Raw genomic sequence first — 57,671 nt, forward strand, 5'->3', positions numbered from 1 at the left:
ACGGGTTGTCTGGACTGTCTGTCGATGACTTTGCCGCGAACGGAATAGGTCACGGGAGCTATCATGGCATTCATGGTTGGGCTGATACCTGATAAAAGTATCAGCAATATAAACAATACAGTTCCCACCTTGTACCGTATGGCATTCATGGCTAATCAGACGTCACTAATTACTTTCCCAAGTACCATCGGTACATGCGTTGCACACCTTCCTCGATATCAATCTTATGATGCCATCCCAATGCATGTAACTTACCGGGATCGGTCAGTTTGCGCATGGTGCCGTCGGGTTTGGAAGTGTCGAAGGTCAACCGGCCCTGATAGCCTACGGTGTTGACAATCAGCTCTGCCAACTGGCGGATAGTGATTTCCTTGCCCGTACCGATATTGATGTGACAGTTGCGGATTTCCTTGTCGTCCGGCTCGAAGGTATCTTTGAAGTCGACGTGTTCCATGACGAAGACGCTGGCATCTGCCATCTCCTCGCTCCAGAGGAATTCGCGCAAGGGGGTGCCGGTACCCCATAATCTCACTTCTTCTTCGCTGATGCCGTATTTCCGGAGGATATTCAGAATGTCTTCTTTGCTGCTGTCGCCGTTGATGCCTTCCACCGGACGCAGGTTCATGTCGTGACGTACGGCATCCCAGTCGCCTTGTTTCAGGCAGTGGGCGAGGTGTATCTTGCGTATCATGGCAGGGAGCACGTGGCTGCGTTCCAGGTCGAAGTTGTCGTTGGGACCGTAAAGGTTGGTGGGCATCACGGCAATGTAGTTCGTACCGTATTGAAGATTGAAGCTTTCGCACATTTTCAGTCCGGCTATTTTGGCGATGGCATAGGGCTCGTTCGTGTATTCCAGCGGAGAAGTGAGGAGTGCGTCTTCTTTCATCGGCTGTTCGGCATCACGGGGATAGATGCAGGTGCTGCCAAGAAAGAGAAGTTTTTTCACTCCGTGGCGGAAGCTTTCGCCGATGACGTTCTGTTGTATCTGCAGGTTCTTGTAGATGAAATCGGCACGGTAGATACTGTTGGCCATAATGCCACCCACAAAGGCGGCGGCAAGGAATACATATTCGGGCTGCTCCTCGTCGAAGAAGCGGCGTACGGCAACTCCGTCGAGCAGATCGAGTTCTGTGTGGGTCTTGCCGATGAGATTGGTGTATCCTTTCTCCTCAAGATTTTTCCAGATGGCAGAACCTACCAGTCCCCGGTGGCCTGCTACATATATTTTGGCATTTTTGTCTAACATTGTTGTCTGAAAGTTTAATTGTTCATTCAAAGCTCTTTGCTTCTTAAATACAGTTTCTTCACAAATTTCATGTCGTGCTCTGCCATGATGCGTACCAACTCTTCAAAACTGGTCTGCCTCGGATTCCATCCCAGCAGTGTTTTTGCTTTGGTGGGGTCGCCCAGCAATTGTTCCACTTCGGCAGGCCGGAAATATTTGGGGTCGACTTCCACGAGGACTTTTCCGGTCTGTGTGTCGATACCCTTCTCGTCCACTCCCTGGCCTTCCCAGCGCAGAGTGATGCCTACCTCCCGGAATGCCAGTGTCGCAAATTCGCGTACGGTATGCATTTCTCCGGTGGCAATGACGAAGTCTTCGGGGGTGTCGTGCTGCAGGATGAGCCACATGCACTCGATGTAGTCTTTGGCATATCCCCAGTCGCGCCGGGCATCCAGATTGCCCAGATACAGCTTGTCCTGGAAGCCTTGGGCGATGCGGGCAGCCGCCAGTGTGATTTTTCTTGTCACGAAGGTTTCACCTCGGCGTTCGCTCTCGTGGTTGAAGAGTATGCCGTTTACAGCAAACATGCCATAGCTTTCGCGGTAGTTCTTTGTAATCCAAAAGCCATACTGTTTGGCTACGCCATAGGGGCTGCGGGGATAGAACGGGGTCGTTTCGCTTTGCGGCACTTCCTGCACTTTTCCGAAGAGCTCGGAAGTGGAGGCCTGGTAGATGCGTGTCTTCTTTTCCATACCGAGAATGCGTACGGCTTCGAGCATGCGCAGGGTGCCTACGGCATCGGTTTCGGCGGTATATTCGGGCACGTCGAAGGATACTTTGACATGGCTTTGAGCGGCAAGGTTATATATTTCGTCCGGCTGCACACTCTGGATGATACGGATGAGAGAGCTGGAGTCTGTCATGTCTCCATAGTGCAGGTTAATGGTACGTTTCTGTTTCATGTCGCGTACCCACTCATCGAAGTAGAGGTGTTCGATGCGGCCGGTGTTGAAAGAGGAAGAGCGACGCAGGATACCGTGCACTTCATATCCTTTCTGCAGGAGGAATTCGGCAAGGAACGAGCCGTCCTGCCCGGTAATGCCGGAGATAAGGGCTTTCTTCATAATGTATGCTTCTTGTTATTATGTCTTTTCGGACTGCAATATTCGTTATTTTCCACGAGATAGCAAAATATAAACTATTTCTTTCCCATCACTTTGTCGATAATCAGTGCGATTGCCCCGTCGCCCGTCACATTGCAGGCAGTACCGAAGCTGTCCATCGCTATGTATAGTGCAATCATCAGCGCTTGTGCCGACTCGTCGAAGCCCAGCATGGATTGCAGGATGCCCAGTGATGCCATGATGGCGCCTCCCGGTACCCCGGGAGCGGCTACCATAGTGATGCCCAGCATGAAGATAAATCCTGCAAATAGAGGGAAATCATGGGGCATGCCTTGCATTATCATCAGTGCCAGGGCGCATGCCACAATCTTCAATGTGCTGCCCGACAGATGGATGGTGGCGCAAAGTGGGATGACGAATCCGGCAATATCGGCAGAGACGCCGTTCTTCCGACTTTGCTCTTTTCAGATGAGCCAGGCCCAGCCCCAGTGTGAAGGCAAGTACGAGTGCGGTCATAACATTCATCAAGGGCGGGATACCCACGGAAAAATAGGGAAGAATGCCTTGAGACTCACTGACTTCTTCTAACGGCACCCCGGTTTCTATGAGGGAAGGAAATACCGCCATACCGGTGAAATAGGAGAGAAAGCCGGAGAATAAGGTAGCTCCGTAAGCAATGAGCGCCGTGACGACCAGCATCCGTCCGGCTCCTTTGCCGATGTCGGCAATGGCAATCGTGACCAGTCCCACAATGATGAGGGGGATGGAGAAGTTCAGGAATTCACTGAAAATGGCATTGAATGTTACGAACAGCCGTACCAGCGAAGCCGGTAGGAAATTTCCGAAAAGTATACCTAAGATAATGGCAATGATGATGCGTGGCAATAGTCCGATGTGGAAGTTCTTCATGAGCATTGGTTTTCTGTCTGGTTGAAAAATAGGCTTTCGCTGACAAAAGTACTATTTTATTTTCGTAATTCATACGAACAAATGCTGTTAGCATTTTGTTTCCATATAAAGACAAAATTTACATGAATATGAAGAATTTAAATAAAACAGACATTGGACTTATCGGTCTGGCAGTTATGGGCGAGAATTTGGCCCTCAATATGGCAGATAAGGGATGGAATGTTTCGGTATATAATCGTACGGTTCCGGGAGTGGAAGAAGGGGTGGTGGAACGTTTTGTGAACGGCCGCGCCAAAGGGAAAAAAATTGAAGGCTATACAGATATAGCCGAATTTGTAACTTCCATTGCCATACCCCGCAAAATAATGATGATGGTTCGTGCCGGCAGTGCGGTGGATGAACTGATGGAACAGCTGTTTCCCCATTTGTCCGAAGGGGATATCCTGATTGACGGTGGTAATTCCAATTATGAGGACACCAACCGGCGTGTGGCATTGGCCGAAAAGAAAGGCTTCCGTTTTGTGGGAGCTGGAGTTTCCGGTGGAGAGGAAGGAGCGCTGAACGGCGCGTCTATCATGCCCGGAGGATCTGAAAGTGCCTGGCCTGAGGTGAAGCCTATCCTGCAGAGTATTGCGGCAAAAGCATCTGACGGTACTCCGTGCTGCCAGTGGATTGGTCCTGCCGGTTCCGGTCATTTCGTCAAGATGATACATAACGGTATCGAATATGGAGATATGCAGCTTATTGCCGAAGCTTATTGGGTGATGAAGAATCTGCTTGGTCTGGACAATGGACAGATGGCAGAAATCTTTGCTGATTGGAATGAGGGTAAGTTGCGTAGCTATCTCATTGAAATTACCGCCAACATACTGCGTCATAAGGACAAATCAGGAGGTTACCTGATAGATAAGATATTGGATACCGCCGGACAGAAAGGTACGGGCAAGTGGTCCGTTATCAATGCGATGGAGCTGGGCATGCCGTTGGGGCTGATTGCTACGGCTGTGTTCGAACGTAGTTTGTCGGCACAGAAGGGCTTGCGTGAAACGGCTTCCAAGCAATTTGTATGCCGACGCTCGCAGGCGGTGTACAACAAGTCGGAGATGGTGAAGGATATCTATTCCGCACTCTATGCTTCCAAATTAGTGTCATATGCTCAGGGATTCGCCGTGTTGCAGCGTGCATCCGACGCTTTTGCCTGGAACCTCGATTTGGCATCCATCGCACGCATGTGGCGGGGCGGCTGCATCATCCGTAGTATTTTCCTGAACGACATAGCTACGGCTTTCGAGGCAAAAGACAAGCCCAAACATCTGCTGTTGGCTCCTTATTTCAAAAATGAAATGCAGCTGTTGCTTTCCGGCTGGAAACATCTGGTGGCACAATCCATGAAAGAGGAACTTCCGGTGCCTGCATTCTCGTCCGCCTTGAATTATTTCTATTCGCTGGTGTCTGCCAAGTTGCCTGCCAATATGATTCAGGCGCAACGTGACTATTTTGGTGCGCATACCTTTGAAAGGACAGACGAGTTGCGTGGACAGTTTTTCCATGAAAATTGGACGGGACACGGAGGAGATACGAAATCGGGTACGTACAATGTGTGAGAAAGGGGGAGAAGATGATGAATAAATTAGTGATTGTTATATTCGGCGCTTCGGGTGACTTGACGAAGCGCAAACTGATGCCGGCGCTCTATACTTTATATAGTGGCGGGCGGTTGCCGGAAGGATTCTCCATTCTGGGGATAGGACGCACCGAGTATACGGATGCCCGTTACCAAGAATATATAATGAGTGAATTGAGTAAGTTCGTAGCTTCCAAAGAGCAGGTGGAAGATAAAATGAGGGATTTTTGCAGCCATCTGCATTACCAGACATTGGATCCCGCCGAGGTTGAAGGCTATCATCTGCTGGACGGACGTTTACAAGAGTTTACCGGTGAGCAGAAACCGGACAACCTGCTGTTCTATCTGGCTACTCCACCTTCCTTGTACGGTGTCATTCCCTTGCACTTGAAGGCGGCCGGTCTGAACCGTCCTGATACGCGTATCATCGTTGAAAAGCCGTTCGGTTACGATTTGGAGTCAGCCAGAAAGCTGAATAGCATTTATGCTTCCGTTTTCAAGGAGCATCAGATTTACCGCATCGACCATTTTTTGGGTAAGGAAACGGCGCAGAACATTCTCGCCTTCCGTTTTGCCAACGGAATCTTCGAACCGCTATGGAACCGTAATTATATAGACTATGTGGAGATTACAGCCGTAGAGAATCTGGGTATCGAAGGACGTGGCGGATTCTATGAAGGTGCCGGAGCCCTGCGCGATATGGTACAAAACCACCTCATACAGCTTGTGGCGCTCACTGCATTGGAACCGCCTGCCGTTTTCAATGCCGATAATTTCCGCAACGAGGTGGTGAAGGTCTATGAGTCATTGGCTCCCTTGACAGAGGAGGATTTGGAGGAACACATTGTCCGCGGACAATATACGGCTTCGGGCTCGAAAGCCGGGTATAGGGAAGAGAAGAACGTGGCACCTGATTCGCGTACCGAAACGTATATTGCCATGAAAATCGGTATTAACAACTGGCGGTGGAAGGGTGTTCCTTTCTATATCCGTACCGGCAAACAAATGCCGACAAAGGTGACTGAGATTGTTGTACATTTCCGTGAGACGCCCCATCAGATGTTCCGTTGCGAGGGTGGACATTGTCCCCGCGCGAATAAGCTGATTCTCCGCCTGCAACCCAATGAAGGTATTGTGCTGAAATTCGGCATGAAGACTCCCGGACCCGGATTTGACGTGAAGCAGGTGATGATGGACTTCAGTTATGACCAGTTGGGCGGGTTGCCTACCGGCGATGCCTATGCCCGTCTGATAGAGGACTGCATACAAGGTGACCCTACACTCTTTACCCGCAGCGACGCGGTAGAGGCTTCATGGCGCTTTTTCGATCCCGTGTTGCGTTATTGGAAAGAGCATACGGATGCTCCTTTATATGGGTATCCCGTAGGTACGTGGGGACCTTTGGAAAGTGAAGCGATGATGCACGAACATGGTGCTGAGTGGACTAATCCGTGTAAGAATTTGACTAATACAGATGAATATTGCGAGTTATGAAAAGTTATGTTTACCATTCGGCTACAGCTACGGCACATGCGTTGATTGAACATTTGATTGCGATGATGGAGCGTGAGCCGGAAAAGACCTTTTATTTTGCATTCAGTGGGGGAAGTACTCCTTCGCTGATGTTTGACATTTGGGCCAACGAGTACAAGGAGGTGACTCCTTGGATGCGGATGCGGATTTATTGGGTGGATGAACGGTGTGTGCCGGCAGAGGATTATGAGAGCAATTATGGTACCATGCGCCGTTTGCTGTTGGATGAAGTAGGCATGCCCGATGAATACGTTTATCCTATTTATGGAGTGAACCGCCCGGAGATTGAAGCAAAGAACTATTCGACGCTGGTTTGCCGCACGGTTCCGCTTTGGGGTGGCTTCCCGGCCTTCGATGTCGTTTTGCTCGGTGCTGGAGACGACGGGCATACCTCCTCTATCTTTCCGGGGCAGGAATATCTGCTTTCTTCCTTTCATCCTTATGAGGTGAGTGTCAATCCCTATAATGGGCAGAAACGCATAGCCATGACCGGCTGCCTTTTGTTTGCTGCGAAGAATCTTATTTTCTTTGTTACCGGCAAGAATAAGGCGGATGTGGTCCGCGATATTCTTGATTCCGGGGATACCGGTCCGGCAGCTTATGTGGCCCACCATGCCGAGCGTGTGGAATTGTTCCTCGATGCTCAGGCCAATGGCGGGAAAATGTCTACTTAGATGTACCGCTCTCCAGAATGCTTACGATGGAGAATAATGTAAAGCAGATGCCTCCCAAACCTGCCAGTACGCGTGCAGGGACAAAATAGGCATTGTGCAGGCTTGCCATCTCAAACAGAAAGGCGGAGAGAAACAGACAAGCCAGGGCCGTGAAGACCGGAATCAGCGGGATGCGGTTGGCCAGCTTGAAAGTGTTCCGCCAGATGGCGGCAAGTAGTATGACTTTGCTGGAAATGCTGTAGCATACCAGTCCCAGGCCTATCATAATATATCCTGTGGAGGAGAGTGCCGGATTGCTGTTGGCCAAGACCAGAAGTCCCCAGAGAATGCTTATGCTGCCCATTATCAAAACAAGGGCCGGCCATTGTTTCCGTTCAGACTTTGTATAGTTGTTGCGTATCTGGCGGACGATGGTTGCAACCAGCGCCACCAAGCTGGAACAGATACAAGCAAGTCCTGCCATGACATGGCCTGCTACATAATATGCATTGTGCTCGCTGCTTTTTGACAATAGCCAGAAGGCCCATATCCATGCCATTACTGCCATAAGGGTGGCAACTGCTATCAGGATATATCCCTGGGAGGAATTGAATGCATCGGCAGGTTGTAGCTGGTCGGTACGTTCCGAGTTGGCGGGAATGAGGGTGAAGCGGGTGGAGGCTGTGGCTGTGGTAGCTACACAAGCTGTGATGAAACCGACTCCGCAAATCACGTGTCCTGCCACGAAATTGCTTGCCGTGGCAGCTTCGTGCATATAATTCCAACCATAGATTACTGTGAGTACGGCTGCCAGGTAACCAATAACCGGAAGTGCGTATCTGGCTATCGGATTGTAGGTATGAATAATTTGTCTAATGATTGTTGCCGCTGTGGCGAACAAGGCAATGCAAATCATCCCTAAGGAAAATACTACCGGACCGGCCACAAATTTTGCCGAATCCAGTCCTTCGTGGAGCACAAAGGCTCCGTAGCCGAAACAGAAAAGGGCCATCAACAAGGGTATAGCCCTGAAAAGAATACTGATACCGTAATTCATAACAGTTGTTTTTAGAGTTTCCCCTTCAAACAGCGTTTCTGTGGCTTTGTTCCTCCTTTTAAGATTTATTTGTGATGAGAAGTGTTTCCCTGTCCGTATTTAGGGAGCCAGCCTCTCCTTTTTCCAGCTGCCATCCGCTTGTTGGGAATAGAGGAAACGGTCGTGTAGCCTGCTTTCCCGTCCTTGCCAGAATTCAAAACGGAAAGGGGTGACGGCAAAACCTCCCCAGTTGTCGGGACGTTTGATACTTTGCCCTATCCATGTTGCCGCTTCGCGGACGAACGCGCGCATTATCTCCATACGGCTGCCGATGACGTGACTTTGGGGTGAAATCCTCGCCCCGATTTTACTTTTGTAAGGCCTGCTTGCAAAATAGGCGTCAGAATCGGCAGGAGCGCATCTTTCAGCTTTTCCTTCAATGTGTATTTGCCTTTCCAGTTTGTGCCATACGAAAGATAAGGATATATACGGATTTGCAGTCAGTTGCCGGCCTTTTCTGCTTTCGTAGTTGGTGAAGAAGATGAAACGGCCATTTTCCACCCCTTTCAGCAACACTGTGCGTGTAGAAGGATGCCCGTCTGTCGAGACTGTAGCTACCGTCATGGCGGTGGGCTCGTACTCATCACTATGGATAGCATCGTTCAGCCAATGGTCGAATTGCTCAAAGGGATTGTCGTTGAGGTTACCCGGTGTCAGCCTGCCTTTCTTATATTCTCTTCTGATGTCAAAGAGTTGTGATTTCATTATCGTGTGGTTTTATCAGGAGTGATATATTGTTTTTCTATGTAACAGTCTGAGAGGGCTGAATGTTTTTGTTTTTCTGCGGAAAGAAAAATATGGAAGAAGGAAATGGCTGTGTTGATACTTAAAAAAATGGGGGTGTGTCAAAATTCACCACAGATTACACGGATTAACACAGAATGAGCTTAATCTACTGATAGTCAAAGATACTTATCTGTGCAAATCTGTGTAATCTGTGGTGAATACCAGTTTCGACACACCCTCGGATATTGGAGATTACCTTATGAAGACAAGTGGAAAGTGGACACTGGCATGTCTGCTATTGTAATTTAAACATTACGGGAACTGTGAATTTACAACGGACCGGTTTGCCTCGTTGCTCACCGGGTTTCCATTTGGGCATGGTGGAAATCACACGGATAGCTTCTTTGTCCAGATAGGGATCTACGCCTCTTACTACTTTTACATCTACGATGCTGCCGTCTTTGTTGACAACGAATTGTACTATTACGCGCCCCTGGGTTCCGGTCTCTTGTGCAATAGTCGGGTATTTTATACTCTTACCCAGATATTGCATCAGACTCATGCCATTATAAGAAAACTCGGGATTCTTCTCTACAACTTCAAAAATCTCATCCTCTACCGGAATCTCTTCATCTACGGTTGGAGATATGGGTTTGATGATTACAGCTTCACCGATTTCTTCGGAAGAGGCAATGGCTGTTTCTTTCACATTGTCATTATCATCCACAATTGTCAATACCTCGGCAATTGCAGGAGCTTGAGGGGGTGGCGGAGCTACTAATTCGGGTTGCTCCGTGATAGGAATTTCAATTTCCTGCTCAAATACGTTCTCGGTAATAGCACCGCTCATGTCAATCCTAACATCACGCTTCGACCATTCAAATGCAACGAACATGAAGACCAGCACAATTACATAACCTACAAGTAGCCAACTTGACTTCTTGTTTTCCAGGCTTGCTTTGGATGTTTTCTTGATTTCCATAATTTACAAGATTATTACCGTATAATGGTTGTCGCGAAACTAACATTATACAGATGTGATTAGTAAAATCATAAAACATGCGTGCCCACTTGTTTCTGTATTAAAGATAAGAAAATGAATGTTATGTTGGTGTTTGATATGTAGTTATATATAGTTTTTTAAATTTGCTTTGATAATTTTTCTGCTTGTGGATTAAATAGTGTTGATATGTAAAAAGCACTTCCAACGTTCGCTTACGGAGGAAGTGCTTCACACAAAAACTAAACTAGACTTAACTAAACTATTCTATTGGGGGAGTTTCACAACTCCTATCTGTTCGGTGCAAAGATAAAAAAACATATTTTAATATGCAAAAAGATTCTATAATAAATCGACGGTTTTTCCGATTTTATCGACGGATTGGTCGATTTTTTTAGCTTCTTTGGTCTAAAAATTCTTGAAAAGCCAGTTTATAGCTGTCGCTTATCGGGATGTAGTTCTTTCCGAACACGATGCGACCACGGTCTATAATACGTATTTTATTCTTCTGAACAATGTAGGAACGGTGGACGCGCATGAAACGCGAGGCAGGCAGAAGTTCCTCCATTGCCTTCATGCTCATGAGAGACAGGATAGGCTTGGGAGAATCCTCCTCGTAGATTTTGAGATAGTCTTTCAGCCCCTCTATGTACAGAATTTTACTCAATTCGATTTGCACCAGCTTATACTCGCTTTTTACGAAGATGCTCTGAATCTCTTCCTTGGGCTGTTGCAGCAATTCAAACCATTGCACAGCCTTGTTGGCAGCCTGCAGAAAGTCGACGTAGGAGATGGGTTTCAGCAGGTAGTCCAGCGCATTGACTTTGTAGCCGTCTATGGCATACTGGTCGAAGGCGGTGGTAAAGACAATGCGGGTGCCGGAATCGACCATCTTCGAAAATTCCAGTCCGTTCAGTTCGGGCATCTGGATGTCGAGGAAAAGCAGGTCGATGTGCTTCTCGGGCAACTCCTTGATGGCTTGTACGGCACTGGAGTATTTACCGACCAACTCCAGAAACGGGGTCTTGTTGACGTAGCTTTCCAGCAACCCCAGGGCGAGGGGCTCGTCGTCTACAATGGCGCACTTCAGATTCATATCTTTATAATTAAAATAGATTTATACTCTTTCATGTCCTCACTCACTCCTTGCTGCCAGTCGTAATGGCCGGGATAGGTCAGCTCCAGACGCTTGCGCACTTGTTCCAACCCGATGCCGCTTCCACTCTTGTCTGCCACGCTTTTGGGATGATAGCTGTTGGTTATTTCGCAATGTATCTCTCCGGGGCTTTCACTGAAGTGGATACGGATAAAGCTGGGCTCGGTGGGGGAGATGCCATGCTTGAAGGCATTCTCTATGAGGGAAATAAAGATGAGCGGAGCTATTTCCGTACGGCTGTCCGGTCGGACGTCTATCTTTGTTTCCACACGGACGTTGGCGGAGAGACGGATGCGCATCAGTTCGATGTAGTTGCGGATGAAGTCCATCTCCTTGTCCAGGGTGACGAAGTTCTGCTGATTGTCATACAGCACATGGCGCAGCAGTCGGCTCAGTTCCTGCACGGCAGTCTGTGCCTTGTCGGCATCGAAGGCGATGAGGGCGTAGATGTTATTCAGCGTATTGAGCAGGAAGTGCGGGTTGAGCTGGTTGCGCAGGTTCTTCAACTCGGCTTCCGTGCGGCTTTTCTCGGCTTCGCGGCGGGCGGCGTCCATCTGCGCCCAGCGGCGGCTCAGCTTGATGGCAGCGCTGAGGCCGGCGGTGAGAATCATGGTCGAGACGTCGCGCAAGATGAATATCCATTTGGGAGGCCCCATGTGCTGACCGTCATCATCGCCGCGCATATGGTTTTGGAATGTGTATTCTTGCCAAAGGTGGGCGCCGGTGGTAATGCAGATGATGAGCAGTGTGTTCAGCAGGAGATACTGCCGGATGCGTCCCTCGAACAAGTAGCGGGGAATGAGGAAGCAGTAGTTGATGTAGAATACAAGGAAGAATGAGAGGGTACTGCTGCTACCGTGGCGCAGATAGTCCGCAAGGCTGATATTGAAGCCGCTGCGTGTCATCATCAGAAAGGGGAAACCGATGACGATACCCCAGACAATGATGTGTATCAGGGTTTCGATGCCGCGGCGGCGTGGGTTAGGGAGCTGTTGTTTCATCATGATACAAAGATACGGATTTTAGGTGGATATTGGAAATATCCGCTGCCTGCGAAGCAAATCTCTGTTCGCAGGTTGCGGATAAGCGTTTCCAGGTTGCGGATATGTATCCCAAGCTTGCGGATGTCTATCCCAAGGCTTGGGATAGAGATTGTTCTTAGTTTCGCATAACTTTTTTCCCTATTGCCGGAAACTTTTTTCCTAATACTTAAGAACTATTTGGCTAACTTCCGGCAAGGGAGAAAAGGTTATTCGTAGCGTATGGCCTCTATCGGGTCGAGGTCCGCAGCTTTCTTGGCGGGATACCAACCGAAGAACACTCCGGTGACGGTACATACGGCGAAGGAGAGGAATACACTCCACGGCTGGATGAAGATGGGCCAGTGGGCAACGCCCTTCACTATCAAGCTGGCTCCGCATCCGATGATGACACCGATAATGCCTCCGGTGATGCTGATAAGAATGGCTTCGATGAGGAACTGGCTCAAGATGTCGACACCGCGGGCGCCTACACTCATGCGCAGGCCGATTTCGCGCGTGCGTTCCGTCACCGATACGTACATGATGTTCATAATGCCGATGCCGCCCACTACGAGCGAAATGCCGGCTATGCAGGCAAGCAGCGTGGTCATCAGGTCGGTGGTGGAGTTCAGCATGGTGCTGAGTTCCTGCTGGCTGCGAATGGTGAAGTCGTCGTCGTCACTCTCCTTCAGCTTGTGGTTGCGGCGCAGTATCTCGGTGATTTCGTCGGTGGCATTGTCCGTCATGTCCTCGGTGAGGGCGGAGGCGAAGATGCCGCTAAGGTAGGTCTGTGCCAGCAGGCGTTTCATCACGGTGCTGTAAGGGGCAAGCACTACGTCGTCCTGGTCCATGCCCATGGAGTTGTAGCCTTTGGACTTCAGCACGCCCACCACGCGGAAGGGCACTTGGTTGAAGCGGATGATACGTCCCACAGGGTCCTCTCCTCCGGGAAAGAGGTTGTCTTGGATGGTCTTTCCGATGACGCACACCTTGGCAGAGGTCTGTATGTCGGCTTCGGTAAACATCTCGCCGTTCTCCACGCTGAGCTGCCGGATTTCGAGATAGTCCGTGCCCACGCCGCTCACGGAGGAGGGGTAGTTGTTGTTGCCCGCGATGAGCTGCCCGCTGGAGGAGACATTGGGGCTGACGGCAGCCAGAAAGTTGGTTTCGTTTCGCAGGGCTTCGTAGTCGGTCAGCTTCAAGGTCTGCATGGCGCTGGGGTCTTGGCGGACACCGCCGCGCATGTCGGCACCGGGGTGAATCATAATCATGTTGGAGCCCATCTCGGAGATTTGCGCCTGGATGCTTTTCTTCGAACCTTGTCCGATGGCAAGCATCGTGATGACGGACGCCACGCCGATGATGATGCCCAGCATGGTGAGGAATGCGCGCAGCTTGTTGTTGTTCAAGGCTCGCAAGGCTATTTTGAAAAGGTTTGTTCCGTTCATATCGTTTTAATGGAAAGTTTAAAATTAATCCCTAATCCTTAATCCCTTATCCCTCATTCCTCCTCCTGCTTAGGCAATGCTGCCAGGGCTTCGGCTGCATTCTGGATTTGGGTGTTGATGGTATCGTCCTTGATTTGTCCGTCGCGCAGCACGATGTTGCGGCTGCTGTACTGGGCTATTTCGGGGTTGTGGGTGACGAAGATGATGGTGCGTCCTTCGGCATGCAGCTTTTGGAACAGTACCAGAATCTCGAAAGAAGTACGGGTGTCCAGGTTACCCGTAGCTTCGTCTGCCAGGATAACGGCGGGATTGTTCACCAAGGCGCGGGCGATGGCTACGCGTTGCATCTGACCGCCGGACATCTGATTGGACTTATGTTCCAGTCGGTCGCCCAGCCCCACGGCTTGCAGGGCTTCGATGGCACGTCTCCGCCTTTCGGAAGCCGAGACGGAGGAGTTATACATCAGCGGTAGCTCCACATTTTCCACGGCAGTGGTTTTGGGCAGCAGGTTGTAACTCTGGAATACGAAGCCGATTTTACGGTTGCGTAGTACGGCGCGTTGAGGCTTGCTCATGGTGCGTACGGAGATACCGTCCAGCAGGTATTCGCCGCTGGTGGGCGTGTCCAGGCAGCCGAGGGTATTCAGCAAAGTCGACTTTCCGGAGCCCGATGTACCCATGATGGTGACAAACTCGCCTTCACGGATGGTGAACGAGACGCCGCGCAGGGCATGCACGGTTTCGTCCCCCACCTGGAAGTTGCGTTTGATATTTTGAAGTTCAATGACTGCTTTATTCATAATTCTTTTTTTGTATTATTTTCCGCTCTTCTTCTTACTTCCCGGAGGGCCAGGCATGAACGGACTCTTCTCACCTCCGGGAGCTTCCTGGCTCATGTCCGGAGCGCCGCTGCCGGGCATGCTGCCGATGGTGGCTTCGGTCACCACTACGGTACCTTCGTTAATGCCGCTGATAATTTCCGTGTTGACTCCGTTGGAGATACCTATCTTCACCGGATGGGCGGTAAAGGTGTTGCCTTCGCGGGTCCAGAGTTTATGTTCCCCTTCGCAATCCTTCACGATATCATTGTCGCCGATAAGCGGTTTTTCGGGGTTGAAGCGCAGGGCACGGGCAGGAGCGCACAGTACGTCTTTGCGGTCGAGGGTGAAGATGGTGACGTTGGCCGTCAGGCGTGGTTTCAGTTTCAGGTCAGGGTTGTGGGCGGATATGACTACTTCGTAGGTCACAACCGTGCTGGTGCTGGTGCTCGACGTGCTGCTTGAGCTGGCATCTCCCAGACGAATTTGTGTGACCACTCCTTCGAACACGTCATTCGGGTAGGCGTCTACGGTAAACGTGGCGCGCTGTCCCTCTTCCACACCGCCTATGTCCGCTTCGTCCACGTCGGCCACAACCTGCATCTGCGTCAGGTCGGCAGCGATGGTGAACAGTGTCGGTGTCTCGAAGCCGGAAGCCACGGTCTGTCCTGCTTCCACGTCGCGGCTGATGACTACACCGTCGATGGGAGAGGTGATGGTGGCGTAGGAGAGGTTGCGTTCAGCCTTTGCCAGTGATGCCTGGCTGCTTTCGTAGTTGCTCTTGGCCTTCTCGTAGTTATAGACGGACTGCTCATAGTCCGTGGCGGCGATGAGCTGCTTTTCGTTCAGCGTCTTGTTGCGCTCGTAGAGTTTTTTCTGGTACTCGTATTCGGCCTTTGCACCGTTGTAGGCGGCGCGTTGCGAAGCGAGTTCGCTTTGCAGTGTCACGCGGTCCATCTCGGCAATGAGTTGGCCTTTGGTTACTACGGAATTGTAGTCTACATGAATCTTGTCGATGATACCGCTCACCTGGGTACCCACTTCCACTTCCGTCACCGGTTCGATGGTCCCCGTGGCGGTTACGGATTCGGAAATCTCGCCTTTATGGATGGTTGCTGTGGCGTAGGTCACCTTGTGCTTGGCCTTGGCACCACCGAAGAGCCATACGCCGCCGCCCACTATGATTACGGCAGCTACGGCAATGAGGATGATTCTTTTTTTGTTCATATATATAAGGTATTATAATTCGATTTTTTCTCCTTGATAAAACTTCAGTAGCTGCATATTCAGTATGGCCATGTATTTGGCTTGCAGTGTCTCCTGCTGTGCGCTGAGCAGATTGCTTTTCTCAGTCAGCAGTTCTACGGTATTCTTCATGCCCAGGTTGAACTGCTCTTGAATCAGTTCATAGCTGGTCTGCGTACTTTTCAGTTTCTCTGTGGCGGCGGCGTAGCGCTGCTGGGCGCTGTTGGCATCGAGCCAGAGGGTTTCGATGGTCTTGTACAGCGTTTTTTGGTCGTCCAGCAGGTCCAGTTCGCTGGTCTGCTTCTGAATCTTGGCTTTCTCTACGGCACTCTTGGTCTGCCGGTTGCTGAAGATAGGCACGCTTACGGTGAAGCCCAGCGAGTTGTTCCAGTTCTGTTTGACTTGCTCGCTGAAGGTGAAGTCATTGCCGTTGGCATGGCTGGTTCCGATGCCGGCGCTGAGGCTCAGCGTAGGCAGATAGCCAGCGCGGGCAATTTTGATGTCGAGGTCGGATGTCTGTATATTCAGTTTGCCGGCTTCTATTTCCGGACGGAGCACGAGGGCAGAACGGTAAACGTCCGTTTTGGTGGGCAGGGGTGCCAGTACGTTTTCCGTGCCGAGTGTGGGGATGTAGAGGTTCATCTCGGATTCGCCGTCCAGTTCCAGGAGTTGTTTCAGTTGTAGTTTGTAGTCTTGCAGGGTGGCTTGTGCGGTCACCAGTTGGTACTTGTCGGTGCTTACCTGCGCTTCCAGTTGTGCCAGGTCGCTTTTGGCTATGCTTCCTGCTTCGAGAAGCTGGCGGGCGCGTTCGCATTCGGCTTGGCTCACTTCCAGGGTCGATTCGTTCACTTTCACGGCTTCGGCGGCGTAGAGTATCTGTACGTAGGTTTGTGCGATACTTTCTTCGATGCTGTTCTCGCTCTGTGCTACGCTAAGTTCGGCAATGCGGTTGTTCAGTTGCTGTTGTTTGATGGTGTTGAGGCGCTTCCCGCCGTTGTAGAGGGTCCAGTTGGCATCGATGCCGTAGCTGCCGTTATAGGAAGTCTTGCTCTGGCTGCTGGTGATGTTGTCGCCGTCGATGATGGTGTTTGTCTCGCTCTTCGGGCGATTCACGACACGCTGGCTCACACTGGCCGAAAGGCTGGGGAAGAGAGCGGCTCGGGCGGTCTTTACATCTACCTGGGCACTTTCCGCGTTGAGGCGGTTCTTGCGGATGGTGATGTTTTGCTGCAAGGCATAGTCGATGCACGCTTGCAAGTCCCATTGGGCGGGCAGGCTGTCGGCTGGCTGCTCGGAACTGCCGGGTATCTGCGTGGAAGTGCCGTTTTGGGCGGCCACTCCCATGCAGCTTGCCATACATAGCGCTATCACTGTCAATCTTTTTACGTTCGTCATATCTTCGTTATTCTATGGTTTTATATTTGCAAATGTAGTGGGGTGGAGAAAGGATTGCAAAAGTGATAGACGTTGAGTGAATTTTCCTCGCCTAAAATCTTTTTTGTACCGATGAATGGGAGAAGTCTTTTTTCTGTTCAACTTTTCACCTTTTTATTTGTTCTTTATATAAAAGTATTTTATATTTGTAATCATTATAATTTTATCGGCATGAAACAGACTGCGGTAAACATTTGGCGTTTTTATTTGGAAGGTTTTCGAAGTATGACGTTAGGGCGTACTTTGTGGCTTATCATTCTTGTGAAGTTATTCATTATGTTCTTCATTCTCCGCCTTTTCTTCTTCCCACGGTTTCTGAATACCCCCGTGGTGGGCGATGACAAGGAAGGCTATGTCAGCAATGAGCTTATCCACCGGAGTCTGGGCGACTAAACACGGAGACACAGAGTTTATTTCCTTGCCCTTATAAATTCTCCGTGTCTCTCTGTTCTTACCCGATAACTTAAAAACTTAATAACTCATAACTTATAACTCATAACTTGATTCTTATGCTTGGACACATTGACACTTCCCTGATTGACTGGTCGAGAGCCCAATTTGCCTTGACCGCCATCTATCACTGGATTTTTGTGCCGCTGACACTTGGACTGGCGGTAATTATGGGCATCATGGAGACAGCGTACTACCGTACGGGTGACGAATTTTGGAAACGTACTGCCAAATTCTGGATGAAGATTTTCGGTATCAACTTTGCTATTGGTGTAGCAACCGGTATTATTCTGGAATTTGAATTCGGTACGAATTGGAGTAATTACAGTTGGTTTGTGGGCGACATCTTCGGTGCGCCGCTTGCCATCGAGGGTATTTTGGCTTTCTTTATGGAAGCAACGTTTATCGCCGTCATGTTCTTCGGCTGGGATAAGGTGAGCAAGCGTTTCCACCTGGCATCTACTTGGCTCACGGGGCTGGGCGCCACGATTTCTGCCTGGTGGATTCTGGTTGCCAATGCGTGGATGCAGAATCCCGTAGGTATGGAGTTCAATCCCGATACGGCACGCAACGAGATGGTGGACTTCTGGGCTGTGGCAACTTCGCCGATGGCTGTCAATAAGTTCTTCCATAGCGTGCTGTCCGGCTGGGTGCTGGCTGCCGTGTTTGTAGTAGGCGTAAGCTGCTGGTATCTGTGGAAGAAGCGCGAGAAGAAATTTGCGCTGGCAAGTGTAAAGATTGCCGCATGGGTAGGTCTGTGTGCCGCTGTGCTCTCTGCCTGGACGGGTGATGGCTCGGGCTATCAGGTGGCGCAAAAGCAGCCGATGAAGCTGGCTGCTATGGAAGGCTATTATGAAGGGCGGCAAGGTGCCGGATTGGTAGCGTTCGGGCTGCTGAATCCTGCCAAGCAGACACCGCAGGACGGAGTAGACCCATTCCTTTTCCGTGTGGAAATTCCGAAGATGCTGTCGTTGCTTGCCGAGCGCAAGATGGATGCTTTTGTTCCCGGTATCAATGACCTGCTGAAAGGTGGATATCCGTTGAGCGATGGTACCGTAGCGCTTTCGGCAGAGGAGAAAATAGAAAAAGGAAAAACGGCTATCGGTGCGTTTGCCGCCTATCGTGCAGCCAAGGCTGCGGGCAATGAGGCAGATGCAGAGGTGGCTGCCAAAGTGTTGAAAGATAATGTAGCCTATTTCGGTTATGGTTATATCAAGGACGTGAACGAGCTGGTGCCCAATGTGTCCCTTACGTTCTACATGTTCCGTGTGATGGTGATGTTGGGTGGATACTTCATCCTCTTCTTTATTGTGGTGCTGTTCCTGGCCTATAAGAAAGACTTGTCGCGGATGCCATGGATGCATTGGGTGGCTATGCTCACCATTCCGCTGGGCTATCTGGCTGGACAAGCCGGATGGGTGGTTGCCGAGTGTGGTCGTCAGCCGTGGGCCATCCAAGATATGCTGCCCACGAGTGCCGCCATCTCTAAGCTGGATGTAGGCTCCGTGCAGACCACGTTCTTTATTTTCCTGGTACTTTTCACTGTCATGCTGATTGCTGAGGTGGGAATTATGCTGAAGGCTATTCGCAAAGGTCCTGAAACCGAAACGCACACACCGTCACATAACTCATAACTCATAACTTATAACTCATAACTCACAATGAATGCTTATATATTTCTTCAACACTATTGGTGGTTTGTAGTCTCTTTGCTGGGAGCACTACTGGTATTCCTGCTGTTCGTGCAGGGAGGTAATTCGCTTCTGTTCTGTCTGGGGAAGACGGAGGAGCAGAAGAAGATGATGATTAATTCTACGGGACGGAAGTGGGAGTTCACGTTTACAACGCTCGTCACGTTTGGAGGTGCGTTCTTTGCTTCGTTTCCGTTGTTCTATAGTACCAGTTTCGGAGGGGCCTATTGGCTGTGGATGATTATTCTGTTCAGCTTTGTGTTGCAGGCTGTCAGCTACGAGTTTCAGTCGAAGGCGGGAAATCTGCTGGGCAAGACAACGTATCGCACGTTCCTGGTGATAAACGGAGTGGTAGGTCCGGTATTGCTGGGTGGGGCAGTGGCCACGTTCTTCACGGGGTCTAACTTCTATATCAATAAAGGGAATATCGCAGATGCGGCAATGCCGGTTATCAGCCAATGGGCTAACGGCTGGCATGGGTTGGATGCGTTGCTTAATCCGTGGAATGTGGTGCTGGGGCTGGCTGTGTTCTTCCTGGCACGTATCTTGGGAGCGCTTTATTTTATTAATAATATCAATGAGGATGATTTGGTGAAACGCTGCCGCCGGGCACTTTGGGGAAATACGGCGTTGTTCCTGGTATTCTTCCTGGCCTTCGTCATCCGCACGTTGCTTGCCGACGGCTATGCTGTACGCCCGGAAACGGGAGAGGTGTTCATGGAACCTTACAAGTATCTGACGAACTTCCTGCAGATGCCAGTAGTGCTGCTTGTATTCCTGGTTGGTGTGGTGGCTGTGCTCTGGGGCATTATCCGCACGCTGTGGAAGCCGGCATTCGACAAGGGTATCTGGTTTGCCGGTGCAGGGACGGTGCTTACGGTATTGGCACTGCTGCTTGTGGCAGGCTATAACAATACGGCCTATTATCCGTCTACCCACGACCTGCAAAGCTCACTCACGTTGGCAAACAGTTGCTCGAGCCAGTTCACACTGAAGGTTATGGCTTATGTCTCTATCCTTGTTCCTTTCGTTCTTGCCTACATCTTCTACGCTTGGCGCAGTATCGACAATCGCAAGATTGATGCGAAGGAGATGGAAGAGGGAGGACACGCGTATTAATTAAAAATTAAGAATTAAAAATTAAAGGAGGATGTGTCATCTGTGTGCTATTAACTGTTTTGATACATCCTCTTCTTATTCTTTTGTCCGCTTCTCATTTAGCTGGAATTTGGGTACCAGTTTCATCAATCGTAGAATCTGTCCTTGCCTTTTCTTTATGTAAGGGGAGGGGTGTGCTGAGTCGAAGCGTATGGGGTTGGGCAATGTTGCCGCTATTAGTGCGCACTGTCCGGCAGAGAGCTTGGCTGCTGTAGTCTTGAACTTGTATTTGGCGGCAGCTTGTGCGCCATAGATGCCTTTTCCCATTTCGATGGAGTTGAGATAGACCTCCATGATACGTTCTTTGGACCAGAAGAATTCTATCAGTACGGTGAAGTAGACTTCCAGTCCTTTACGTACCCAGGAAGACTGGGGCCATAGGAATACATTCTTTGCCGTCTGCTGGCTGATGGTGCTTGCGCCCCGTTTCCGTTTTCTTGTTTCATTCTCCTTTATCGCTTTCTGTATCTCGATGAAATCGAATCCGTTGTGTGTGGCAAACCGGTTGTCTTCCGAGGCAATGACGGCCATAGGCAGGTGAGGGGATATCTTGTCGGAAGATACCCAAGTGTGGTGCCAGCATGGACTTTCACCCTTAAAGACCTGTTGCACGCTGCGAATAACCATCAGTGGCGTGATGTAGACGGGTACAAAACGATAAGCCACTACCGCTAGGATAGTGGAAATAAAGAAGAATAATATGATGTTGCGGAGGAACCGCAAAGGCTTCGGGAGTTTCATGGAGAGAGTGCCAATGTGATTAATGTGTTAATGTGCCAATATGCATATTGGCACATTAACACATTAATCACTTTACCATATTAATTAGCTGCCTCCGCATTCTTAATCATCTGTTCGCTGGCATACATATATACCTCTACGCGTCGGTTCTGGTCGGCAGACAGACTTTCGTCGTATTCGTTGTATCCCACGCCTTCCACTTTCTTGAACTGGGCCGGAGATACGCCGCAATCCTGCAAATAGTTCTCTACGGCATAGGCGCGGTTCTTGGAAACTTTCATGTTGGCTTCGTAAGTACCCACTTTGTCGGTATGGCCGATGATGGCGATATCGGTTGTCGGGTCTTCCTTCAGAATCTGTGCGAGTTCGCGCAGGGAAGCCTTTGCCTCGTTGCTCAGTGCTGCGGAGTTGAAGCCGAAAAGAATACCTGCCGCAAAGGATACTTTGACAGCCGGCAAGCCGTTGGCATCCGTCACCTGCTCCACTTGGGCGCCTTCAATCTTGGCAGCTTCGGCAGCCTTCTTGTCCATCTTGTGTCCGATGGCAACGCCGGCACCCGTACCTACTGCAGCACCTACCGCAGCTCCAATGGCTGCCCCCTTGCCTTTACCTATCAGTCCGCCGATAATGGCACCTGCTGCTGCACCGGAGCCACCGCCGATTATTCCACCTTTGGCCTTGTTGTTCATTGTGCCGCAACTGCCCAGCAGCAATGCGCCGCACAAAAGTAATACTGTAAATTTCATCTTCTTCATAACTCTTTTTCTTTAAAAGTTGACTTTATCTTTAATGTTGCAAATTTATGTATATAATAACCATATTCTTCTTTCTAAAGTTCGCCAGTTCTGTCCTTTTTTAGAGAATTTTCCTTTTGATGAGGACGAACCAGGCTGTCAGTATAAGACCTTTGGCAACGGTCGTTCCACTTACTGCCCACCAGATGGCATCCACTCCCATACCCATGTGCACCAGCAATAACGCCACCGGAATACGCATGTAATTGCATCCGATGCTGACAATGGCAGGCGGCACTGTCCGTCCCAGTCCGTAGAACACGCCCTGCATGGTAATTTCCATCATCATGAACATTTGCGAATAGCCGTCGATGCGGAGGAAATCTCCACCCACACGGTAGGCTTCGGCCTCGGGTACGAAGATAGAGAACACCTCGCTGCCGAAGAAGATGAACAGTAGTGAGCAGAGGCTTCCGAATACGCCCGTCATCCACATGGTGGTGCGCCATGCTTGCTTCACGCGCGACTTCTGCCCCGCGGCATAGTTCTGGGCGATGAACGTGCTCAGCCCCGTGGAGAATCCTTGCGAAGTATTCCAGGTGATGGCCTCGATTTGTCCGCCGGTGGTGAATGCCATCAGTCCGATGTGTCCTCCCTGCTCCGAGGCGGTGCGCGAGAGGAACATATTGACGAAGGCAAATAGCGTGTTCAGCGTAGCCACGGGCAGCCCGAGCTTGAAGATGCGCCGGGTGTACTTCTTTTTCAGCGGAACGATAAAGGAGAAACCTCCGAGCACGGCGCTTTTCCCCCGGAGCTTGTAGACGAAGATGCCGAATACTGTAGCTTCGGAAAGCCATGTGGCAAGTGCCGCGCCCACTGTTCCCCAACCGAAGCCGAAGATGAACAGAGGGTCGAGGACGATGTTCATTATCAGTCCCGTCCCGCTGATGTAGAACGGAATCTTGCTTCGTCCTGCCGCGTTGTAGATGCCCGTAAAGGCAGCGGAGAGAAAGATGAAAGGCAGTCCCGTCGACACGATGCGCAGATAAGTCACGGCGGCGTCCGTGATATGCTGTTTCAGCTCGAAGATGTTCAGGATGGGGCGGGCGAAAAGAAAGAGCAGGCCTCCCCAGCAGACGGAGATGAGCAGGGCAATCGTAATGTTGTGCGAGGCAAAGCTGCGTGCGTCCTCTTCGCTGCGTGCACCGATGGACTGGCCTACGCTGACTTCGGCGCCCACTTTATTGAGCAAGGCGATGGAGCCGGACATCCACGTCAGTATGCCTACCGCACCTACTGCAGCCATGGACTCACTGCCCAGACGCCCTACCCATGCCATGTCCGTCAGGCTGTAGGCCATCTGGATGAACGAGGTGGCCATGATGGGCATTGCCAGCGTGAAAAGCTGGCGGTTGATGGGGCCTTGTGTCAGATTCTTTGTTCCTTGCACGTTGACGGGTTTTTAGGTAAACAATGTGTTGCTCATCCCCTTTTCCGCTTTCTGCGGAGACGGTGGCGGCGTTTCTGCTTGTACTTTCGTATCTTGGCATATACCAGCCAGATGAAGAGCAGACCGAAAACGGCGAAGATGAGCAGCACGATGCCTGTGTTGAGATTGTCACCTTTCACGCGGCTCCACATCTCGAGCACTAGTTCCGTGCGGTCGCCGAAGTCGCGTATCATGGCGCAACGTTCCACTACACAGCGGTCAGGGTACTGGACCGGGTCTATCTGCAGGCTGTCGGCTCCGGGCAGGGGGCCGAAGAAGTAGCTGAGGTCGGAGTGCACGTCGAGCGTGGTATCGGTCTTGGCCTCCATGATTTCCGGTGTGGCTACGGCGCTGACGTAGCCGATAGCATCCATGTTGCGCAGTGCCACGGAAGGCTGGCAGAGGTAGTTGATGAAATAGCTTGCCGCCTTCACGTTGCGGGCGTAGCGGGGGATTACCCAGCCGTCGTACCAGATGTTGCTGCCTTCGCGGGGGACGGTGTAGTCCAGTTCCACACCCACGGCATCGGCCTCCTCGATGGCCCAGACGGCATCGCCGCTCCAGGTGAAGTTAATCCACGCCTTGTTCTTGGTCATCATTTCTTTGCCGAAGTCGGCTTCCCAGCCGGCGATGTTGGGTTTCATCTCCTTGAGGCGTTGCTCGGCCAGGGCGATGGCCTGCGGGGAGTTGTCGTTCATCAGTTGCTCTACTGTGACGGTGCTGTCGGCCAGCTCCCGGGCGTGGGCGTAGATGATGGCGGTACCGTAGGCATCGCGGTAGCTGTCCTTCATCAGTATTTTGCCTCGGTTCTTGGAGTCCCAGAGGATATCCCATGTGCCGGCCTCTTCGGCGGTAATAAACTTTTTGTTGAAGAGGATGCCAGCGGTGCCCCACATGTAGGGTACGGCATAGTCCTCGGTCTGGCGTTCCGGTTGCGAGGTCTTGTTCAGCTCGTGGCGAATGTAGGGCGACACGTTGGGGATATAGTCCGGCGTGTGGCCGAAGTTGCGGTCGATGGGTAGCAGGAGGTCTTTGCGAAGCATACGTTCGATGATGTACTCCGAGGGGCATACGACGTCGAAGTCCTCGTGCCCGCGCTCAATTTTGGTGAGCATGATTTCGTTGATATCGAACACCTGGTAGATGATACGGAGGTCTTCGCCCGTCTGCTGCTTGTACCAGTCGGGAAATTCGGCAAGCACATCTTCATCGATGTAGTCCGCCCAGTTGTATATCTTCAGTACACGGCTGCGCTCTTCTGTGGAGTTTCCACAAGAAGAGAGGAATGCGATACAGCACAGTAGAATCAGTATGTTTATTATCCTTTTCATCATCTTGTTCTTGACAATTGATAACTTATAACTCATCACTCACATCAATCGTTTTTCGTCCGTTCGGCCCGCTTGTTGATTACAATCAGCAGCACCAGCACCGTCACGAAGATGATGGTGGAGAGTGGCCGCAGTTCCGGCGTCAGTCCACCTTTGCGCGCATCGGCGTAGATGTAGGTGGAGAGCGTTTCCAGCCCCTGGTTGCCGATGGTGAAGATGGTCACGGCAAAGTCGTCGATGGAGAGCGTGAAAGCAAGGATGAATCCGCTTATCATACCCGGAAATATCTCCGGAAGAATAACCTTGCGCAGTGCTTGGAACGGTGTGGCGCCCAGGTCGAGTGCCGCCTCGTAGACATTCTGGTTCATCTTTTTGAGCCGGGGCATTACGCTGAGCACCACGTAGGGCGTGCAGAAAGTGATGTGTGCCAGTACCACTGTGGTGAATCCTTGCGATATGCCGAAGCTGACGAACAGCAGGAACAGCGACACACCGGTGATAATGTCTGCATTCATCATCGGGATGGCATTGGCGAAGTTCATTACCTGCCGTGTGCGCGAGCGCAGATTGAAGATGCCGATAGCTGCAATGCTGCCCAGCGCCGTGCTGGCGGTGGCAGCAAGCAGGGCAATGGCGAATGTGTTCCAGATAGCATTCATCAGCGAGTGGTGCATCCCGCCCGTAAACAAGGAGCTGTACAGCTTGGTGGAGAACCCCGTCCAGTTGCCCAGCACCTTTGCCTCCGTGAAGGAGAATATCATAATAATTAAGATGGGCGAGTAGAGCAACGCCAGCAGCAGCCACAAGTAGCCGCGGGTTAAGATTCGTGTCATCATATCACACCTCCGCTTTCATTCGATGCCCCGTCCTCCTCGTTGGTAAAGAGGATGGTGATGCCTATCAGCAGCAGCATGATGAGCGAGAGGGCGGCACCGTAGTTCCACATTCCGTTGTAAATATTCTCTTGCACCGTGGTGCCGAACAGTTTGATGTTGTTCATTGTCAGCAACTCGGCAATGGCAAAGGTAGAAACCGTAGGCATAAACACCATCACTATGCCGCTCATCACTCCCGGCATGGAGAGCGGCAGAATCACCTTGCCGAATACGCGGGTAGGAGAGGCTCCCAAGTCCTGCGCAGCCTCAATCAGATTGTGGTCCATCTTCTGAAGGGTGTTGTAAATGGGGTATATCATGAACGGCAGGAAGTTGTAGACCATACCGAACACAAGGGCACCTTCGCCCAGCGGCAGGTTCAGGAAGTCGAACAGCGCCACTGTGGCAAGCGTACGTATCAAGATATTCACCCACATGGGGAGGATGAACAGCACCACCATGGTGCGTGAGGTGTTGAATTGCTTCTGGCTCAGGATATACGCTGCCGGATAGCCCAGCAGCAGGCAGACCAGCGTGGTGATAACGGCTATTCCGATGGAGTAGACAAACGTGTTCATCGCTTCGGGGTGCATCATGAACTTGCGGAAGTTGGCCAACGTAAACGCCCCTCCGTCGTCCGTAAAGGCATAGAGCACGATGAGCAGCAGCGGTACTATGACAAATACAAGCAGAAACAGCGCGTAGGGTACCGTCCAGTTGCGCCGGCGCATGAAGAAATGGGATAACTTATTGAGCACTTCCTTCCTTATTAAGAGATTGAACAATCCGTATATTTTGAGGGGCGATGGTGATACCTACGCGGTCGCCGTCGTCCCACACGTCGTTGGTGTCGACAAAGATGTCTTCGTCCCAGTCCGTAAACACGGTCAGGTGGTAATGGTTCCCTTTGTAGAGGATGAATTTCACTTCACCCGTCAGACGGCCGTCCTCTTCGTTGTCTTCGAGGATGACGTGCTGGAAGTCTACTTCCACTTGCACGGCGCTGCCCGGCTCGATGCCCTGCACGGGGAGGCACTCGAAGTTACAGCCCAGGAAGTCTACGTGCGTCTCGTCCACCAGCTTTCCCTCGAAGGTGTTGCAGGTGCGTTCCTTCTTCATCACGTGGATGTCGAAGGGTTTCACCAGCAGGCCGACTTCGCGTCCTGCCTCGAAGGCATGGTAGTCCTGCACCATCAGCTCGTAGCCTTCGCGCGTCTGCACCAGCATTTCGTAGTGTACGCCTTTAAAGATGCAGCTGGTTACGGTCCCCGTCAGCTGTGCGGCGTCGGATACATCGAAGATGTAGATGTCTTCGGGGCGAATCACTACGTCTACCTGCATCTGCTCGCCAAATCCCGTGTCCACGCATTCAAATTCGTGTCCGCAGAAGGTGACGGCTTTATCCTTTATCATAACTCCGTTCAAGATGTTGCTTTCACCAATGAAGTCTGCTACGAAGGAGTTGATGGGTTCGTTGTAGATGTCCGTCGGCACGCCTATTTGCTGGATGCGTCCTTCGCTCATCACGACGATGGTATCGCTCAAGGTCAGTGCCTCTTCCTGGTCGTGGGTCACATATACGAAGGTGATGCCCAGCTTCTGGTGCATCTCCTTTAGCTCCATCTGCATGTCCTTGCGCATTTTTAGGTCCAGGGCGGCAAGGGGTTCGTCCAGTAGCAGCACTTCGGGTTCGTTGACGATGGCTCGGGCAATGGCTACGCGCTGTTGCTGCCCGCCGGAGAGGGAGTCTACGTCGCGGTCCTCATAGTCCGTCATGCCCACCATGCGCAGGGCTTGCTTTACCTTCTTCTCGATGGTGGCACCGGGCAGCTTCTTCAGCTTCAGCCCGAAGGCAATGTTGTTGAACACGTTGAGGTGGGGGAAGAGGGCGTACTTCTGGAACACGGTGTTTACCGGACGCTTGTGCGGCGGTGTCTGTGTGATGTCCTTTCCGGCAATGGTTATCACTCCTTCCGAGGCTGTCTGAAAGCCTGCAATGAGGCGCAACAGAGTTGTCTTTCCGCAGCCGGACGGTCCCAGTATTGTTACAAACTCGCCCTTACGGACAGACAAATTCACATCATTCAGCACGGCCTTATCTCCGAAAAATTTCGATACGTGCTCCACACCGATGATGCAATCGGACTTTTGCATAAGCGTCTTTTACTTTATCCAAACGAATTAAACAAATCTCAGAAGAAAGCTGAAATAAAATCAAAACAGTTTCTCGGGCTTTCAAAAAGCGGGTGCAAAGTTACATAATTTATCGGGATTTTTCGCCTTACTCTAAAATTCATTATTCCTATGAAGTTAAAATAATAAGTAATACCTTTGTTGGCAGTATTGATATTAAAACTTAATAACATGATGGAAAAGAAGATTGTACTCATCACCGGAGCCTCCTCGGGAATAGGGGAAGGCTGCGCGCGTAAATTTGCCATGAACGGTTACCGGCTTATACTCAATGGCCGTAATGTGGAGAAACTGAATGCTGTAAAGAAAGAATTGTTGGAGAAATATGGAGCCGATGTGTATCTGCTTCCTTTCGATGTCCGCGACCGGCAGGCTGCCCATGCCGCCCTCGAATCCCTTCCGGAGGAATGGAAGGCGGTAGACATACTGGTGAACAATGCCGGACTCGTCATTGGGGTGGACAAGGAACATGAAGGTAACCTGGATGAATGGGACATTGTCATCGACACTAACGTGAAAGCCTTGCTTGCCATGACCCGCCTCGTGGTTCCCGGTATGGTGGAGCGAGGCCGTGGTCACGTTATCAATATGGGGTCCATTGCCGGAGATTACGCTTATCCGGGAGGCAGTGTGTACTGTGCCTGCAAGGCTGCCGTCAAGGCCCTTTCCGACGGACTCCGCATCGACCTGGTGGATACCCCGATACGCGTAACGAATATCAAGCCGGGGTTGGTGGAAACCAATTTCTCCGTCGTCCGTTTCCGTGGTAACCGGGAGGCGGCCGATAATGTATATAAAGGTATACGCCCACTGACCGGCGACGATATAGCCGAAGTGGTCTATTTCGCCGCTGCCGTCCCCGAGCATATCCAGATTGCGGAAGTGCTGGTGATGCCTGCCAACCAAGCCACGGGGACAATTGTCAGCCGGAAATAGAATTTGTATAAGGATATGATAAAATGATACTATTTTATCTTCGGGGAAACGCCTACATTTGCGCACAGCTAAATGAATATAGAATCTAAACAAGAAAAGCATGAATTTCAAGAAACGAACAAATTTCCTCTTTGGAGTACTGCTGCTGACCGGCAGTTTGTTGGCTCAAAACGTATGTGTATCCACTCCGAAAACCTCTTTGGTGCTTTCGGCTCCTGAAGGCGGTACACTGAGACACTTGTATTATGGTAACAGACTTTCTGAAGCCGACTTGCAGAATATCTCTGCGGCAGAAGCGAACCATGCAGCCTATCCCGAATATGGATTGAATGCTCCCGTGGAGACGGCCCTCGCTGTGAAGCATGCCGACGGTAACATGACCCTCCAGCTCGAAGTATTGAACGTGACTACCGAAAAGGAAGGGAATGCCGTGACGACTGTCGTGGCACTGAAGGATAAGGTGTATCCCTTCTTCGTCAACGTCTGTTACCGTGCCTGGCAGGATGCCGACGTGATAGAATCCTGGACTGAAATCTCCCATCAGGAGAAGAAGCCGGTGGTGCTCAATCAGTTTGCTTCCGGCTATCTGCCCATCCGCCGTGGCGATGTATGGCTGTCCCATCTCTCCGGTTCCTGGGCCAATGAAGGGGTTTTGACGCAGGAACCTCTCACTCCGGGCATGAAGGTTATCAAGAATAAGGACGGTGTGCGCAATTCCCATACTGACCATGCCGAAGTGATGTTCTCCCTTGACGGCCGTCCGCAGGAGAACACGGGCAACGTGATTGGTGCAGCCCTCTGTTACAGCGGCAACTACAAACTCCGCATTGAGACACACGATGATGAATACCACCATTTCTTTGCCGGAATCAACGAAGAGAACTCTACTTATTCCTTGAAGAAGGACGAGCTTTTCCGCACTCCCGAACTTGCCCTGACTTATAGTAATGAAGGCTTGAGTGGCGGCAGCCGTAACTTCCATCGCTGGGCACGCCTGCACAAACTGGCGCACGGCACTACCCCCCGCAAGATTCTTTTGAATAGTTGGGAAGGCGTGTACTTTGACATCAACCAGCAAGGTATGGACCAAATGATGGCGGACATTGCCTCCATGGGTGGCGAGTTGTTCGTGATGGACGATGGCTGGTTTGGCGACAAGTATCCCCGTAAGAACGACAGCTCATCACTCGGCGACTGGGTGGTGGACAAGAACAAGCTTCCGAACGGTATTGAAGGCTTGCTGAGTGATGCCAAGAAACATGGCGTCAAGTTTGGCATCTGGATTGAGCCGGAGATGGCGAACACTACCAGCGAACTCTACGAGAAGCATCCCGACTGGGTACTTAAAGCTTCCGAACGTGACGTTGTGTTGGGACGCGGCGGCACGCAGGTAGTGCTTGACCTTGCCAATCCTGCCGTGCAGGACTTCGTTTTCGGTGTGGTAGACAACCTGATGACCTCTTATCCTGAAATAGATTACATCAAGTGGGACGCCAATATGTCTGTCCAGAACCACGGTTCGCAATATCTGACGAAGGATAATCAGAGCCACATGTACATCGAATTCCACCGCGGCTTCGAGAAAATCTGCCAGCGCATCCGTGCCAAATATCCCGACCTTACCATCCAGGCATGTGCCAGTGGCGGCGGTCGTGCCAACTACGGAGTGCTGCCTTACTTCGACGAGTTCTGGGTAAGCGACAATACCGATGCCCTGCAACGTGTCTATATGCAGTGGGGAACTTCCTATTTCTTCCCCGCCATCGCTATGGCATCGCATATCAGTGCTGCCCCCAATCATCAGACGTTCCGCACCATCCCTCTGAAATATCGGATAGACGTTGCCATGAGTGGTCGTTTGGGTATGGAAATCCAGCCCAAAAATATGACGGAAGAAGAAAAGGCTCTTTGCAAGAATGCCATTGCCGAGTACAAGACCATTCGTCCCGTAGTACAGTTGGGAGACATTTACCGCCTGCTCTCTCCTTATGACAAGCAAGGTGTGGCTTCTCTGATGTACGTGGCTCCGGAGAAGGACAAGGCAGTCTTCTATTGGTGGAAGACGGAACATTTCTGTAACCAGCACCTGCCGCGTGTGAAGATGGCAGGGCTCTGTGCCGACAAGCAATACCGGGTGCATGAACTGAACCGTATAGATAATGTTCCCTTGAACTACGAAGGAAAGAGTTTCAGTGGTGCCTACCTCATGGCAAACGGGCTGGAGATTCCCTACAACCATAAGGTGGACTATCACAAGCAGAACGACTATTCGAGCCGTGTGCTTTATCTGGAAGAGGTGAAGTGACATAAGCAAAGGTGAGGTTGGGCCGTGTAAAGGTGAACTTGAGCGGCGTAAAGGTGAGGTTTATGGGTACAGTTGGTACAGTGGGTACAGCGTCTCTTCTATCTCACACACGCATGTATATAAATAATGTACGCGTTATGAAGTAATGTACATAAGCGCATGTGTGTGAAGCAGAAGAGGCGCTGTACCCACTGTACCAATTGTACCACTGTTTGGATGTCCAACTTTTCTTTTCGTACCCTTTTGGGACTTTCAGGTAAGATGGAAACATAAAAAAAGTCCCACAATACATTGATATTGTAGGACTTTTTTCTTTTTGTCGCCTTCTGGCTTTGTTTCTATGTGAACCGCTTGGGGCTCGAACCCAAGACCCCAACATTAAAAGTGTTGTGCTCTACCTGCTGAGCTAGCGATTCAATCCTTCATTGCTGTTAAGCGGGTGCAAAGATAGATACTTTTTTGAAATTTGCAAAATAATATCATCTTTTTTCTTATCTTTGTCCCCATCAATCCTTGATATTAATCATTATCACTGAACATTAATCATTAAATACATGGCAACAGTAGACGATAAAAAGATTATCTTTTCTATGGTTGGGCTGAATAAAACCATTCAGCAGAACAACAAGCAGGTACTGAAGAACATTTACCTCTCGTTCTTCTACGGGGCAAAAATCGGTATCATCGGTCTGAACGGTTCGGGTAAATCGACCCTGCTGAAGATTATCGCCGGATTGGATAAGTCCTATCAGGGCGAAGTGGTGTTCTCGCCGGGATATTCTGTGGGGTATCTGGCCCAGGAACCGTACCTCGACCCCACCAAGACCGTAAAGGAAATTGTAATGGAAGGCGTGCAGCCCATTGTGGACGCGCTGGCAGAATACGAGGAAATCAATCAGAAGTTTGGCTTGCCCGAATATTATGAGGACCAGGACAAGATGGACAAGCTCTTCTCCCGCCAGGCCGAGTTGCAGGACATCATTGACGCGACCGATGCCTGGAACCTTGACAGCAAGCTGGAACGCGCCATGGACGCCCTCCGTTGTCCGCCCGAAGACCAGTCCGTAGAACATCTTTCCGGTGGTGAGCGCCGCCGTGTGGCCCTTTGCCGCCTATTGTTGCAGAAGCCCGACGTGCTTCTTCTTGACGAGCCCACCAACCACCTTGATGCCGAATCCATCGACTGGCTGGAACAACACTTGCAGCAGTACGAGGGTACGGTGATTGCCGTAACGCACGACCGTTACTTCCTCGACCACGTTGCCGGCTGGATTCTTGAGCTGGACCGTGGCGAAGGTATTCCCTGGAAAGGTAACTACTCCAGTTGGCTGGAACAGAAGACCAAGCGCATGGAGCAAGAGGAAAAGACCGCCAGCAAGCGCCGCAAGACGCTGGAACGCGAGCTGGAGTGGGTGCGCATGGCTCCCAAGGCCCGTCAGGCAAAGGGAAAGGCGCGTCTGAACTCCTACGACAAATTGCTGAACGAGGATGTGAAGGAGAAGGAAGAGAAGCTGGAAATCTTTATCCCGAACGGTCCCCGTCTGGGTAATAAGGTGATTGAAGCCAAGCATGTGGCAAAGGCGTTCGGTGACAAACTGTTGTTCGATGACCTCAACTTCATGCTTCCACCCAACGGTATCGTGGGTATCATCGGCCCTAACGGTGCCGGTAAGACTACGCTTTTCCGTCTTATCATGGGACTGGAAAAGGCAGACAAAGGCGAATTCGAGGTGGGGGAGACCGTAAAGGTTGCCTACGTGGACCAGCAGCACAAGGATATCGACCCCAACAAGAGCGTATATCAGGTCATTTCCGGCGGAAACGATCTGATTCGCATGGGAGGGCGCGACATTAATGCACGCGCCTATCTGTCCCGTTTCAACTTCTCCGGTGCCGACCAGGAAAAGCTCTGTGGGGTGCTTTCCGGTGGTGAACGCAACCGCTTGCATCTGGCGCTCTGCCTGAAGGAGGAAGGTAATGTGCTGTTGCTGGACGAGCCCACCAATGACATCGACGTGAATACGCTCCGTGCCCTCGAAGAAGGTTTGGAGGACTTTGCCGGATGTGCTGTGGTCATCAGTCACGACCGTTGGTTCCTTGACCGTATCTGTACGCATATCCTCGCTTTCGAAGGAGACTCCAATGTGTTCTTCTTTGAAGGTTCTTATTCAGAATATGAGGAAAATAAACAGAAACGTCTTGGGAAAGAAGAACCCACCCGTGTACGTTATAGAAAGCTCATGAATGATTGATTTCGGTGCGAATTTGAAAGTATATTCTTTTACTTGTTGACAATACGAAAGCCCTGCTGTAGAATGCAGGGCTTTTTTTGTTTAAAAATATCTCAAAAAAGCCTTTCTACCTTCAAAAAATGTAACATAAATATAACATTAATCTCGTTTTTATTAGTTATATTTGCGACTTAAAACATAAATTAATGTTTAATTAACACTATCTATTAACAAAAAACAGAATTATGAGAAAACATCTAATTCAATTCCTGTTGGTTGCAGTGTTGTCGGTATTTAGTGCCGCTGCATTTGCTCAGACTACAGTGAGAGGTCAGCTTGTTGATTCAGAAACAGGTGAACCGTTAGTGGGTGCCGCCGTCATGGTGGAAGGTACTACACAAGGATCGGTGACCGACATTGATGGCTATTTCAAGCAAAGCGTTGCTTCGAATGCGACATTACTATTCAAGTACGTGGGTTATAAAGACCAGAAGAAGAAGATTACGCAGAAGGGCGCTTCTGTGGATTTGGGTGCTATCCCAATGGAACCGGATGCTGTGATGCTGAAGGACGTAGTGATTACATCGTCTATTGCTGTGGCACGCAAGACTCCGGTTGCAGTATCTACTGTCGACCCCGTATTTATTGAAGATAAGATAGGTTCTCAGGAGTTACCGCAAATCTTGAAATCTACTCCGGGTGTTTATGCTTCTAATGAGGGAGGTGGCTTTGGTGATTCCAACATAAAGATTCGTGGTTTTAAGTCAGAATATGTGGCTATGATGATTAACGGTGTACCCATGAACGGAATGGAAAACCAGAAAGTATACATGAGTAACTGGGGTGGTTTGATTGATGTGGCCAGCAGTATTCAGGTACAACGTGGACTTGGTGCCAGCAAGGTGTCAACTCCTTCAGTAGGTGGCTCACAAAACATTATAACCAAGACTACTGATGCCAAGAAAGGCGGCTTCATCTCTTACGGCATGGGTAATGACGGCTACAGTAAAGTGATGTTCAGTGTCTCTTCCGGTCTGACAAAAGATGGTTGGGCCTTTACTTTATTGGGTGCCAGAGATAAACGCGACGGTTATATTCAAGGTACGGAATCCGAGGCCTACACTTGGTTCATGAGTATTGCAAAACGTATCAATGACAACCATCAACTTTCATTTACAGCTTTTGGAGCACCTCAGTGGCATAATCAGCGTAATATGGCAAATGGTTTGAATATCAAGGAGTATCAGCGTGTAAAACAATGGATGGGTGAGGAAAGTCCCTATCGTTACAATTCTACTTTCGGTTATCGCAATGGACAAGTGATGAACTCTTCACGTAACGAATACCATAAGCCCCAGATGTCTCTTAATCATTTGTGGCAAATCAACCATAAGTCAAGCCTCAGTACAGCAGCTTATATGTCTATCGGTACTGGTGCGGGCTATAGTGGTACGGGGGTAACGGGGTACACCAGCTCTTGGTACGGTACGGCCAGTGATGGTACGGTGAACACTCAGTTCCGTTGTCCTGATGGTACTTTTGATTATGATGCTGTGGATAAGCTCAATGCAGATAACTATACTAATCCGGTGAATGTGAGTGGAATGCCCGGTTATAAAGGTTCGCTGATGATTATGAACAAAGCCTCGAACGACCATTTCTGGACAGGATTGATTTCTACTTATACCACTAAGTTTGGTGATTACTTTGATTTCTATGGTGGTATTGACTTCCGCTATTATAAAGGTTTGCACAAGAATGTCATTACCGATCTTTTTGGAGGGCAGTATTATGTAGACTCTTATAACCGTAAGAGTGTATTGGCTGAGAATAGTGTGAATGGTGGAGTCACCTCCTGGGTAAACCAGAAGTTGGGAGTAGGAGATGTGATTCGTCGTGACTACGACGGTTTTGTGATGTACGAAGGTGGTTTTGCCCAATTGGAGTATAATAAAGATAAAGTGAGTGCATTTGTTTCAGGTGGTCTTACAAATACCAGTTATTGGCGTAAAGACCGTTTCTATTATAGTGGTGACAAACAGCTGTCTTCGAAGAAACATTATTTGGGAGGCAATGTGAAAGCTGGTTTGAATTACAACCTTGATGATTACAATAACGTATTCTTCAATACCGGATTTATCAGCCGTGCTCCTATTTTTGATAATACCTTCATCAATTCTCAGAGTTCACATGAACGTAATCCTGATGCTAAGAATGAGAAAGTTTACTCTTTCGAATTAGGTTATGGATATCGTAGCCAGTATTTCTCAGCCAATGTAAACGCCTATTATACTATGTGGAAAGACAAGGCTTTATATGATACCGGATCCTATGAAGACGTAAACGGGGCTTCTCAACGTTGGACAATGAACATGACCGGTGCGCAGGCTAACCACATGGGTATAGAGCTTGACTTTATTGCCAAGCCTTTCCGCTGGATGGAAGTTAACGGTATGTTCTCTTGGGGAGACTGGCGCTGGAATGGGACAGCGAAAGGCTTCATGATGAATACTGAAGGCCAGATTATGGCGAATAGCCGTGGTGAAGTGGTGACAGATATGAGTAATGTAGATCAGTACAAGTATACCATTGAAATGGATAATGTACAGGTGGGCGGTTCTGCTCAGACTACAGCTGCTTTGGGAGTGACATTCCGCCCAATGAAAGGCTTGCGTCTTAATGCAGACTGGAACTTCTTTGCACGCAATTATGCCGATTATGACATTGATGCGAGCCAAGCCACTCAAAAAGAGGCTTACGTGGTGGAAAAACCTTGGGAGATTCCTTCATGGAGCACATTTGATGTAAGTGCAGGATATACCTTTGACTTCGGTAAGATTCGTGCTACACTGAGCGGCAATGTGAACAACTTGTTCAACCAAGAGTACATAGCCGATGCACGCGATGGAAGTAACCATGACTGGGAGACGGCCACACGTGTTATCTATGGTTGGGGACGTACTTATACTGTAAGATTGAAGTTGAATTTCTAAGCGAACATATTTATGAAAAAACATATATTATTAGGAACCGCATTGGCTTCGCTGTTTGCACTTGGGGCCTGCGATTATAACGAGGATAATTTCCCCGGATTTGATGAAAAAGAAACCATCACGGATGTCAGTACCGATACCCTCGTATTGGCTGATGCCCATTATGGCAAAATAGCTTCTATGCCGAAGAACCAAGGGATAGCTCTCGCCAAGGATCCCGAGGGGCAGACTTATCTTACGGCATTGAACCAGCTGGGTAAAACCAAGATGTTTACTGATATGGTAGCTCCTGAAGATTATCTGCCTGCATTTGTCGATTCGCTCTACGCATATCTGTCAGATGGTTCCAAGGTGCTGGTGCAGTACAATATCGGCAAGGAGCAACCTGAATATCTCTCGAAGATAAACGAAGCTCAGACTTTCGATCTTACTTCTGACAATTACGCTACAGTATGGGGGGAAAGCATGGTAGTGAAATATCTCACCCCTTCTACGTTGAAGAAGCTTCCTGCTTTGTTGAAGGAAGGTATCAAGAACCCGAAGACGGGAGATGTGTGCCAAGTGAATTACGCTTGGTCGGAGACCGAGCCCAGTACAGGCGGCGGTGCAGTGAAAATGGTATACCAGAAAGTAACTTCTATTGATGCCGAAGGAGGTAATTATGTCATTGTGGCTCCGACGAAGGACAATACTTGGATTCCTTTCGGTCAGTTCAAAGACCCGGATAAGACGTATGGTTATATGGAGGGTGAACCGGTAGAGATTGCGGATGGTTTCATCACCAGCGATGTGTCCAATCATATCATGACACTTACTCCTACGGAAAAAGGTTTCACTATGCAACGTCCGGATGGCAAGTTCATCTATCAGAGTGGTACGTTTAACAGTTTCAACATCAGTACTTCCATACCCGAGGGTGGGGATTGGAGCTTTGCTTACAACTATGACCGTAAGGCATTTGATGTAAAAAATGTGGAAAAGGACAAAATCATCAAGCTGAATTTCTATGAAAAAGGAAACTCTTATTCATACGGTTCTTATCCGAATGCTACGTTGGGCATTTATATGAATGAGTCGTTCAATGGAAACGAGGGCGGTTTCACTACTCAAAATGTGAAACTTACCGGCACGTTAACTAATGTATGGAAGGTGGATGGTAAATATGGTTGGAAGGGTAGTGCTCATGTAGGAGATAGCGATTTTGAATCGGAAGCATGGGTGGTTTCTCCTATTATAGATTTAGCAAAAGCGAAGGCTCCTCTTCTTAAGGTAGATATTGCCATTAATTTCTTGAATGGTAACAATCGTGCTGATTTTATTGAATTGCTGGCTTCGGAAGATTATGTGGATGATGTGGCTACTGCTGAATGGAAGGCTCTGAATGTACCTCAATGGCCGGAAGGCAAGAATTGGAATTATGTAAATTCCGGTGATATTGACCTGAGTGCTTACGAGGGCAAGAAGATAGCCATTGCTTTCCGTTATAAGAGTACTACAGAGTGTGCGCCTACTGTAGAGTTTAAGAATATGTCACTTACAAGTACCGTATCAGGGTATTATGAGGGTGTGGATATTTATAAGGAGATTCCTGAATCAGAAGCTGAAATGCCAGCTCGTGCCGTTACCCGTGCATCAGACGTGAAGCCAAATGCTTCTGCTCTCTACCAGTATGACGGTTCGGCTTGGACTGCCTACGAAGAAAGCGCAAGTATCGGTATCCGTGTGATGCAACCTGCCGATTATGTTTCTACCGGTTCGGACTATTTGAGCGATGCTGATGCCGTATTGCCCGTTTATCTGAAGAATGCATTCCCTTACGCACAGAGCGGGGATGTCAAGGCAGTAGTTTATTTCGGAAATAAGGAGTATGATGTGATGGCCGATGAATATGGCTTCGATGGCACTGCATGGGTGAAGAAGAATACCGAAACGGAAACTGCTGAAATGGCATTCCTGAAGACTGACGGCAAATGGATGGAAGCAAAAGAGTATTATAGCAATGACTTTGCTGGTGAACTTCATAACGATGCCCAGATTGTGAATGTGAAGCTTGATGGCATGAATTATGTATGGAGTGCAGGTGCAGGTTATACCCGTATCAAGGCAAGCGGTTATTATCAGCGTAACCGCGATACGGAGGCATGGCTTGTAACCGGTGAGGTAGATCTTACCGAAGCTATTGCCCCACAGATGGTATTCACTGCTTCGGCAGACTATTTGTATGGAGGCAAAATTGAGAACGCAGTGTCTGTACATGTGTCCGAAAATTATATCCCTGCGGCTTCTACTGCTACTGAGGAAGAGAAGATTGCAGCATTGCAGGGAGCGGCTTGGAGTGATCCGTTGTCGTTCGAGTGGCCTACAAGCTCTAAAGAGATCGAAATGCGTACTTCCATGGCTGACTATGTGGGCAAGAAAGTATATGTGGCATTCCGTTATGCAAGTAATACTGATCCTGGATTTGCTCCTACATTCTACATGAGTAACTTTGTGGTGAAGGAATAATTCCTGAGGTTGTGCAATAGACAATGTGGTAATGGACTTTACTGTCCATTACCACATTTGCATTCTTAGTATCGTAAAATCAAATTTAGAAACATAGATGAAAAAACTGTCTTACTTATTTCTTTTGCTGGTCGGAATTTGGCTGGCTGGATGTGATGATTCTTCAGAGGCTTCGCTCATTCCCGAGATAATACCTACCGAGCAGGGTTCGGATACTTACGTGATGAAGGGCTATGAGTCGAGCGACAATGGTTTCAACGTGTATAAGCCCAAGGCTATCGGCACCCCTTTCTATATCCAGTCCAAAGCTTTTACCGGGCGTAATTACGCATTTGCTCCTGTTAATAGTGAGTCGCTGGAAGGGCTTACTGTTGTTCCGTCTGCCGATGCTTTCAGCGAAAGCGTTGAGGTGAAACCCTCTACGTGCTATTGGGTGCGTTTCAACCGCTACAATCATTATCAGATGGGCAAGCTCCGCGTGGCCTATATTCACGGTAATGAAGTGGGCATAGAGTATGTGGCTTCTGAGGATATAGATGTGAAAAATGCCAATATTGCTGATAACAATAAAGCAGACAATCTTGAAATCCCAGCTCTCAATGCAACCAATCAATATATTGAATACTATGCAGGCGTGTCTGATGAGGAAGGTGCCGGGCAGGTACTCAATTTCTCTTTGGAATACATCGCTTCCAAGAAGCATTCGGCTTGGGTGGCATTCAGTTTCGACCCGATTACTGCGCAAGACAACGTGAAGCGTGCCAACGAGTGGAATCAAGACGACCCCAATATTGACAACAGCGTGGAGGTGACTGAATCCATGCATAAGAGCGATGGGTACGACAAGGGGCATCTTTGTGCCAGCGAAGACCGTGTGTACAGTAAAAGTGCCAATAAGCAGACCTTCTACTACAGTAATATCTCGCCACAGATAGGGAGTTTCAATCAAAAGTATTGGGCGGCTCTTGAGAAGCAGGTGCAGACTTGGGGACGTTCCACCATCAATGGCACATACGACAAACTTTATGTCGTGAAAGGTGGTACTACTGACCGTTTGCTTACCAATTTCACAGGTGTGAAGAAAGCCAATGACGGGCTTTATCCCACCACCAATGCCGACGGGCTGACACTTGGCGGACTCATTTGCCCCAGCTATTATTACATGGCTCTGTTGAGCGAGAAGGCAGGGGTTTATCATACTATCGCTTTTTTAGTCCCTCATTCTGAATTATTGCCAGAAAAACCTGGAAAAGATGAATTTATGGTTTATGCCGTTTCTATTAAAAATTTGGAGTACGAAACTGGTATCGACTTCTTCTGTAACCTGCCTAATGAGATAGAGAAGACTGTAGAAGCTACTTATAGTGCTGACGATTGGGCTTGGTAAAAGCTTCAGAAACTATAAGGAGAGTCTCCCCTTTTAGTATGACGGGCATGTCATGATTTAGGTAGCTTTCTTAAAAGCTGTTTTCGTTTTGATGGAAACTGACTTCTTATCCGTATCTTTGCATATTGATTAAAAAAAGAGATATTCATGGAACTTTCGGATATACTTCATAATTTGAAGATACAAGAACTTACTCCGATGCAGGAGGCTGCTAAGGAAGCCTATCAATCAGCCCAAGATTTAGTGCTTCTTTCGCCTACCGGTTCGGGTAAGACACTGGCTTTTCTCCTTCCGCTGGTACAGACCTTGAAAGCGGATATACAAGGTGTGCAGGCTCTTGTACTAGTACCTTCACGCGAATTGGCTTTGCAGATAGAAACTGTGTTCAAGTCCATGGGAACTCCTTTCAAAGCTATGAGCTGCTATGGCGGACGCCCTGCCATGGAAGAACACCGGACAATGAAAGGCATTCATCCCACCGTCATTATCGGTACTCCGGGACGTATGAGCGACCATTTGAGGAAAGAAAATTTCAATGCCGCCACTGTCGTCACTCTGGTGATAGATGAATTCGACAAGTGTCTTGAGTTCGGCTTCCATGACGAGATGGCGGAGGTTATCGGACAGCTTCCCTCACTGAAAAAGCGTGTGCTTCTCTCGGCCACCGATGCAGAGGAAATACCGCAATTTGCCGGAGTAGGAGGTGATTCCCCGTCTTCCGGCTCCCGGCTCATGAAGCTTGATTTTCTTGCTCCGGAAGCTCTTGCTCCGCGTTTGCGGCTGCACAAGGTTATTTCTCCGGAGAAGGACAAGCTGGAGACCCTCTATAATCTGCTTTGTACTCTCGGCTATCATTCCACTCTGGTATTCTGCAATTATCGTGAAAGCGTGGAGCGTGTTGTTGGGTACCTGAAAGCCAGGAAGTTCCCTTGCGACATGTTTCATGGCGGTATGGAGCAACCCGACCGCGAACGTGCGCTTTACAAGTTCCGTAATGGCAGTTGCGCCGTGCTGATATCTACAGACCTTGCCGCCCGCGGACTGGATATTCCGGGTATTGAGAATGTGGTGCATTACCATCCTCCCGTAAACGAGGAAGCCTATACACACCGTAATGGACGTACCGCCCGTTGGGAGGCATCGGGAAATGCATATCTTGTCCTGCATGCCGAGGAGCGGGTACCCGAGTACATTTCTGAAGACATCGAAACGTACGAGTTTCCGGAGACGCTTCCCAAACCGGCCAAGCCCCGATGGGCTACCTTATATATAGGTAAAGGGAAAAAGGATAAGTTGAACAAGATAGATATTGTCGGCTTCTTGTATAAAAAAGGAGGGATGGCGCGTGAAGATGTCGGGCAGGTGGACGTAAAGGAACACTATGCCTTTGTAGCCGTGCGCCGCAGTAAAATGAAACAATTGTTGACGCTGGTACGCGGTGAAAAAATCAAGGGAATGAAAACTGTTATCGAGGAAGCAAAATGATTTATCTTATAAATATTCATTTTATTTGCGCTTATTCTTTTGAATATGAAGTAATGAAACCGCCTTGCTTTTAGTTTCTCTAAAAGTATTATCCTTGATAAGTAAAGATAACAAAATGGTGCATATATCTTGTATAAACCATTAAAAAGTAAGCTAAATGCGGCTTAAAAATAGAATTTCATCAGGAAAGGTTTGTTTTGAAGAAATATTTCCGTAATTTCGCAAAGTCGAAAGACATTAATGAACGAAATTGTATAACCAAAACAAACTTCAAATGAAAAAGCATAATTTCAATGCAGGACCTTCTATCCTTCCTCGTGAGGTGATTGAGAATACGGCACAAGCTATTCTTGATTTCAATGGCTCAGGCCTCTCACTGATGGAAATCAGCCACCGTGCCAAAGACTTCCAACCCGTTGTGGACGAAGCTGTGGCATTATTCAAAGAATTGCTCAATATCCCCGAAGGATATTCGGTACTGTTCTTGGGCGGTGGTGCCAGTTTGGAATTCTGCATGGTACCCTTCAACTTCCTTGAAAAGAAAGCTGCTTACCTGAATACGGGTGTATGGGCCAAGAAAGCCATGAAAGAAGCTAAGGCATTCGGTGAAGTAGTTGAAGTCGCTTCTTCCGCTGAATCTACTTATACTTATATTCCGAAGGACTATACAGTGCCTGCTGATGCAGACTATTTCCACATCACTACCAACAATACAATCTACGGTACGGAACTGAAAGAGGATTTGGACGTAAACGTTCCGATGGTGGCCGATATGTCTTCTGATATTTTCTCCCGTCCCATCGACGTATCCAAATATATCTGTATCTATGGTGGTGCGCAGAAGAATCTGGCTCCTTCCGGTGTTACATTCGTCATCGTGAAGAATGACGCGCTGGGTAAGGTATCCCGCTATATCCCGACCATGCTGAACTATCAGACGCATGTGGATAGCGGCTCTATGTTCAATACTCCTCCCGTTGTCCCCATCTATGCAGCCCTGCAGACATTGCGCTGGATTAAGGCAGAGGGTGGCGTGAAGGAAATGGAACGCCGTGCCATCGAAAAGGCCGATATGCTGTATGCTGAAATTGACCGTAACAAAATGTTTGTGGGTACGGCTGCCAAAGAAGACCGTTCACGCATGAACATCTGCTTTGTGATGGCTCCCGAATACAAGGAATTGGAAGCTGACTTCCTGAAGTTCGCTACCGAAAGAGGTATGGTAGGTATCAAGGGACACCGTTCTGTAGGTGGATTCCGTGCATCCTGCTATAATGCCATGCCGAAGGAAAGCGTGCAGGCTTTGATTGACTGCATGCAGGAATTTGAGAAACTTCATTAATAATATTGTTTTTCACCACAGATTACGCAGATTTGCACAGATTGTTTTTATGATTAAACTCTGTGATAATCTGTGTCATCTGTGGTGAGTCTTTTTAATATCATGAAATTATGAAAGTATTAGTTGCAACAGACAAACCGTTTGCCAAAGTGGCAGTAGACGGTATCCGTAAAGAAATAGAAGCAGCAGGTTACGAACTCGTGCTGCTGGAAAAATATGGTGAAAAAGCCAAGCTGTTGGAGGCTGTGAAAGATGCCAACGCTATCATTATCCGCAGTGACATCATTGATGCTGAAGTGCTGGATGCCGCCAAGGAACTGAAGATTGTGGTGCGTGCCGGTGCCGGTTATGATAATGTGGACCTGGAAGCAGCTACTGCCCACAATGTATGTGTAATGAATACTCCGGGACAGAACTCCAATGCTGTGGCCGAATTAGCTTTTGGCTTGATGGTGATGGCTGTCCGTAATATGTATAACGGTACTTCCGGTACTGAACTGATGGGCAAGAAGCTGGGTATCCACGCTTATGGTAACGTAGGCCGCAACGTAGCCCGTATTGCCAAAGGCTTCGGTATGGAGATTTATGCGTTCGACGCTTTCTGCCCGAAAGAAGTAATCGAGAAGGATGGAGTGAAGGCTGTGGGTTCTGCTGAAGAGCTTTACTCTACTTGCGACGTCGTTTCCCTGCATATTCCTGCAACTGCCGAAACGAAGAATTCCATCAATTATGCATTGGTGAACAAGATGCCGAAGGGCGGACTGCTGGTGAACACAGCCCGTAAGGAAGTCATCAATGAAGCAGAGCTTATCCAGCTGATGGAAGAGCGCACCGACTTGAAATACATGACCGACATTATGCCTGCTGCCAATGAAACATTTGCAGCCAAGTTTGCCGGACGTTATTTCTCTACACCGAAAAAGATGGGGGCCCAGACTGCTGAAGCCAATATCAACGCAGGTATTGCCGCTGCCAAGCAGATTGTAGGCTTCCTGAAAGACGGTTGCGAGAAGTTCCGCGTAAACAAGTAATATTTTTAGTAGGCGCGGATTACGCGGATTTCACGGAGTTTTTATTTTCCGTACAGTTCCGTGTAATCTGCGCCTAAGTATTCCATTAAAACATCTAATTACCATGGCAATCATTAAACCTTTCAAAGGAGTCCGTCCTCCCCAAGACTTAGTAGAACAAGTAGCTTCCCGCCCGTATGATGTACTCAATTCAGAGGAAGCCCGCATAGAAGCGGAAGGTAATGAAAAATCCCTATATCATATTATCAAGCCGGAAATAGATTTTCCCGTCGGTACGGATGAGCATGACGAACGTGTTTATCAGAAAGCTGCAGAGAACTTCCGTATGTTCCAGGAGAAAGGCTGGCTGGTGCAGGACGATAAAGAAAACTATTACGTCTATGCCCAGACCATGAACGGCAAGACACAGTACGGTCTTGTTGTCGGTGCCTATGTTCCCGATTATATGAACGGCGTTATCAAGAAGCACGAGTTGACTCGTCGTGATAAAGAGGAGGACCGTATGAAGCATGTCCGCGTGAACAATGCCAACATTGAGCCCGTATTCTTTGCCTATCCCGATAACGCTGCACTGGATGCCGTCATTTCCCGTTATACAGCGGGGAAACCGGTATACGACTTTATCGCTCCGGGTGACGGTTTCGGCCATACCTTCTGGATTATAGACAAGCAGGAGGACATTGATGCCATTACCCAAGAGTTTGCCCAAATGCCCGCTCTCTACATTGCCGATGGGCATCATCGCAGTGCCGCTGCCGCTTTGGTGGGTGCGGAGAAAGCCAAGCAAAATCCCAATCACCGTGGTGACGAAGAGTACAACTACTTCATGGCTGTGTGCTTCCCTGCCAACCAGTTGACTATTATTGACTATAACCGGGTGGTGAAGGACTTGAACGGCATGACTCCCGAAGAGTTTCTGGCTGCTGTGGGCAAGAATTTCATCGTGGAGGAGAAAGGTGAGGACATCTATAAGCCGTCCGAACTGCATAACTTCTCCCTCTATTTGAACGGAAAGTGGTACAGCCTTACTGCCAAACCGGGTACTTATAATGATAACGACCCCATTGGAGTACTGGATGTAACCATCTCCTCCAATCTGATACTGGATGAAGTGCTCGGCATCAAAGACCTCCGTTCCGACAAGCGTATTGACTTTGTAGGCGGCATCCGTGGTCTGGGAGAGTTGAAGAAGCGGGTGGACAGTGGTGAGATGAAAGTGGCATTGGCCCTCTATCCCGTTTCCATGAAGCAGCTGATGGACATCGCCGATACGGGCAACATCATGCCTCCCAAGACAACTTGGTTTGAGCCGAAGTTGCGTTCGGGGTTGGTGATTCATAAACTGGACTAAATGAATTGATATAAACTGAAACGGGGATGTCTTCCACTAAAAGACATCCCCGTTTTTTTCGGATTAAAACAGAATAATAAGGTTATTATGTAGAAAATGCCGACCTTTGCCGAAAAATTGAGAGTATACAATGAAGGTATTGATTCTTAACGGTAGTCCTCGTCGTCATGGCAACATGTCGAAAATGTTGGAGCTGATGAAGCAGGAACTTGAAGGCTGCGGAGTTGGAACAGTTTATATAGACGTTCCACAGTTGCAGGTACATCCCTGCATCGGTTGCATGAAGTGTCGCAGTTCATTGAAGTGTTGTCTGCCCGAGGATGGGGCACAGAGAGTGTTGCAGTCTATGAAAGAAGCCGATGCAGTGATAATCGGTGCCCCTTGCTATTGGGGAAACATGCCGGGAGAAGTGAAAGTGCTTTTCGACCGTATGGTTTACGGTATGATGGGGGAGAACTCCTGGGGAATGCCCCTTCCGCTTCATAAGGGCAAGAAAGCGATTGTGGTAAGCACTTGTACTACCCCTTATCCTTTCAATATTCTCTATAATCAGACGCACGGTGTGGTGAAAGCTTTCAGGGAGATTCTGAAATGGAGTGGTTTCAAGATTGTGAAAACCATTGAGAGGGGAGGTACTAAGAAGCATCCTGAGCTGACGGAAAAGGATATGCGGAACTGCAAGAAAGCAGTGCACAAATTATTGTAAAGTATTGAAAAAGTCAATATGAGTAGAAAAGAAGAATATAAATTGCAGAACGAACAGTTTCTGGAGCAGTTGCGTACGGCAGAAGGAATCAAGGAATTGCCTTGCGGCATACTTTATCGGGTATTGGAGGAAGGCAGAGACGGTCCGACACCACGTCTCAACAGTGTAGTATCTGTGCATTATAAAGGCACTCTTATCAATGGGCGTGAGTTCGATAATTCGTGGAAACGGAAGTGTCCGGAGGCTTTTCGTCTGAATGAAGTGATTGAGGGCTGGCAGATTGCCTTGCTACGAATGCATCCCGGAAGTCGTTGGATTGTATATATCCCTTACACCATGGGATACGGTACACGTACCAGTGGACCCATTCCGGCGTATTCCACACTGATATTTGAAGTGGAATTACTAAATATCTCGTGACACTGCTGAACAATTTGCTTTTTTATCTTGTTCTCATATAAGAATTTAGAAAAACTCAATAGGTATGAATATAGATAAGAAAGCAGGGCATATTGACCCGAAAGTAGCATTGTCCCAGGCAGAACATGAAAAGGGAACAGTACCCGGACAACAGATTGGCCTTTACGGTAATGCAGACAAGAGAGATGTTCGTCAGGTCGTAAAGATTCTGAATCCTGACAAAAACAGTATGGAGAGCAGAGGTTAACCCTCTGCTTTTTTTATTACATGCCTCTTTCTTCGTCGAGTCCAGATGATTTGTTGGAGGGTTTTGTATCTTTGTACCCGGAAATGAAACTCTTAAAAACAAAAGCAGGATGCTACGGAAAGGAGACCTCACTCAAGGAGGCATAACCGGTACTTTATTACATTTTACCCTACCCATGATGGTAGGGTCTTTTTTGCAGCAATGCTACAACATTGCAGATACGCTCATTGTAGGCCAATGCATTGGTGCAGGGGCGTTGGCGGCGGTCGGTTCGGCATACACATTGATGGTTTTCCTTATATCCGTTTTGCTGGGACTGGCGATGGGCAGTGGCACTGTGTTCTCTTTACATTATGGTGCCGGAAACCATGTAGCACTGCGTCGTAGCATATTCAGTTCGTTTGTACTGATAGGTATCGTGACATTGATACTGAATGTAGCCGTTTTTATCTGGCTCGACCCTATTCTCCGGCTGTTGCAGGTCCCGCAAGACATATACGGCATGATGCGCAGCTACTTGTGGATAATCTTCTGCGGTATAGTTTTCACCTTTATCTATAACTTCTACGCATCTCTGCTGCGTGCAGTAGGGGATTCTGTCACTCCGCTTTGGTTTCTGGCAGTTTCTGTCGTTCTGAATATAGCGCTCGACTTGTTTTTTATCCTACAACTGGATTGGGGGATTCAGGGTGCGGCTGCGGCCACTGTCCTCGCTCAAGGAGTAGCTGCTCTGGGCATCATCATTTATACTTACAGAAGGCGTCCGGAACTGCGATGGCATCATGAAGATATGTGTTTTGACCGTACTTGCTTGAAGGAAATAGCTTCCTTCTCTACACTGACTTGCATCCAACAGTCGGTGATGAATCTGGGAATCCTGATGGTACAGGGACTTGTCAACAGCTTTGGAACAGCGGTAATGGCAGCTTTTGCGGCAGCTGTGAAGATTGACTCTTTCGCCTATATGCCCGTGCAGGAATTTGGGAACGCCTTTTCCACCTTTATTGCACAGAACTTCGGGGCCGGACGTTACGACCGTATCCACCGGGGTGTTCGCAGTGCATTTGTCACGGCTGTTGTTTTTTCGCTCCTTGTGTCCGTATTGGTTTTCATCTTTGCCAAACCGTTGATACTTATCTTTGTCCGTCCGGACGAAACGGAGATTATTGCGGTGGGAGTGGCGTACCTACGCATTGAAGGTGCTTTCTACTGTGGCATCGGTATCTTGTTTTTGCTGTACGGATACTACCGGGCCATCCGTATGCCGGGCATGTCTGTTGTGCTGACCGTGCTGTCGCTGGGCACCCGTGTAGTTCTTTCTTACTGGCTTGCTTCGATACCTGAGATTGGGGTGACAGGCATCTGGTGGTCCATCCCCATCGGCTGGCTGATTGCCGACGTGGTCGGTATCTGGTGCTATCGGTATGTTAAAGGAGTTAGAGGGAGTTAAAAGAAAATCCGGCAAATTTGCTCCACTGTCCTTTGGATATTTTCTTGAGCAAACTCGGGTTGCATGGCCTGCTCCAAAGAGATGGGAGAGGGGGTAATGGAGAATACGCCCCGGAATCCGGCTGCATTCAGTATCCCGGCATCCTCTATCGCTCCTGCCAGCAGGATGACGGGAATATGTTGCCTCCTTGCTTCCTGCAAGATGCCCGAAGGTACTTTCCCCATAAGAGTCTGCCGGTCCGATTTCCCTTCTCCGGTGATGAGGAGGTCGGCATCCTTAATCTTTTCTGCAAAGTCCAGAGTTTCCAAAAGAAGCTCTATGCCGGGTTTCAACTGTGCATCCAGAAATGCGTGGAGACCGCCCCCCATACCGCCTGCCGCACCGGCACCGGGATGCAAGGATACGTCTTTGCCGGTAGTGTGGAATATGACGTCTGAAAGATGCTGCATGGCAATATCCAGTTCCTTCACCATATCCGCGTCTGCTCCTTTTTGGGGAGCGAATACGTGGGCTGCTCCATTGGGACCGAAGAAAGGATTGCGTACATCACACGCCGTCGTGAAACATGCCTTTTTCAGTGCGGGATGGGCAGAAGAGCTGTCTATGGAGCTGATTTCCGATAGAAGGGCACCGCATAGGGCGATGCCTTTTTCCATGCTTCCCACTTCGTGTCCTTCTTTATCGAAGAAACGGAATCCCAATGCTTGCAGCATTCCCAGACCGGCATCGTTCGTGGCGCTCCCTCCAAGTCCGATGACGAAACGGAGGCATCCCCGTTCCAAGGCATCGTGTATCAGTTCGCCCGTTCCGAAGGTGGTGGTTTTCATCGGATTCCTTTTGTCGGCAGGAACCAGTGGCAGGCCGCTGATGGCAGCCATTTCTACGAATGCGGTATTGCCGTCTCCGGAGATGCCGTAACTGGCATCGCACGGTTGCATCAACGGGTCGTGGGCACGGACGGTGATACGTTTTCCGTTACTGGCTGCAAGTAGGACGTCGAGCATGCCTTCTCCACCGTCGGCCACGGGGAGCACGATGGTTTGGCATTCGGGACATGCGGCATGTACCCCTTGGGCGGCAGCTTCTCCGGCTTCTGCCGAGGTGAGGCATCCTTTGAAGGAATCGATGGCAATCACTATCTTTTGAGGCTTCATTTTAAATAACTGGTAGTCTATTTTCTGGAGGATCGATCCAGCCTGCAGATACATGTTCTTAGGTTGCGGATATCTGTTTTAAGTGCGAAAATAAAGCTTATTTTCAATACTTACAATGTTTAGTTCAAATAGTTTGAAACTTTCTTCAGATGATTTGGAAGTCCTTTGTTAAATGTTAGAGAGGATAATTTGACGTTTTTGTCATGTCTATTTTCGTAGGAAAAAAAGTTAGATAAAATAAACTATCGATACTTATATTCTTTGGTGCGTAAAATTCTTAAAAAGAAGAGCGAGTAATAGTAGAAAATAATATAGTTTCACTGAAAAATATCTATTTTTGCGGTAGATATACTTTTATGAAGGTTTTCGATAGGTATATTTTCATATGAATTGTCTCAAAAGTGAGTAATATTAGTTTAATGGTCGATAGGTTTATAAAAATAATAATTTATGCTATATCATTATACATCATTAGCAACATTTGCGTTGATTTTGACAACAAAGTCTATTAAGTTTAATCGCTTGGATTTAGTAGATGATCCGGATGAGAGTTTGTTTGGCTATGGGGATAGCGACATGAAATTGAATTCATCTTCGTTTGTTTCGTGTTGGACAGAGGATAAAGTAGAGAATATTGCTCTATGGAAAATGTATACAGACTTGAAAGGAGTGAGAATCGGGCTTGACAAGGATATGTTTGTTGTATATAAAATTAATGATAAAACTTCTTTTCTTAAAGAAAGATTCTATCGTGATGGACATTTAGCAGTAAGTAGTGATATGAATAATACAGAACCTTGTAATGTAAAGTATGATTTAAAAGATGATAATGATGCTGTTAAATGTTATAAAGAATATGCTGTTTCTTGTAAGAACGGTGACATTTTGCTTCATACTAATGAAATAGGGATTCATAAAAAGAAGTATTGGGATTTTCAAAAAGAGGCACGTTTCATAATAAGGGGAATGTCTGTTAATGAAAAAGGAGCTATTATAGATAGACCTCTTGAAAGAGAATCTTTTTATATACCGTTAAAATGGGAAGCTATGAAAAAAATGCAAGTTGTTTTAGGACCTAAAGCAGGAGAAGGTGAAAGAGCTATAGTTGATGCTTTGCTCTATAAAATTTTTCAAGATGATCATGATATTGATGTAAAAAAGAGTGTTGTAAGGATTAGATAATGATAGAATTTTACCTAAGTTTGTAAATGACATTTGGCTAAAATAAAATTTGAATAACCAAGAGATAGAGGTTTTACAGAGAATTTTCAAAGAACGTCAGTCAACATCCAAAGTGTTTGTACATTCTAAGAGCATTTGGAAAAAGTGATGTTGACATATGTGTTATTGTGATGGCGAAAGTGTTCTAGTCTCTTACAAAAGGCTTTCATCAAAGGATTGTTTGGTTATAAGGAAGTAATGTCCACTTCTATGACAACTATATTGGAGGAAATTAAGTGTGGCTTGCAAGTTACTAAAGCTACTCTCAAAATTATTGCTGTAAGTACTGGTGAATCGGAATTGACATATGATATGCGTGAGCAAGAAAAATATGAGAATCTGTTGGCACATATTTATTGATATTTCACTCTTTTTTATCTTCTTGATGGAGTAGAGTTTTTTGTTCCAATGGATGAAGTCCGGCAGATTAAAAGTTGCGGAGAAGTTGTCAGAGCTACATGACGAACTACGTACATGTAATGATTTTAGTAGTCCAAGTGAACTTCGCAATTTGAATATTTTTATCACTTGTCTGTTCTTTTGCTTTTTTACCGAAGACATAGGCTTTTTTGTGCATGACTAATTCACTGGTGTAAGGACATAACAGCGTAAAAATCTCTTTTCTTATTTCTACCACTTTTGATTTTGCATTATCTTTGCAGCATGAGCGAAGATACGTATAAAACCATCGTTGCCCCTTCCGAGGGCATTTACACTGAAAAGCGCAGCAAGTTCATTGCTATTGCCCTGCCGGTGCGTACAGTAGAGGAGGTGAAGGCGCATCTGGAAACTTACCAGAAGAAATACTACGACGCCCGCCACGTGTGTTACGCCTACATGTTGGGCCATGAGCGGAAGGACTTCCGTGCCAACGACAACGGCGAGCCATCGGGTACGGCAGGCAAGCCGATTCTGGGACAAATCAATTCCAACGAACTGACGGATATTCTCGTCATCGTAGTGCGCTACTTCGGCGGTATCAAGTTGGGTACGAGTGGACTGATTGTAGCTTATAAGGCTGCTGCCGCCGAAGCCATTGCCGCTGCCACCATCATTGAAAAGACGGTAGATGAGGCGGTGACTTTCCTCTTCGAATACCCCTTCATGAACGATGTGATGCGGGTGGTGAAGGAGGAGGAGCCGGAAATTCTGGAACAGTCGTATGATATGGACTGCCGTATGACGCTCCGCATCCGTCAGTCCATGATGCCGAAGTTGCGGGCACGGTTGGAGAAAGTAGAAACATTAAGGTTTGAATAATACAACAAATGGGATAAGAGCCCCTTTTAATAGGGAAGTTGTTCGTTTCCTTTAACGGAACAAGTTGTTTTCCTATGAGGAACAGACTGTTTTCTTTGCGGAAACGGCACCACTCCTTATGAAAGGCTGACTCCCCCCTTTAAACAAAAGAAAGTTTATGGCATTTAGTGCAACAAAAAGAGAACTGGGTGAGCTCTACACCTTCTTTCGCCTGCTGGCGGATGGAGCCGTGTCATTGGGCACACCGAAAGCTGAAAAAGACGAAACCCTGCGCTGGCCCGTTGCCTTGATACAGAGGGAAGAGCATGACGGTACGCGCCGTTACTATATCGAAGCGCAGGAAGTGCGCATTGTCAGCGGAACTGCCGGGAAGGACGGTTCGTTTGTTCCGGGCGAGAAGGAGGAACTGCGTTTCCCCCGCGAAGACTTTGGTGATGCGGCAGAGTTGGTTCTGCATCTGCTGAAGAACGTTTCGGGCGAGGAAGTGGAAGTGTCCGAAGGTTTGGAAGCCTTTTTGGATGCTGTCAACATCTTCGACCTGGAAGCAAAGACGGAGGACCGTACCGACTTCTCCGTTGCCTTCTGGCATCCCGAAGCACCTCTAACGGGCTTCAATGTCCGTTGTCGTCTTACCCCGATGAATCCGTTGCTGGACGGAGGGCGCACGGCGAATCTGAAGCTGGAGCAAAGCGGTGTCAAGTTTGCCGTGCCCACGGTGAACAAGGTGAATGCCCTGCCGGAATCTCCTACGGAAGTGGCAGAACGCATGATGATGATTGAGCGACTGGGCGGCGTGCTGAAGTATGCCGACGTTGCCGACCGCGTGTTCCGCTGCAACTTGCTGATGATAGACCTCCACTTCCCCCGCATGCTTGCCGAGATGGTACGCTTGATGCACTTGGACGGCATCACCCGCATCAGCGAATTGACGGAGCGCATCAAGGAGATGAATCCGTTGAAGATAAAGGACGAGTTGATAAACAAGCACCGCTTCTACGAGTTCAAGATGAAGCAGTTCCTGCTGGCACTTGCCCTCGGCATGCGCCCTGCCAAAATTTATAACGGTACGGACTCTGCCGTCGAAGGCATCTTCCTGACGGACGGCAGCGGGCAGGTACTTTGCTACCACAAATCCCGTCCGCAGGTCTTTGCAGACTTCCTCTATCAGAATACGCGTTTGGAGAAAGGTGCCGTAGAGAAAGATAAATACGGCTTCTTGGAGCGCGAGAACGGCGTCTGGTACTTCAAGCTGAATGTAAAGATTGGGCTGGTGAAACGGTGAAACAGCCCCACTGAACACGTACTGATGTGCATTATCAACTATCAATTCTCAAATAAATAAATAAATGAACGAGACATTACAAACCATCAAGGCACGCCGCAGCGTCCGTGCCTATACGGAACAGCAAGTTTCCGCAGAAGATTTGAACCTTATCCTTGAGGCGGCTACCTATGCTCCCAGTGGTATGCATTTGGAGACGTGGCACTTTACCGCCATCCAGAATAAGGAGGTGCTGGAAGAGCTGAACGATAAAATCAAAGGTGCCTTTGCCAAGAGTGACGACCTCCATACACGGGAGCGTGGACACAGCCAGACTTATTGTTGCTACTATCATGCCCCCACGTTGGTCATTGTCTCCAATGAGCCGGACAAGTGGTGGGCCGGTATGGATTGTGCCTGCGCCTTGGAGAACATTTTTCTTGCAGCCAAGTCCCTCGGCATCGGTTCCTGCTGGATTAACCAGTTGGGGCAGACCTGCGACGACCCCGATGTCCGCGCTTTCTTGACAAAGCTGGGTGTACCCGAGAGCCATAAGGTATATGGCTGCGCAGCCCTGGGATATGCTCCCGCCGATGCTCCGGTGAAGGAGAAAAAGGTGAAGGAAGGTACGGTGACCATCATCCGCTAAACAGAGATACCCGCAGGAGAGGTGGCGGTCAGGTAATTAATCATACATGAAGCAAAATAACGTATAATTCCGCCACTCTCCGTTGGGCTTCCTCTTCACAGAGGAAATGGGTTATCGCTGCATATTGATGATGCCGCTGTCCGTATCACTGTTGTTCAGCCCCTTGTTGCCTGCCTTGTGCTTGCGTCCGAACTCGAATGTATAGCCCATGCGCAGTACGACCATCTGTCCCGTCTCCCTGACGAATGTTTCGGAACGGAAAGGAGCCACTTCACTGATTCTTTCTTTTCCCACCTTATAGTTATTGGTGAAAGGAAACATAATGCCGATTCCCGCCTGAAGGTTCCGCCGGGTGTACATTGCCATGAATGCCGTCTGGTTTTCGTTCTTCTTGATGGTTTCGCCGAAGAAATTGTTCTGCACTTTCCGGAACTGCCCGAGCAGCGAGAAGTCTTTATATTGCACTTGCGCCATCACGCTGTAATAGAATTCATCGTACATATGGCTATAGTTCAAACCTTCCGACCAACTGCGCGTATATCCTCCCGAAGCATAAAGCGTCAGGAAATCCTTCAGCCCGAACAGCGTAGCGCCGTTAATGCCGACCATCAGTTCCGCATTCAGGCTTTGGAACGACCGCTGGTTTTCATCTTTCAGTATCAGTTTGCCGTCCTCCACGAAGATGCTTTCCATGATGGGATTGTCATAATACTGGTGGCGCACGCTCAGATTGGCGTTGAACTGCTTCTTCGAATAGCTGTAAGACAAGGAGTTCGTGAACTGTTGATACGTTTTCAGCAACGGGTTTCCGCGGACTATCTGTATCGTGTCCATCGCCTGCTCCACATCAGTCAGCGAGCCGAGCGACGGTATGGCAGGACTGATGTTGAACCGGTAGCGCAGGAATCCCGCCTTCTTCAGATTATAGCTCAACCGCATGGTGGGCGTGAAGGTATAGTAAGCATGGTCTTCCTCACTTTCCTTGAACCAGGCACGTGTCATTCCTACACTGCCCGCATAGCTGAAGTCCTTTACCTTGCCCTGCACCTCGAAGAAAGCGGATGTCTGCGACTGGTCCATCTTCGAAGTGGTAGGGTTGGAACCTTTATACTCATTCTCTGTCCGCATCTGATAGTGGCGGGCACCGCCGCTCAGCTTCACCTCCTTGAAGTTCTTTTCATAGATGGCTTCGCCAATGACGGAGCGCTTGTCACCGTCCACCAATGTCTGGATGTCTGCCAGCGGTGCGTTCTCGTCTTTGTACTCCTTGTATTTCCGGTTGTTCTTGGTATGGATGAGCGTTCCCGTTACATTCACCTGGATGCTCTGCTGATGGGGCAGGGTATGCTGGAAGTAAAGGTCGAGCACCGGAGAGTAGCTGGATGTGTGGTTGTTGACGTATGAATAGATGGACTCCGTGCTGCCCGCTGCCCACATCTTGTTCAGCTCATTCTGGTAGGGGGTATTGCTGAGGTTGTTACGGAAGATGGCATTGAATACATATTTGTCCGCTTTCGTCAGATTGTACGTCAGATTCAGGTTGTTGATGAAGCTCAGGGAGGGAGACTCGTCTTCGATGCCTTCCTTGATGCGGTCGATGGTGCGGTCGCCCAGATAGAAGGTTTCATGGGATTCGAGGCGGCTGTGATACTTGCCGTTCTTGTTGAAGTAGTCGATGCCCCATTCGGAGTTCTTGTAATTGAACTTCGCGCTCAGGAAATTCTCTCCCCATAGGGTGTGGGGCGAATCGGAGAGTTGGAAGTTCACAACACCGCCCGTTTCGCGGCGGCGCAGGATAATGTTGACTACGGCGCCCAGTTCATCGTCTCCGTACTGCTTGCCGGGGTCTTCGATGAACTCCACACGCAGTACGTCTTTGGCTCTGACGGCCGCTATCTCCTTGTCTGTCACTTTAATGCCGTTGATACGGGTTTGTACGGCCCCACCACCGCTGACGCTCATGCTGTTGCTCAGATTGTCCACTTGCAGACGGGCAATGCCGAGATTGTTCAGCAAGTCGTAGGCACCGAACGAGCGTTTCAGCTGGCTTTCGGAAGGCAGGATGATTTGCCGGTCTACCCGTTGCAGCACATTGCTGGCAGATACCGTCACTTCACCGAGGCTCACGGCATCTTCCTGCAACTGTACATCGCCCAGGTCGAGGCTTTTATTCAGTTTCAGCAGTATGTTTTCACTTTGGAGGCCGATAAAGGAGATGGAAAGGCGGTAATCGCCTGCCTTGATTTTAGGGAGGGCGAACTTGCCTTGTGCATCCGAGGTTACTCCGGTCACCAAAGTAGAGTCTATAGTCCATAATGACACATTGGCGGCTACAACTGCCTCTTGCGAGGCGTCCGTGACGCGTCCTTTGATGGAGAGGCTCTGTGCCTGCGTACGGAGTACGGAGAGGGCAAGCAATAGTAAAAAAAGTTGGGTTTTCATAATCGTTTGTATTAGTCTGTTACTGTTGGATAGGGATGCAAAAGTCACTCTTCCCGCTAAGGGAAGATGCTGAAGCTTGTATATCAGTTGTTTATACTTTCCTCGTCTGTCCGATGAAAGTTAGGAATGCATGAAGGAATAAATCTCGTACATCAGTGTCGAAACTTTGACAATCGTAAGTCCGAAGAGGAGTCCGAAGGTAATCCATAATGCAGTCTTTGCGTATCTCTTCATGAACCGTCTTTTTTAAGTTTGTTATATCGTTCTGTTATTTCTTCTATACTGATGCCGAGCAGCTCCATGCTGTGGAACATGTCGGCAAGCTGGTTTTCAAAAAACTCTTTCTTCTGTATTCGCATCACTTTCTTCACCGCATCTTTGGAGAGGTAGAATCCCATTCCCCGTTCCGGGTAGATGATGCCCTCTGCCTGGAGGTATTCATAGGCCTTCAACACGGTACGCGAGTTCACTGCCAGTTGTGTGGAGAGCTCCCTCACGGATACCACCCGCTCTTCTGCCTGCCATTCGCGGGTGAGAATCTTGCTGAAACAGAAATCTACAATCTGCTGGTATATCGGTTTGTTGGTCTTGAAGTCCATAGGCTACAGTTGTTTTTCTTTGAGCAGGAAGTAGCTCGATACCCATGAACCGAGCAGCACACTGATGGGAGCCGCATAATTGCAGAAAGTCACGATGGCTTGTGTACCGGCCGACAACGGATAGTTGGTGTTGGGCCATGTGGCAATGTTGTCTATCCAGTATCCGTCCGCTCTGGCTTCGGGCATGAGGGAGGCCACAAAAGTTACAATTCCTATGCAGACGGCAATGGAGCCAACAAAGATGGTGAAACTTTTCAGCAGGACTTGCCGACTGAAGGCGAAGTAGCCGATGAAGGCGGAAGCATGCAGGATTACATTGGTCAGTATCTGGGTGTTGTGTATCCGGAACATCGTGATGTGCGTTGCGAAATACTGCAGGAACTCGCTGCCGCTTAAGGACAGCAGACCTTTGAGGCAGGCTATCAGTAGACCGCAGAATAGGGGAAGCAGCAGCAGGTATTTTATCCAGATATGCAGGAACTTCTCGAATGCCGATGCCGGCAGCAGTATATCGAGAGTAGAGCTGCGTTTGCTGAAATTTGTTTCCAGCAGGCAGGGGGCAATGAGGATAAACCATAGTACGTAGCGGGAGAATTCGGTGGCAGAGGTATGTTTGCCGTAATAACTTCCACCGCGGTTTATGTCGTAGAGAATGCACAGGATGCAGATGAACGATACGACGGCTGCCGACCAAAGCAGGTGCCTGCCGGTCTCATTCCTTTTATATTGTTCCAGTAGCAGGAAGCGTTTCAGATTAAAAGTTGCGTTCATAGTTCTGTTTGTATGATGGATTTTCATTGAAACATGCTCTTTATCTTTTCCGGTTGTTGCAGCACCGCTTTATACAGCAGTTCGATGTCCGGTGTGTTCTCTTCTCCGTCCTCGTTGGGGAGAATGGAGAAATGGCCCGACAAGTCTTGTTCGCTGTAGATGCTTTCTGCCGGCAGGATGTCCGTACGGGCAAAGAGAAGCCGGTTACTGATTTCGTCCAGCGAACGGTTCAGTAATATTTCGCCTTTGC

49 protein-coding genes, 1 tRNA gene and 1 pseudogene (2 of these 51 running past the window's edge) are annotated in these 57,671 nt (G+C 48.9%); 25 read left to right on the forward strand and 26 right to left on the reverse strand.

Annotation, left to right across the window (positions count from 1 at the left end; all coding sequences use genetic code 11):
* From NQ510_RS11760 to NQ510_RS11775, 4 genes and pseudogenes are all read right to left on the reverse strand, one after another.
* Window positions 1-149, reverse strand: partial view of a TonB-dependent receptor gene (locus NQ510_RS11760; RefSeq protein ID WP_005828047.1) — the beginning only. 1,819 nt of this gene lie to the left of the window's left edge; the window shows 149 of its 1,968 coding nt (coding positions 1-149); it begins with the start codon at window positions 147-149; the stop codon falls past the left edge of the window.
* A gap of 20 nt (window positions 150-169) precedes the next feature.
* Complete coding sequence (locus tag NQ510_RS11765; RefSeq protein WP_034525574.1) at window positions 170-1,246, reverse strand: GDP-L-fucose synthase family protein; 1,077 nt, start codon at window positions 1,244-1,246, stop codon at window positions 170-172.
* Window positions 1,247-1,272: 26 nt separating this feature from the next.
* A complete protein-coding gene (gmd, locus tag NQ510_RS11770) occupies window positions 1,273-2,349 on the reverse strand; it encodes a GDP-mannose 4,6-dehydratase (protein WP_005828049.1) in 1,077 nt (358 codons plus the stop codon).
* Window positions 2,350-2,423: 74 nt separating this feature from the next.
* A pseudogene (locus NQ510_RS11775) lies at window positions 2,424-3,258 on the reverse strand (cation:dicarboxylate symporter family transporter).
* Between the two features lie 128 nt (window positions 3,259-3,386).
* Here NQ510_RS11775 and gnd point away from each other — a divergent pair.
* The 3 genes from gnd to pgl are packed head-to-tail and all read left to right on the forward strand — an operon-like array spanning window position 3,387 to window position 7,089.
* Window positions 3,387-4,862: a decarboxylating NADP(+)-dependent phosphogluconate dehydrogenase gene (gnd, locus tag NQ510_RS11780; RefSeq protein ID WP_034523384.1), complete on the forward strand. Its 1,476-nt coding sequence runs from the start codon at window positions 3,387-3,389 to the stop codon at window positions 4,860-4,862.
* A gap of 17 nt (window positions 4,863-4,879) precedes the next feature.
* Window positions 4,880-6,376, forward strand: coding sequence for a glucose-6-phosphate dehydrogenase (zwf, locus tag NQ510_RS11785; RefSeq protein WP_034525610.1), 1,497 nt, complete (start codon window positions 4,880-4,882; stop codon window positions 6,374-6,376).
* Window positions 6,373-7,089, forward strand: a complete 717-nt coding sequence (gene pgl / locus NQ510_RS11790; protein WP_005828055.1) for a 6-phosphogluconolactonase — start codon at window positions 6,373-6,375, stop codon at window positions 7,087-7,089. The genes zwf and pgl overlap by 4 nt, the downstream gene beginning before the upstream one ends.
* On the opposite strand, the gene NQ510_RS11795 is transcribed toward pgl, so the two are convergent.
* From NQ510_RS11795 to NQ510_RS11835, 9 genes are all read right to left on the reverse strand, one after another.
* Window positions 7,082-8,125, reverse strand: coding sequence for a DUF2776 family protein (locus NQ510_RS11795; protein ID WP_005828056.1), 1,044 nt, complete (start codon window positions 8,123-8,125; stop codon window positions 7,082-7,084). The genes pgl and NQ510_RS11795 overlap by 8 nt on opposite strands.
* A gap of 99 nt (window positions 8,126-8,224) precedes the next feature.
* Complete coding sequence (gene pdxH, locus NQ510_RS11800) at window positions 8,225-8,869, reverse strand: pyridoxamine 5'-phosphate oxidase (RefSeq protein WP_005828057.1); 645 nt, start codon at window positions 8,867-8,869, stop codon at window positions 8,225-8,227.
* A 316-nt stretch (window positions 8,870-9,185) separates the two neighbouring features.
* Complete coding sequence (locus tag NQ510_RS11805) at window positions 9,186-9,872, reverse strand: energy transducer TonB (RefSeq protein WP_005828058.1); 687 nt, start codon at window positions 9,870-9,872, stop codon at window positions 9,186-9,188.
* 412 nt (window positions 9,873-10,284) lie between these two features.
* Entirely contained in the window at window positions 10,285-10,986 is a 702-nt protein-coding gene (locus tag NQ510_RS11810; RefSeq protein WP_005828060.1) for a LytR/AlgR family response regulator transcription factor, read from the reverse strand.
* On the reverse strand, window positions 10,983-12,050 hold the full coding sequence (locus NQ510_RS11815; protein WP_005828062.1) for a sensor histidine kinase: 1,068 nt from the start codon (window positions 12,048-12,050) through the stop codon (window positions 10,983-10,985). Before NQ510_RS11815 ends, NQ510_RS11810 begins: the two co-directional genes overlap by 4 nt.
* 245 nt (window positions 12,051-12,295) lie before the next feature.
* Window positions 12,296-13,516 carry an ABC transporter permease gene (locus NQ510_RS11820; RefSeq protein WP_005828065.1) on the reverse strand — a complete coding sequence of 407 codons (1,221 nt, stop codon included), beginning with the start codon at window positions 13,514-13,516 and terminating at the stop codon, window positions 12,296-12,298.
* Between the two features lie 53 nt (window positions 13,517-13,569).
* Window positions 13,570-14,316: an ABC transporter ATP-binding protein gene (locus NQ510_RS11825; protein WP_005828066.1), complete on the reverse strand. Its 747-nt coding sequence runs from the start codon at window positions 14,314-14,316 to the stop codon at window positions 13,570-13,572.
* A gap of 15 nt (window positions 14,317-14,331) precedes the next feature.
* Window positions 14,332-15,561, reverse strand: coding sequence for an efflux RND transporter periplasmic adaptor subunit (locus tag NQ510_RS11830; protein WP_005828067.1), 1,230 nt, complete (start codon window positions 15,559-15,561; stop codon window positions 14,332-14,334).
* Between the two features lie 12 nt (window positions 15,562-15,573).
* Complete coding sequence (locus NQ510_RS11835; protein WP_005836286.1) at window positions 15,574-16,974, reverse strand: TolC family protein; 1,401 nt, start codon at window positions 16,972-16,974, stop codon at window positions 15,574-15,576.
* A 210-nt stretch (window positions 16,975-17,184) separates the two neighbouring features.
* Between NQ510_RS11835 and NQ510_RS11840 the strand changes: the two genes are divergently transcribed.
* The 3 genes from NQ510_RS11840 (at window position 17,185) to NQ510_RS11850 (ending at window position 20,273) form a co-directional block, all read left to right on the forward strand.
* A complete protein-coding gene (locus NQ510_RS11840; protein ID WP_005836288.1) occupies window positions 17,185-17,406 on the forward strand; it encodes a DUF4492 domain-containing protein in 222 nt (73 codons plus the stop codon).
* Window positions 17,407-17,522: 116 nt separating this feature from the next.
* Window positions 17,523-19,097 carry a cytochrome ubiquinol oxidase subunit I gene (locus NQ510_RS11845; protein ID WP_005828071.1) on the forward strand — a complete coding sequence of 525 codons (1,575 nt, stop codon included), beginning with the start codon at window positions 17,523-17,525 and terminating at the stop codon, window positions 19,095-19,097.
* A 27-nt stretch (window positions 19,098-19,124) separates the two neighbouring features.
* A complete protein-coding gene (locus tag NQ510_RS11850) occupies window positions 19,125-20,273 on the forward strand; it encodes a cytochrome d ubiquinol oxidase subunit II (RefSeq protein ID WP_005828073.1) in 1,149 nt (382 codons plus the stop codon).
* Window positions 20,274-20,348: 75 nt separating this feature from the next.
* Here the strand turns inward: NQ510_RS11850 and mtgA are convergent, their stop codons facing one another.
* From mtgA to potA, 7 genes are all read right to left on the reverse strand, one after another.
* On the reverse strand, window positions 20,349-21,053 hold the full coding sequence (gene mtgA, locus NQ510_RS11855; RefSeq protein ID WP_005828075.1) for a monofunctional biosynthetic peptidoglycan transglycosylase: 705 nt from the start codon (window positions 21,051-21,053) through the stop codon (window positions 20,349-20,351).
* An 80-nt stretch (window positions 21,054-21,133) separates the two neighbouring features.
* The gene (locus tag NQ510_RS11860) at window positions 21,134-21,808 is read right to left on the reverse strand and encodes an OmpA family protein (protein WP_005828077.1); all 675 of its coding nucleotides are present in this window, start codon (window positions 21,806-21,808) and stop codon (window positions 21,134-21,136) included.
* Between the two features lie 100 nt (window positions 21,809-21,908).
* Window positions 21,909-23,237 carry an MATE family efflux transporter gene (locus tag NQ510_RS11865; protein WP_005828079.1) on the reverse strand — a complete coding sequence of 443 codons (1,329 nt, stop codon included), beginning with the start codon at window positions 23,235-23,237 and terminating at the stop codon, window positions 21,909-21,911.
* 32 nt (window positions 23,238-23,269) lie between these two features.
* Window positions 23,270-24,607, reverse strand: coding sequence for an ABC transporter substrate-binding protein (locus NQ510_RS11870; RefSeq protein ID WP_175522695.1), 1,338 nt, complete (start codon window positions 24,605-24,607; stop codon window positions 23,270-23,272).
* 44 nt (window positions 24,608-24,651) lie between these two features.
* Window positions 24,652-25,443 (reverse strand): ABC transporter permease, encoded by a 792-nt coding sequence (locus NQ510_RS11875; RefSeq protein WP_005828082.1) that lies wholly within the window; start codon window positions 25,441-25,443, stop codon window positions 24,652-24,654.
* Window positions 25,440-26,213, reverse strand: a complete 774-nt coding sequence (locus NQ510_RS11880; protein WP_005828083.1) for an ABC transporter permease — start codon at window positions 26,211-26,213, stop codon at window positions 25,440-25,442. Before NQ510_RS11880 ends, NQ510_RS11875 begins: the two co-directional genes overlap by 4 nt.
* Before the next feature lie 16 nt (window positions 26,214-26,229).
* On the reverse strand, window positions 26,230-27,636 hold the full coding sequence (gene potA, locus NQ510_RS11885) for a polyamine ABC transporter ATP-binding protein (protein WP_005828085.1): 1,407 nt from the start codon (window positions 27,634-27,636) through the stop codon (window positions 26,230-26,232).
* A 213-nt stretch (window positions 27,637-27,849) separates the two neighbouring features.
* Between potA and NQ510_RS11890 the strand changes: the two genes are divergently transcribed.
* Together NQ510_RS11890 and NQ510_RS11895 are read left to right on the forward strand one after the other, a co-directional pair.
* The gene (locus NQ510_RS11890; RefSeq protein WP_034525612.1) at window positions 27,850-28,611 is read left to right on the forward strand and encodes an SDR family oxidoreductase; all 762 of its coding nucleotides are present in this window, start codon (window positions 27,850-27,852) and stop codon (window positions 28,609-28,611) included.
* 100 nt (window positions 28,612-28,711) lie between these two features.
* The gene (locus tag NQ510_RS11895) at window positions 28,712-30,916 is read left to right on the forward strand and encodes an alpha-galactosidase (protein WP_005828091.1); all 2,205 of its coding nucleotides are present in this window, start codon (window positions 28,712-28,714) and stop codon (window positions 30,914-30,916) included.
* A 343-nt stretch (window positions 30,917-31,259) separates the two neighbouring features.
* On the opposite strand, the gene NQ510_RS11900 is transcribed toward NQ510_RS11895, so the two are convergent.
* A tRNA-Lys gene (locus NQ510_RS11900) sits at window positions 31,260-31,332 on the reverse strand.
* Window positions 31,333-31,470: 138 nt separating this feature from the next.
* On the opposite strand from NQ510_RS11900, the gene ettA reads away from it, so the two are divergent.
* The 12 genes from ettA (at window position 31,471) to NQ510_RS11960 (ending at window position 48,064) form a co-directional block, all read left to right on the forward strand.
* Complete coding sequence (gene ettA / locus NQ510_RS11905; protein ID WP_005828098.1) at window positions 31,471-33,168, forward strand: energy-dependent translational throttle protein EttA; 1,698 nt, start codon at window positions 31,471-31,473, stop codon at window positions 33,166-33,168.
* 224 nt (window positions 33,169-33,392) lie between these two features.
* Window positions 33,393-36,140 (forward strand): TonB-dependent receptor, encoded by a 2,748-nt coding sequence (locus tag NQ510_RS11910; protein WP_005828100.1) that lies wholly within the window; start codon window positions 33,393-33,395, stop codon window positions 36,138-36,140.
* A 12-nt stretch (window positions 36,141-36,152) separates the two neighbouring features.
* Window positions 36,153-38,645: a choice-of-anchor J domain-containing protein gene (locus NQ510_RS11915; RefSeq protein WP_008663142.1), complete on the forward strand. Its 2,493-nt coding sequence runs from the start codon at window positions 36,153-36,155 to the stop codon at window positions 38,643-38,645.
* Between the two features lie 97 nt (window positions 38,646-38,742).
* A complete protein-coding gene (locus tag NQ510_RS11920) occupies window positions 38,743-40,032 on the forward strand; it encodes a DNA/RNA non-specific endonuclease (protein WP_005828102.1) in 1,290 nt (429 codons plus the stop codon).
* Between the two features lie 147 nt (window positions 40,033-40,179).
* On the forward strand, window positions 40,180-41,517 hold the full coding sequence (locus NQ510_RS11925) for a DEAD/DEAH box helicase (RefSeq protein WP_005828103.1): 1,338 nt from the start codon (window positions 40,180-40,182) through the stop codon (window positions 41,515-41,517).
* A 274-nt stretch (window positions 41,518-41,791) separates the two neighbouring features.
* Entirely contained in the window at window positions 41,792-42,859 is a 1,068-nt protein-coding gene (gene serC / locus NQ510_RS11930) for a 3-phosphoserine/phosphohydroxythreonine transaminase (protein WP_005828105.1), read from the forward strand.
* Between the two features lie 110 nt (window positions 42,860-42,969).
* Window positions 42,970-43,890, forward strand: coding sequence for an NAD(P)-dependent oxidoreductase (locus NQ510_RS11935; RefSeq protein ID WP_005828107.1), 921 nt, complete (start codon window positions 42,970-42,972; stop codon window positions 43,888-43,890).
* 103 nt (window positions 43,891-43,993) lie between these two features.
* Entirely contained in the window at window positions 43,994-45,241 is a 1,248-nt protein-coding gene (locus NQ510_RS11940) for a DUF1015 domain-containing protein (RefSeq protein ID WP_005828109.1), read from the forward strand.
* Window positions 45,242-45,371: 130 nt separating this feature from the next.
* Window positions 45,372-45,947: a flavodoxin family protein gene (locus NQ510_RS11945; RefSeq protein WP_005828115.1), complete on the forward strand. Its 576-nt coding sequence runs from the start codon at window positions 45,372-45,374 to the stop codon at window positions 45,945-45,947.
* An 18-nt stretch (window positions 45,948-45,965) separates the two neighbouring features.
* Complete coding sequence (locus NQ510_RS11950) at window positions 45,966-46,367, forward strand: FKBP-type peptidyl-prolyl cis-trans isomerase (protein ID WP_005828117.1); 402 nt, start codon at window positions 45,966-45,968, stop codon at window positions 46,365-46,367.
* Between the two features lie 64 nt (window positions 46,368-46,431).
* Complete coding sequence (locus tag NQ510_RS11955; RefSeq protein ID WP_005828120.1) at window positions 46,432-46,614, forward strand: hypothetical protein; 183 nt, start codon at window positions 46,432-46,434, stop codon at window positions 46,612-46,614.
* Window positions 46,615-46,723: 109 nt separating this feature from the next.
* Entirely contained in the window at window positions 46,724-48,064 is a 1,341-nt protein-coding gene (locus NQ510_RS11960; RefSeq protein ID WP_005828124.1) for an MATE family efflux transporter, read from the forward strand.
* Here NQ510_RS11960 and NQ510_RS11965 read toward each other — a convergent pair.
* Window positions 48,061-49,218: a glycerate kinase family protein gene (locus NQ510_RS11965; protein WP_034525615.1), complete on the reverse strand. Its 1,158-nt coding sequence runs from the start codon at window positions 49,216-49,218 to the stop codon at window positions 48,061-48,063. The two genes, NQ510_RS11960 and NQ510_RS11965, sit on opposite strands and share 4 nt — an antisense overlap.
* A 450-nt stretch (window positions 49,219-49,668) precedes the next feature.
* Here NQ510_RS11965 and NQ510_RS11970 point away from each other — a divergent pair, with 450 nt between their 5' ends.
* The 5 genes from NQ510_RS11970 (at window position 49,669) to NQ510_RS11990 (ending at window position 53,609) form a co-directional block, all read left to right on the forward strand.
* Complete coding sequence (locus NQ510_RS11970; RefSeq protein ID WP_074668557.1) at window positions 49,669-50,400, forward strand: hypothetical protein; 732 nt, start codon at window positions 49,669-49,671, stop codon at window positions 50,398-50,400.
* Between the two features lie 249 nt (window positions 50,401-50,649).
* Complete coding sequence (locus NQ510_RS11975; protein WP_005828133.1) at window positions 50,650-50,799, forward strand: hypothetical protein; 150 nt, start codon at window positions 50,650-50,652, stop codon at window positions 50,797-50,799.
* Between the two features lie 303 nt (window positions 50,800-51,102).
* Window positions 51,103-51,699, forward strand: a complete 597-nt coding sequence (locus NQ510_RS11980; protein ID WP_005828136.1) for an IMPACT family protein — start codon at window positions 51,103-51,105, stop codon at window positions 51,697-51,699.
* A gap of 157 nt (window positions 51,700-51,856) precedes the next feature.
* A complete protein-coding gene (locus NQ510_RS11985) occupies window positions 51,857-52,981 on the forward strand; it encodes an HpaII family restriction endonuclease (protein WP_005828138.1) in 1,125 nt (374 codons plus the stop codon).
* A 64-nt stretch (window positions 52,982-53,045) separates the two neighbouring features.
* Window positions 53,046-53,609 carry a nitroreductase family protein gene (locus NQ510_RS11990; protein ID WP_005828141.1) on the forward strand — a complete coding sequence of 188 codons (564 nt, stop codon included), beginning with the start codon at window positions 53,046-53,048 and terminating at the stop codon, window positions 53,607-53,609.
* A gap of 111 nt (window positions 53,610-53,720) precedes the next feature.
* Here the strand turns inward: NQ510_RS11990 and NQ510_RS11995 are convergent, their stop codons facing one another.
* From NQ510_RS11995 to NQ510_RS12010, 4 genes are all read right to left on the reverse strand, one after another.
* A complete protein-coding gene (locus NQ510_RS11995) occupies window positions 53,721-56,051 on the reverse strand; it encodes a TonB-dependent receptor (RefSeq protein WP_005828142.1) in 2,331 nt (776 codons plus the stop codon).
* Between the two features lie 230 nt (window positions 56,052-56,281).
* A complete protein-coding gene (locus NQ510_RS12000; RefSeq protein ID WP_005828145.1) occupies window positions 56,282-56,650 on the reverse strand; it encodes a GntR family transcriptional regulator in 369 nt (122 codons plus the stop codon).
* 3 nt (window positions 56,651-56,653) lie between these two features.
* Window positions 56,654-57,448, reverse strand: coding sequence for a hypothetical protein (locus tag NQ510_RS12005; protein ID WP_005828147.1), 795 nt, complete (start codon window positions 57,446-57,448; stop codon window positions 56,654-56,656).
* Window positions 57,445-57,671: the 3' end of an ATP-binding cassette domain-containing protein gene (locus NQ510_RS12010; RefSeq protein WP_005828149.1), read on the reverse strand. 598 nt of this gene lie beyond the right edge of the window; the window shows 227 of its 825 coding nt (coding positions 599-825); the start codon falls outside the window, past its right edge — the gene reads right to left on this strand; the stop codon is at window positions 57,445-57,447. The genes NQ510_RS12005 and NQ510_RS12010 overlap by 4 nt, the downstream gene beginning before the upstream one ends.

Source organism: Bacteroides uniformis (assembly GCF_025147485.1).
Classification (GTDB): domain Bacteria; phylum Bacteroidota; class Bacteroidia; order Bacteroidales; family Bacteroidaceae; genus Bacteroides; species Bacteroides uniformis.

Coding starts and splice junctions, on each gene's coding strand:
- NQ510_RS11765 (WP_034525574.1), bottom strand. CDS start 1,246: ATGTTAGACAAAAATGCCAAAATATATGTAGCAGGCCACCGGGGACTG.
- gmd (WP_005828049.1), bottom strand. CDS start 2,349: ATGAAGAAAGCCCTTATCTCCGGCATTACCGGGCAGGACGGCTCGTTC.
- gnd (WP_034523384.1), top strand. CDS start 3,387: ATGAAGAATTTAAATAAAACAGACATTGGACTTATCGGTCTGGCAGTT.
- zwf (WP_034525610.1), top strand. CDS start 4,880: ATGAATAAATTAGTGATTGTTATATTCGGCGCTTCGGGTGACTTGACG.
- pgl (WP_005828055.1), top strand. CDS start 6,373: ATGAAAAGTTATGTTTACCATTCGGCTACAGCTACGGCACATGCGTTG.
- NQ510_RS11795 (WP_005828056.1), bottom strand. CDS start 8,125: ATGAATTACGGTATCAGTATTCTTTTCAGGGCTATACCCTTGTTGATG.
- pdxH (WP_005828057.1), bottom strand. CDS start 8,869: ATGAAATCACAACTCTTTGACATCAGAAGAGAATATAAGAAAGGCAGG.
- NQ510_RS11805 (WP_005828058.1), bottom strand. CDS start 9,872: ATGGAAATCAAGAAAACATCCAAAGCAAGCCTGGAAAACAAGAAGTCA.
- NQ510_RS11810 (WP_005828060.1), bottom strand. CDS start 10,986: ATGAATCTGAAGTGCGCCATTGTAGACGACGAGCCCCTCGCCCTGGGG.
- NQ510_RS11815 (WP_005828062.1), bottom strand. CDS start 12,050: ATGATGAAACAACAGCTCCCTAACCCACGCCGCCGCGGCATCGAAACC.
- NQ510_RS11820 (WP_005828065.1), bottom strand. CDS start 13,516: ATGAACGGAACAAACCTTTTCAAAATAGCCTTGCGAGCCTTGAACAAC.
- NQ510_RS11825 (WP_005828066.1), bottom strand. CDS start 14,316: ATGAATAAAGCAGTCATTGAACTTCAAAATATCAAACGCAACTTCCAG.
- NQ510_RS11830 (WP_005828067.1), bottom strand. CDS start 15,561: ATGAACAAAAAAAGAATCATCCTCATTGCCGTAGCTGCCGTAATCATA.
- NQ510_RS11835 (WP_005836286.1), bottom strand. CDS start 16,974: ATGACGAACGTAAAAAGATTGACAGTGATAGCGCTATGTATGGCAAGC.
- NQ510_RS11840 (WP_005836288.1), top strand. CDS start 17,185: ATGAAACAGACTGCGGTAAACATTTGGCGTTTTTATTTGGAAGGTTTT.
- NQ510_RS11845 (WP_005828071.1), top strand. CDS start 17,523: ATGCTTGGACACATTGACACTTCCCTGATTGACTGGTCGAGAGCCCAA.
- NQ510_RS11850 (WP_005828073.1), top strand. CDS start 19,125: ATGAATGCTTATATATTTCTTCAACACTATTGGTGGTTTGTAGTCTCT.
- mtgA (WP_005828075.1), bottom strand. CDS start 21,053: ATGAAACTCCCGAAGCCTTTGCGGTTCCTCCGCAACATCATATTATTC.
- NQ510_RS11860 (WP_005828077.1), bottom strand. CDS start 21,808: ATGAAGAAGATGAAATTTACAGTATTACTTTTGTGCGGCGCATTGCTG.
- NQ510_RS11870 (WP_175522695.1), bottom strand. CDS start 24,607: ATGAAAAGGATAATAAACATACTGATTCTACTGTGCTGTATCGCATTC.
- NQ510_RS11875 (WP_005828082.1), bottom strand. CDS start 25,443: ATGATGACACGAATCTTAACCCGCGGCTACTTGTGGCTGCTGCTGGCG.
- NQ510_RS11880 (WP_005828083.1), bottom strand. CDS start 26,213: ATGCGCCGGCGCAACTGGACGGTACCCTACGCGCTGTTTCTGCTTGTA.
- potA (WP_005828085.1), bottom strand. CDS start 27,636: ATGCAAAAGTCCGATTGCATCATCGGTGTGGAGCACGTATCGAAATTT.
- NQ510_RS11890 (WP_034525612.1), top strand. CDS start 27,850: ATGGAAAAGAAGATTGTACTCATCACCGGAGCCTCCTCGGGAATAGGG.
- NQ510_RS11895 (WP_005828091.1), top strand. CDS start 28,712: ATGAATTTCAAGAAACGAACAAATTTCCTCTTTGGAGTACTGCTGCTG.
- ettA (WP_005828098.1), top strand. CDS start 31,471: ATGGCAACAGTAGACGATAAAAAGATTATCTTTTCTATGGTTGGGCTG.
- NQ510_RS11910 (WP_005828100.1), top strand. CDS start 33,393: ATGAGAAAACATCTAATTCAATTCCTGTTGGTTGCAGTGTTGTCGGTA.
- NQ510_RS11915 (WP_008663142.1), top strand. CDS start 36,153: ATGAAAAAACATATATTATTAGGAACCGCATTGGCTTCGCTGTTTGCA.
- NQ510_RS11920 (WP_005828102.1), top strand. CDS start 38,743: ATGAAAAAACTGTCTTACTTATTTCTTTTGCTGGTCGGAATTTGGCTG.
- NQ510_RS11925 (WP_005828103.1), top strand. CDS start 40,180: ATGGAACTTTCGGATATACTTCATAATTTGAAGATACAAGAACTTACT.
- serC (WP_005828105.1), top strand. CDS start 41,792: ATGAAAAAGCATAATTTCAATGCAGGACCTTCTATCCTTCCTCGTGAG.
- NQ510_RS11935 (WP_005828107.1), top strand. CDS start 42,970: ATGAAAGTATTAGTTGCAACAGACAAACCGTTTGCCAAAGTGGCAGTA.
- NQ510_RS11940 (WP_005828109.1), top strand. CDS start 43,994: ATGGCAATCATTAAACCTTTCAAAGGAGTCCGTCCTCCCCAAGACTTA.
- NQ510_RS11945 (WP_005828115.1), top strand. CDS start 45,372: ATGAAGGTATTGATTCTTAACGGTAGTCCTCGTCGTCATGGCAACATG.
- NQ510_RS11950 (WP_005828117.1), top strand. CDS start 45,966: ATGAGTAGAAAAGAAGAATATAAATTGCAGAACGAACAGTTTCTGGAG.
- NQ510_RS11955 (WP_005828120.1), top strand. CDS start 46,432: ATGAATATAGATAAGAAAGCAGGGCATATTGACCCGAAAGTAGCATTG.
- NQ510_RS11960 (WP_005828124.1), top strand. CDS start 46,724: ATGCTACGGAAAGGAGACCTCACTCAAGGAGGCATAACCGGTACTTTA.
- NQ510_RS11965 (WP_034525615.1), bottom strand. CDS start 49,218: ATGAAGCCTCAAAAGATAGTGATTGCCATCGATTCCTTCAAAGGATGC.
- NQ510_RS11970 (WP_074668557.1), top strand. CDS start 49,669: ATGCTATATCATTATACATCATTAGCAACATTTGCGTTGATTTTGACA.
- NQ510_RS11975 (WP_005828133.1), top strand. CDS start 50,650: ATGACAACTATATTGGAGGAAATTAAGTGTGGCTTGCAAGTTACTAAA.
- NQ510_RS11980 (WP_005828136.1), top strand. CDS start 51,103: ATGAGCGAAGATACGTATAAAACCATCGTTGCCCCTTCCGAGGGCATT.
- NQ510_RS11985 (WP_005828138.1), top strand. CDS start 51,857: ATGGCATTTAGTGCAACAAAAAGAGAACTGGGTGAGCTCTACACCTTC.
- NQ510_RS11990 (WP_005828141.1), top strand. CDS start 53,046: ATGAACGAGACATTACAAACCATCAAGGCACGCCGCAGCGTCCGTGCC.
- NQ510_RS11995 (WP_005828142.1), bottom strand. CDS start 56,051: ATGAAAACCCAACTTTTTTTACTATTGCTTGCCCTCTCCGTACTCCGT.
- NQ510_RS12000 (WP_005828145.1), bottom strand. CDS start 56,650: ATGGACTTCAAGACCAACAAACCGATATACCAGCAGATTGTAGATTTC.
- NQ510_RS12005 (WP_005828147.1), bottom strand. CDS start 57,448: ATGAAAATCCATCATACAAACAGAACTATGAACGCAACTTTTAATCTG.